The sequence below is a fragment of the Nocardia sp. CC227C genome (assembly GCF_030767025.1).
In the GTDB taxonomy this organism is placed as follows: domain Bacteria; phylum Actinomycetota; class Actinomycetes; order Mycobacteriales; family Mycobacteriaceae; genus Nocardia.
Map to the genome: position 1 here is coordinate 1 of NZ_JASITE010000022.1, position 57671 is coordinate 57671.

General features: G+C 66.2%; 45 protein-coding genes and 4 pseudogenes (1 of these 49 running past the window's edge). 35 read left to right on the forward strand and 14 right to left on the reverse strand.

The features are described 5' to 3' along the window. Positions 1 to 357: 357 nt before the first annotated feature. Positions 358 to 1038 carry a hypothetical protein gene (locus QMO76_RS31345; RefSeq protein ID WP_306364976.1) on the forward strand — a complete coding sequence of 227 codons (681 nt, stop codon included), beginning with the start codon at positions 358 to 360 and terminating at the stop codon, positions 1036 to 1038. Here QMO76_RS31345 and QMO76_RS31350 read toward each other — a convergent pair. Next, positions 1008 to 2582: an AMP-binding protein gene (locus tag QMO76_RS31350; RefSeq protein WP_306364977.1), complete on the reverse strand. Its 1575-nt coding sequence runs from the start codon at positions 2580 to 2582 to the stop codon at positions 1008 to 1010. The two genes, QMO76_RS31345 and QMO76_RS31350, sit on opposite strands and share 31 nt — an antisense overlap. Before the next feature lie 288 nt (positions 2583 to 2870). Between QMO76_RS31350 and QMO76_RS31355 the strand changes: the two genes are divergently transcribed. From QMO76_RS31355 to QMO76_RS31365, 3 genes are all read left to right on the forward strand, one after another. Continuing rightward, a complete protein-coding gene (locus tag QMO76_RS31355; RefSeq protein ID WP_306364978.1) occupies positions 2871 to 3971 on the forward strand; it encodes a ParB N-terminal domain-containing protein in 1101 nt (366 codons plus the stop codon). A 667-nt stretch (positions 3972 to 4638) separates the two neighbouring features. Continuing rightward, on the forward strand, positions 4639 to 5415 hold the full coding sequence (locus QMO76_RS31360; RefSeq protein ID WP_306364979.1) for an AfsR/SARP family transcriptional regulator: 777 nt from the start codon (positions 4639 to 4641) through the stop codon (positions 5413 to 5415). A 7-nt stretch (positions 5416 to 5422) separates the two neighbouring features. After that, positions 5423 to 7330, forward strand: coding sequence for an NAD(P)/FAD-dependent oxidoreductase (locus QMO76_RS31365; protein WP_306364980.1), 1908 nt, complete (start codon positions 5423 to 5425; stop codon positions 7328 to 7330). Between the two features lie 53 nt (positions 7331 to 7383). On the opposite strand, the gene QMO76_RS31370 is transcribed toward QMO76_RS31365, so the two are convergent. Both QMO76_RS31370 and QMO76_RS31375 read right to left on the reverse strand, forming a co-directional pair. Next, entirely contained in the window at positions 7384 to 8181 is a 798-nt protein-coding gene (locus QMO76_RS31370) for an SDR family NAD(P)-dependent oxidoreductase (RefSeq protein ID WP_306364981.1), read from the reverse strand. 171 nt (positions 8182 to 8352) lie between these two features. Then, complete coding sequence (locus QMO76_RS31375; RefSeq protein WP_306364982.1) at positions 8353 to 9480, reverse strand: acyl-CoA dehydrogenase family protein; 1128 nt, start codon at positions 9478 to 9480, stop codon at positions 8353 to 8355. A 141-nt stretch (positions 9481 to 9621) separates the two neighbouring features. Between QMO76_RS31375 and QMO76_RS31380 the strand changes: the two genes are divergently transcribed. The 4 genes and pseudogenes from QMO76_RS31380 to QMO76_RS31395 all read left to right on the forward strand — a co-directional run bounded on the left by QMO76_RS31380 (position 9622) and on the right by QMO76_RS31395 (position 11779). Then, positions 9622 to 10053 (forward strand): nuclear transport factor 2 family protein, encoded by a 432-nt coding sequence (locus tag QMO76_RS31380; RefSeq protein WP_306364983.1) that lies wholly within the window; start codon positions 9622 to 9624, stop codon positions 10051 to 10053. A 162-nt stretch (positions 10054 to 10215) separates the two neighbouring features. Beyond that, the gene (locus tag QMO76_RS31385; protein WP_306364984.1) at positions 10216 to 10737 is read left to right on the forward strand and encodes a hypothetical protein; all 522 of its coding nucleotides are present in this window, start codon (positions 10216 to 10218) and stop codon (positions 10735 to 10737) included. Positions 10738 to 11010: 273 nt separating this feature from the next. After that, a pseudogene (locus tag QMO76_RS31390) lies at positions 11011 to 11169 on the forward strand (transposase); the annotation flags it as partial. Next, positions 11156 to 11779 carry a transposase gene (locus QMO76_RS31395; protein ID WP_306365029.1) on the forward strand — a complete coding sequence of 208 codons (624 nt, stop codon included), beginning with the start codon at positions 11156 to 11158 and terminating at the stop codon, positions 11777 to 11779. The pseudogene QMO76_RS31390 and the gene QMO76_RS31395, both read left to right, overlap by 14 nt. Positions 11780 to 11810: 31 nt before the next feature. On the opposite strand, the gene QMO76_RS31400 is transcribed toward QMO76_RS31395, so the two are convergent. The 5 genes and pseudogenes from QMO76_RS31400 to rffA form a co-directional block, all read right to left on the reverse strand. After that, positions 11811 to 12389, reverse strand: coding sequence for a transposase (locus QMO76_RS31400; protein WP_306365033.1), 579 nt, complete (start codon positions 12387 to 12389; stop codon positions 11811 to 11813). Positions 12390 to 12573: 184 nt separating this feature from the next. Then, positions 12574 to 13293, reverse strand: a pseudogene (locus tag QMO76_RS31405) (transposase); the annotation flags it as partial. Between the two features lie 110 nt (positions 13294 to 13403). Then, a complete protein-coding gene (locus tag QMO76_RS31410) occupies positions 13404 to 13700 on the reverse strand; it encodes a hypothetical protein (protein WP_306364985.1) in 297 nt (98 codons plus the stop codon). A gap of 192 nt (positions 13701 to 13892) precedes the next feature. Further along, the gene (locus QMO76_RS31415) at positions 13893 to 14261 is read right to left on the reverse strand and encodes a helix-turn-helix transcriptional regulator (protein WP_306364986.1); all 369 of its coding nucleotides are present in this window, start codon (positions 14259 to 14261) and stop codon (positions 13893 to 13895) included. A 349-nt stretch (positions 14262 to 14610) separates the two neighbouring features. Further along, the gene (gene rffA / locus QMO76_RS31420) at positions 14611 to 15807 is read right to left on the reverse strand and encodes a dTDP-4-amino-4,6-dideoxygalactose transaminase (protein WP_306365030.1); all 1197 of its coding nucleotides are present in this window, start codon (positions 15805 to 15807) and stop codon (positions 14611 to 14613) included. A 342-nt stretch (positions 15808 to 16149) separates the two neighbouring features. Here rffA and QMO76_RS31425 point away from each other — a divergent pair, with 342 nt between their 5' ends. The 4 genes from QMO76_RS31425 to QMO76_RS31440 all read left to right on the forward strand — a co-directional run bounded on the left by QMO76_RS31425 (position 16150) and on the right by QMO76_RS31440 (position 17227). Then, entirely contained in the window at positions 16150 to 16317 is a 168-nt protein-coding gene (locus QMO76_RS31425) for a helix-turn-helix domain-containing protein (RefSeq protein ID WP_306364987.1), read from the forward strand. A gap of 78 nt (positions 16318 to 16395) precedes the next feature. Continuing rightward, complete coding sequence (locus QMO76_RS31430) at positions 16396 to 16743, forward strand: winged helix-turn-helix domain-containing protein (RefSeq protein WP_306364988.1); 348 nt, start codon at positions 16396 to 16398, stop codon at positions 16741 to 16743. Continuing rightward, on the forward strand, positions 16740 to 17009 hold the full coding sequence (locus QMO76_RS31435; protein ID WP_306364989.1) for a hypothetical protein: 270 nt from the start codon (positions 16740 to 16742) through the stop codon (positions 17007 to 17009). Before QMO76_RS31430 ends, QMO76_RS31435 begins: the two co-directional genes overlap by 4 nt. Before the next feature lie 2 nt (positions 17010 to 17011). Beyond that, a complete protein-coding gene (locus tag QMO76_RS31440) occupies positions 17012 to 17227 on the forward strand; it encodes a transposase (RefSeq protein WP_306364990.1) in 216 nt (71 codons plus the stop codon). Positions 17228 to 17272: 45 nt separating this feature from the next. Here QMO76_RS31440 and QMO76_RS31445 read toward each other — a convergent pair. Next, positions 17273 to 18541 (reverse strand): annotated as a pseudogene (locus tag QMO76_RS31445) (IS3 family transposase). Positions 18542 to 18755: 214 nt separating this feature from the next. On the opposite strand from QMO76_RS31445, the gene QMO76_RS31450 reads away from it, so the two are divergent. The 13 genes from QMO76_RS31450 (at position 18756) to QMO76_RS31510 (ending at position 30078) form a co-directional block, all read left to right on the forward strand. After that, entirely contained in the window at positions 18756 to 19919 is a 1164-nt protein-coding gene (locus QMO76_RS31450; RefSeq protein ID WP_306364991.1) for a glycosyltransferase, read from the forward strand. Then, positions 19916 to 20779 carry a DUF6081 family protein gene (locus tag QMO76_RS31455; protein WP_306364992.1) on the forward strand — a complete coding sequence of 288 codons (864 nt, stop codon included), beginning with the start codon at positions 19916 to 19918 and terminating at the stop codon, positions 20777 to 20779. The genes QMO76_RS31450 and QMO76_RS31455 overlap by 4 nt, the downstream gene beginning before the upstream one ends. Beyond that, entirely contained in the window at positions 20780 to 21169 is a 390-nt protein-coding gene (locus tag QMO76_RS31460) for a lipocalin-like domain-containing protein (RefSeq protein ID WP_306364993.1), read from the forward strand. Continuing rightward, positions 21169 to 21834 carry an alcohol dehydrogenase catalytic domain-containing protein gene (locus QMO76_RS31465; protein ID WP_306364994.1) on the forward strand — a complete coding sequence of 222 codons (666 nt, stop codon included), beginning with the start codon at positions 21169 to 21171 and terminating at the stop codon, positions 21832 to 21834. The genes QMO76_RS31460 and QMO76_RS31465 overlap by 1 nt, the downstream gene beginning before the upstream one ends. 117 nt (positions 21835 to 21951) lie before the next feature. Continuing rightward, entirely contained in the window at positions 21952 to 22935 is a 984-nt protein-coding gene (locus QMO76_RS31470; protein ID WP_306364995.1) for an alpha/beta hydrolase, read from the forward strand. Further along, the gene (locus QMO76_RS31475) at positions 22928 to 23896 is read left to right on the forward strand and encodes a DUF6081 family protein (RefSeq protein WP_306364996.1); all 969 of its coding nucleotides are present in this window, start codon (positions 22928 to 22930) and stop codon (positions 23894 to 23896) included. Before QMO76_RS31470 ends, QMO76_RS31475 begins: the two co-directional genes overlap by 8 nt. 13 nt (positions 23897 to 23909) lie before the next feature. Beyond that, the gene (locus QMO76_RS31480; RefSeq protein ID WP_306364997.1) at positions 23910 to 24527 is read left to right on the forward strand and encodes a flavodoxin family protein; all 618 of its coding nucleotides are present in this window, start codon (positions 23910 to 23912) and stop codon (positions 24525 to 24527) included. A gap of 88 nt (positions 24528 to 24615) precedes the next feature. Further along, complete coding sequence (locus tag QMO76_RS31485; RefSeq protein ID WP_306364998.1) at positions 24616 to 25353, forward strand: bifunctional 2-polyprenyl-6-hydroxyphenol methylase/3-demethylubiquinol 3-O-methyltransferase UbiG; 738 nt, start codon at positions 24616 to 24618, stop codon at positions 25351 to 25353. 128 nt (positions 25354 to 25481) lie between these two features. Next, positions 25482 to 26750 carry a beta-ketoacyl synthase gene (locus QMO76_RS31490; protein ID WP_306364999.1) on the forward strand — a complete coding sequence of 423 codons (1269 nt, stop codon included), beginning with the start codon at positions 25482 to 25484 and terminating at the stop codon, positions 26748 to 26750. A gap of 11 nt (positions 26751 to 26761) precedes the next feature. Continuing rightward, positions 26762 to 27982, forward strand: coding sequence for a ketosynthase chain-length factor (locus QMO76_RS31495; protein WP_306365000.1), 1221 nt, complete (start codon positions 26762 to 26764; stop codon positions 27980 to 27982). A 7-nt stretch (positions 27983 to 27989) separates the two neighbouring features. After that, positions 27990 to 28235: an acyl carrier protein gene (locus QMO76_RS31500; protein ID WP_306365001.1), complete on the forward strand. Its 246-nt coding sequence runs from the start codon at positions 27990 to 27992 to the stop codon at positions 28233 to 28235. 5 nt (positions 28236 to 28240) lie between these two features. Next, on the forward strand, positions 28241 to 29164 hold the full coding sequence (locus QMO76_RS31505) for an aromatase/cyclase (protein ID WP_306365031.1): 924 nt from the start codon (positions 28241 to 28243) through the stop codon (positions 29162 to 29164). Then, positions 29161 to 30078, forward strand: a complete 918-nt coding sequence (locus QMO76_RS31510; RefSeq protein WP_306365002.1) for an MBL fold metallo-hydrolase — start codon at positions 29161 to 29163, stop codon at positions 30076 to 30078. Before QMO76_RS31505 ends, QMO76_RS31510 begins: the two co-directional genes overlap by 4 nt. Before the next feature lie 105 nt (positions 30079 to 30183). Here the strand turns inward: QMO76_RS31510 and rfbA are convergent, their stop codons facing one another. Next, positions 30184 to 31056 (reverse strand): glucose-1-phosphate thymidylyltransferase RfbA, encoded by an 873-nt coding sequence (gene rfbA, locus QMO76_RS31515; RefSeq protein WP_306365003.1) that lies wholly within the window; start codon positions 31054 to 31056, stop codon positions 30184 to 30186. Positions 31057 to 31248: 192 nt separating this feature from the next. On the opposite strand from rfbA, the pseudogene QMO76_RS31520 reads away from it, so the two are divergent. The 3 genes and pseudogenes from QMO76_RS31520 to QMO76_RS31530 all read left to right on the forward strand — a co-directional run. Then, positions 31249 to 31323 (forward strand): annotated as a pseudogene (locus tag QMO76_RS31520) (hypothetical protein); the annotation flags it as partial. A 64-nt stretch (positions 31324 to 31387) separates the two neighbouring features. Continuing rightward, positions 31388 to 31597 (forward strand): DUF433 domain-containing protein, encoded by a 210-nt coding sequence (locus QMO76_RS31525; protein WP_306365004.1) that lies wholly within the window; start codon positions 31388 to 31390, stop codon positions 31595 to 31597. Between the two features lie 5 nt (positions 31598 to 31602). Beyond that, complete coding sequence (locus tag QMO76_RS31530; RefSeq protein ID WP_306365005.1) at positions 31603 to 31938, forward strand: DUF5615 family PIN-like protein; 336 nt, start codon at positions 31603 to 31605, stop codon at positions 31936 to 31938. Between the two features lie 357 nt (positions 31939 to 32295). Here the strand turns inward: QMO76_RS31530 and QMO76_RS31535 are convergent, their stop codons facing one another. Continuing rightward, positions 32296 to 33072, reverse strand: a complete 777-nt coding sequence (locus QMO76_RS31535) for a glutamate racemase (RefSeq protein WP_306365006.1) — start codon at positions 33070 to 33072, stop codon at positions 32296 to 32298. Positions 33073 to 33138: 66 nt separating this feature from the next. Next, the gene (locus QMO76_RS31540) at positions 33139 to 34320 is read right to left on the reverse strand and encodes an NAD(P)/FAD-dependent oxidoreductase (protein ID WP_306365007.1); all 1182 of its coding nucleotides are present in this window, start codon (positions 34318 to 34320) and stop codon (positions 33139 to 33141) included. A gap of 158 nt (positions 34321 to 34478) precedes the next feature. Between QMO76_RS31540 and QMO76_RS31545 the strand changes: the two genes are divergently transcribed. From QMO76_RS31545 to QMO76_RS31560, 4 genes are all read left to right on the forward strand, one after another. Next, positions 34479 to 34826, forward strand: a complete 348-nt coding sequence (locus QMO76_RS31545) for an SPW repeat protein (protein WP_306365008.1) — start codon at positions 34479 to 34481, stop codon at positions 34824 to 34826. Between the two features lie 5 nt (positions 34827 to 34831). Then, positions 34832 to 35452 carry a TetR/AcrR family transcriptional regulator gene (locus QMO76_RS31550; RefSeq protein ID WP_306365009.1) on the forward strand — a complete coding sequence of 207 codons (621 nt, stop codon included), beginning with the start codon at positions 34832 to 34834 and terminating at the stop codon, positions 35450 to 35452. A gap of 101 nt (positions 35453 to 35553) precedes the next feature. Next, positions 35554 to 36582: a hypothetical protein gene (locus QMO76_RS31555; RefSeq protein ID WP_306365010.1), complete on the forward strand. Its 1029-nt coding sequence runs from the start codon at positions 35554 to 35556 to the stop codon at positions 36580 to 36582. 282 nt (positions 36583 to 36864) lie between these two features. Beyond that, the gene (locus tag QMO76_RS31560) at positions 36865 to 37602 is read left to right on the forward strand and encodes a DNA alkylation repair protein (RefSeq protein ID WP_306365032.1); all 738 of its coding nucleotides are present in this window, start codon (positions 36865 to 36867) and stop codon (positions 37600 to 37602) included. A gap of 263 nt (positions 37603 to 37865) precedes the next feature. Here the strand turns inward: QMO76_RS31560 and QMO76_RS31565 are convergent, their stop codons facing one another. Together QMO76_RS31565 and mftR2 are read right to left on the reverse strand one after the other, a co-directional pair. Then, complete coding sequence (locus QMO76_RS31565; protein ID WP_306365011.1) at positions 37866 to 38921, reverse strand: ferredoxin--NADP reductase; 1056 nt, start codon at positions 38919 to 38921, stop codon at positions 37866 to 37868. A 51-nt stretch (positions 38922 to 38972) separates the two neighbouring features. Beyond that, complete coding sequence (gene mftR2 / locus QMO76_RS31570) at positions 38973 to 39614, reverse strand: mycofactocin system transcriptional regulator MftR2 (protein ID WP_306365012.1); 642 nt, start codon at positions 39612 to 39614, stop codon at positions 38973 to 38975. A gap of 181 nt (positions 39615 to 39795) precedes the next feature. On the opposite strand from mftR2, the gene mftF reads away from it, so the two are divergent. The 3 genes from mftF to QMO76_RS31585 form a co-directional block, all read left to right on the forward strand. Continuing rightward, on the forward strand, positions 39796 to 41196 hold the full coding sequence (gene mftF, locus QMO76_RS31575) for a mycofactocin biosynthesis glycosyltransferase MftF (protein WP_306365013.1): 1401 nt from the start codon (positions 39796 to 39798) through the stop codon (positions 41194 to 41196). 188 nt (positions 41197 to 41384) lie between these two features. Continuing rightward, entirely contained in the window at positions 41385 to 42752 is a 1368-nt protein-coding gene (locus QMO76_RS31580) for a GAF domain-containing protein (protein ID WP_306365014.1), read from the forward strand. A gap of 539 nt (positions 42753 to 43291) precedes the next feature. After that, positions 43292 to 57671, forward strand: the 5' portion of a protein-coding gene (locus QMO76_RS31585) for a non-ribosomal peptide synthase/polyketide synthase (protein WP_306365015.1). The gene runs 4022 nt beyond the window's last position; 14380 of the gene's 18402 nt are visible here — the first part of the coding sequence; its start codon is at positions 43292 to 43294; its stop codon lies beyond the right edge, outside the window.

A 57671-nucleotide genomic window follows, 5' to 3' on the forward strand; every position in this document is an offset into this window, starting at 1 on the left:
GTTGTCAAAAAGCGGCTGTGGCCAGGTATTCGAAGCGCGCTGACACTCACCTAGCGCGAACCGATCCCGGCCTCACCGCGTGCTGGCAACGCTCGACGAGCCCTCCGATACGGCGAGGCTGCGTCAAGCCCCGTGGTGCGGAGGCGGTCTCAAGTTCTCATTGCGCGCAGAATCGTTGGATAGGCGACCGGATTCCATAGACCGGTAGAGAAGGAAGGGGGAGGGATGGCTACGGCAATCTCATTGCTGGCTTGGTTCGGGGTTCTAGTCGGTGCAGTATTCGTAGGAGGTGGAGTCGTACGGGCCACTCCGACGCGTGCGGTAATGGGGGCTGCGGTCGCCGCGTACTCGTTGGCGATGCGCATGTATGCGCCGCTTGGACTGACGGGTAGTCAGCGGCAGCCGCTGACTATCGAGAATCGGATCTGGGGGATGACGTGGACCGTGATCGGCGGATGGGCGATGCTGTCGCTGCTGTTTGCAATCTACTGGTCACATCGGACCGGTCAGCAGCAATGGGCAGGCCGGGAACTGGGCCGAAGGCTGCGGGCTTTGTCGGGGATTGCAGGAGCAAGCGTGGCCCTATTGTGGCTGGTTGCGTTGATGCCGGGTCCGGAATTGGCACCGTCGAACGACTTCCTCAATCAATACGGCGGTGACCTCCGTGTAGTCCTGCAACAGTTGATCTTTGCTATCTGGCTGGGGGTCCCGTTCGGTATGTGGGGGTGGACGACATGGCAGTATCGGAGGGGAGTCACGCGATGGATCACCACGGCCGGAGGTGTGTGCGGAGTGCTGTGGACGGTCTGGAAAGTGACCGGTGTTGCGGTTCGGTATTCAACCAGCGACAGAATTGGTCTGCAGTCACCGATCAGCGTGGCTTTAGGCTCCGCGACTTTGCTGCTTCTGGTCTGCGGTTTGCTGGCAGGGGCGATTCCGGCCGCGATTCGGCGAGCGCGGGAGCAGCGGGACTACAGGCGTGCCCGCCGAATCGATGACGAGCAGCACTATTCCTCCGCAGAAGACCCGGTGGCATAGGCAGTGCGTAGTCGACGCTTGTAGATCTTGCCGGAGTCATCACGTGGTAGCTGGTCGACGATGTGCACCACTGATGGAACCTTGTAGTCGGCGAGTCTACCGCGCAGGGCCGTTCGGATGCTATGCGCGGTGAGGTCGGCGTCAGGACGTGGAAGCACAAAAGCGGCCACGACCTCCCCGAGATCGCCTGCGCTGTCGGGGATTCCAAGGACTGCGACATCTTCGACGCCATCAAGTGCCGCGATGGTGCCCTCGATTTCGGCGGGGTAGATGTTCACGCCTCCTCGGATCACCACGTCGGCGCTGCGTCCGGTCAGGTAGAGGTAGCCGTCGTCGTCGATACGGCCGAGGTCGCCGACCCAGATCATCCCCTCGATCGGGCTGGCGGGGGCCCCGAGTCCCAGATACGTGAACCGCGGCCAGTAGTCTGCACCACGTACGTAGACCCGGCCGATCTGGCCGGGAGTGAGTGGGTTTCCGTGTGCGTCGGCGATCAGGACCGCGGATCCGTCCGCAGGGAGGCCGACGCTGCCCGGATGAGCTAGCCAGTCAGAGGCGGTGATCCAGGTGATGGTGCCGCATTCACTGTTGCCATAGAACTCCAGTAACGCGTCACCGAACCAGTCGATCGCGGCGCGTTTGATTGCAGGGGGGCACGGTGCGGCGGAGTGGATCAGATGCGTCAGACTTGAGATGTCGTAGCGTGCCCGCACAGCAGCCGGCAGCGACAGCAGCCGGGACAGCATGGTGGGAACCACCTTGGCCTGTTGGATAGCCTTCTCGTGAATGTGAGCCAAGAAGCGTTCGGAGTTCCACCGCGGCATTATCGTGATATTGGTGCCCAGCCGTAACGCCATGACTGCCAAAGCATTCGGCGAGGTATGGTACAGCGGACCCGCCACCAGCATCTGACCACCTGGGGTGAGCCCTGCGCGTTGTGCTGTAGCACCGGCGATGGACAGCAGCTGTTGTGGTGTCATATGCTCCCGTGCAATGCCTTTCGGCGTACCTGTGGTGCCTGAGGTGTAGATCAATCCCATGCTGTCGGCGACGGCGCCCTCGCGGCGGCCCAGTGGTTGCGGGTGCTCGTCGATCCACTGTTCGAGAGTCGGAAACAGTCCGCTGACCTGAGCCAGAGCTGGATCGAGCCCGGCCTCATCGAGGGATTCTTTCGGCATTGCAACCTCGACCAGCGCCGGGCAGACCCCGGCATGCTTACGGGCGGCCTCAGCGATAGGTATGAACTCTGTGTGTGCGAACATGATTCGCACCCGGGAGTCGGCTAGTACATGCGCCACCTCCGGCATCTGCCAGTGGATGTTTATCGGCACCGGGTTGCCGCCGACTCCGGCGATCGCTACCGATAGCTCCAAAAACTCGATGTCGTTGCGGGCCATGATCGCAACCCGCTCGCCTCGGCCGACCCCGGCGTCAACCAGTGCCGCTGCCACCTGCCCGGCGCGATGATTCGTCTCCGCGTGTGTCCGCGAACGGGCGCCGCAAGTGATCGTCGAAGCTGCCGAACCGGTCTTCGTATCAGTCATGCGCCGCAGTCTGCCACCTTGGTGTCGGAGGATGTCAAAGGCTTGAGAGTGCGAGAGACTAACGGATGCAACGCATTACAGACAGGGCTGGCGCATCCATACATCCTGTGATGTACTGCAGTATGCGATCAGAAATGATCGCGTACGAAGTCGGGGCTACGCACGTGTGATCAAACGGGGGCACGCAATTCTCTGCTCCCCATGTGCCTGCGAGTGTAGGCGATGCGCGATCGATGGCACGCTCAGCGTATCCCGGGGTACAGCGCTGTACATGACCATTTGAGCTGCATGGTTGTTCGCAATCGCGTGGAGCAGGAGGGATTGATGAAACAGCCCGGCAGGGTCGAGGAGGGGGCGGCGATCGACCGAGACGGTGCACTAGAGGTGATTCAGGGTGCCATCTCGTGCGAGGTGGTTGCGCTCCCGATTGTTCGACTGAGAGTATCGGACTCTCTGCGGATCGCGGGTGAAGACGCCCGCCATCTGAACACACTCGCTGAAGCTGAGGGTTTGCTTCCGCCAATTGTTGTACACCGTCGGACAATGACGGTGATCGATGGTGTCCATCGGCTGCGGCTCGCGCAGCGTCGTGGAGCAAGCGTTATCAACGCGGTGTATTTCGATGGTGACGAGAGCGCAGCTTTCGTTTTTTCCGTACGTGTGAACAGTAAACACGGATTGCCGCTGTCGCTGACTGATCGCAAAGCGGCAGCAGCACGGATGCTGTCGGACTACCCAGAATGGTCGAACCGACGACTCGCCGCAGTTGCGGGACTGTCCGACAAGACGATCGCGAGCATCCGCAAGAGGTTGGGTGCGGAGATTCCGCACCCAACCTCGGCGCGAGTGGGACGCGACGGCGTGAGCTATCCAACTGATCCACGCGCGCGGCGTCGTCGAGCCGAAGAGCATCTGCGGTCGAATCCCAGCGCCTCCGCGAAGGAGGTCGCGCTGGCGGCGGGAATTTCACTGACTACATCCAAAGAAATCTGTAAGAACCGGCGTGAGATAGGTGGCAGCCCGCATCCTCAGCCTGTTTCGAGAGTGGCGCCGGAAGTGCGATCGATCACTGGAGGCCGCCGCACAACGGCCGAAATTCACAAGACTGACCGATCGATCCTGGTAGATCTGGGTGAGATGGTTCGTCGCCTACGGGCGGATCCGTCACTCCGTTTCACTGAACAGGGCCGCAAGTTGCTACGGATGCTCGAACTACTGGCCGCCGGGCCCGATGAATGGAGTTCGATTTCCGAGAGTGTTCCTGTTCACTGTGCGCCCATAGTTGCGGAACTTGCGCGTCATCAATCGAACAGTTGGAAATTATTCGCAGAATGCCTTGACCTGCGCATTATCGCATCAGAAAGCCGGTCGAAGGAAAGCAAAGGCTAGCCGGAAGCTGGTTCGTATTCTTACGCTAGTGCGGTGCCATTGTACCCTCACGATACATGGTTTTGTCAGGCTGCTGGTGGTTGAGGCTGCCCTCTCATCGTGAGGACTGTTAACGAACGATTGAGAGGCTAGCTGGTCGGCCTCAGTTGCTGGCAGCAGTCGTCTGTCGACCTGCAACTCACCTCATGGGAAAGATATCGCTGTGGACATGAACTGAATACACTTATAGTCTCGTGCGTAGGCTCTTAATATCGTAGGAGGGGCTTATATTTGGAGATATCACTACGGACACTTTTTTGTGGGGTTGCAGACTTCTCGCCGGAGCAGATACCCGGTCTGCTAGGTGCGGGCGGTAGTCGAGCTAGGCCATCATTGTTGCATCTCTTGTATTCAGTTGGTTCTGCTAAAGTTCATTCTAAACTAATTATCTCAGAGTCTGTGTTTGCGTGCTACCGGTTGCTGACGATTTATCCAAGCTTTTGGAGTCGAAGTAGCTTCAACTTCAAATATGTGCAATGGTGTAGATATGTCTCGATGGGGCCATTGGCGCTTTGAGGCGCCGCATATCCTCGTACGGTCTGTCGAATCATCCGAGAATAGATTCCTAGGGACTGCTGTCGGGGCAACGTGCTGTCGGTATCGCCTGATCATTGGAGAGATCGAAAACATGAAGCTTGAGTTAAAAGTGTTGGGCCCAATCGAAATGATATTGAATGACCAAGTTTGCACACCTAACGGGCCGAAATTGCGCCAGGTGCTAGCCCTATTGACTATGCGCGCAAACCGGGTCGTGCATTGTGGTGCCATAATCGAAGAACTCTGGAGTGACAGCCCGCCGAAAACGGCCCGAACCACCGTCCAAACCTACGTCTACCACCTTCGAAAATGGTTCAAGCCGTTTATGGATGCCTCGACCGGAGAATTTCTGGCTACCAGAGCACCTGGATATCTGTTTACAGTGCCGGAAGGCGGTCTCGACGCAGACATGTTCATCGAGGGACTGGACACTGGCAGGGCGCTACTCCAACGGGGTGACGCGCTAAGCGCGGCAACTGAGCTGCGTGCGGCACTGCACCGGTGGAGTGGGCCGATGCTGGACAACGTGCCATGTGGTTCTCTGCTCCAATCGCATGCCACACACCTCGAAGAAATGCGCACGACCGCACTGGAACTGCTGGTGAATGCCGAGATGCAGCTAGGACGGCACCGTGAACTCATCCCTGAACTGCGGTCGCTAGTGTTGGCACACCCGCTGAACGAGTCGTTTCACACCCAATTGATTGTCGCGCTGGGCAAGTCACAGCGGCGCGGTGAAGCACTGCGTGCTTACCACGATCTGCGGTTCATCTTGCAGGAAGAGCTGGGCCTCGACCCGTCGGCCGGCGTGCAGCGGATCCACCAAGCGGTGCTGACCTCCGACGAGCGTTTACTCGAAAGCCTGTGAGGTGGCTATGATCTTCCAAGCTGCTGTCCCACCATTGCACACCGACGACGAAACTCTCCGGCGCCATCTCGTCGACGCCGAGATCCCGGCGCTGCTGATGACGTTGGCTCACCTCACCGGCGATCCCAGTCTGCTGCCCGAACGCGGACACGGCAACGGTTGGCTACTCCGACCACAGGGTGGAATGACCGAGTCGATGCAAGAGGAAGTTCGAGAACTCGCCGTTCGTGTGCTCCGCCGAGCCGATCGGTTAACGACAGCACCACCACATCCCGACCTGCTCCGCCGGATCATTGCCTGGACCTTGGGTTCGGATACCGCAGAGCTAGTACCGATGGTGGCGGACGAGATTGTCCAGCCGGGCACCGACCCTGGCAAGCCAGCCTGGACCCTTCCGGAGACCACAGCGGGCTTCCGAGTGGCCGTGGTCGGCGCAGGGATGAGCGGGCTGCTGGCCGCGCACCGGCTAAGCCAGGCGGGAGTCCCGGTGGTGATCTACGAGAAGAACTTCGATGTCGGCGGCACCTGGCATGAGAACACCTATCCCGGCTGCCGCGTCGACGTGGCCAGCCATCTCTACGGCTACTCGTTCGCCAACCGCTCCAGCTGGCCAGACTACTTCTGTACCCAGGAGGTCATGCAGTCCTACTTTCGTGAATTCGCGACGGCCTTCGGGCTGTACGAATACATCCGGTTCGGTGCCGAAGTGGTCTCCGCGGCCTGGGACGAGCGATCCGCATGCTGGCGGTTGACCGTGCGCACCACCGAGGGCGAGCATCACGACGAATGCTCCGTCCTAGTGAGCGCAGTCGGCCAGCTTAACCGGCCGAGCTTGCCGGACATCACCGGACGCGAGGACTTCGACGGCCTGGCCTTTCACTCTGCGCGCTGGCCGCGGGACCTGGACCTGGCGGGAAAGCAGGTCGCTGTGATCGGCACCGGAGCCAGCGCCTACCAGTTCATCCCAGAGATCGCGCCGGAAGCTGGGAAGCTGACCGTGTTCCAGCGCACTCCGCCGTGGTTGCGACCCACTCCCCACTACCACGAGCCCGTGCCGGTGGGCGCGCACTGGCTCGCCGCTAACGTGCCGTTTTACGCACAGTGGCACCGGTTCTGGCTGTGGGCACCGGGCCTCCGCGGCGTGCTTGAAGGATGGGTCGTCGATCCGGACTACCCGCCGACCGAACTCGCCGTCTCCGAATCCAACGATGCGCTGCGTGTGACACTGACCGGCTGGATGGAGTCTCAGCTGACCGATGCACCTGGTTTGCGGGACAAGGTGATTCCGTCCTACCCGGTCGGTGCCAAACGGGTATTCCGTGACAACGGCGTTTGGTTCCGCACGATCAAACGAGATGACGTCACGTTGGTCACTGAACCGATCGAGAGCATCTCCCCAGGTGGGGTGCACACCGCAGACGGCGTGTTTCACGAGGCCGATGTGCTCATCTATGGCACCGGTTTCCAGGCTTCGCGATTTCTCGCGCCGATGACTGTCACAGGCCGTGGGGGGCGGACATTGGAGCAGGTGTGGGACGGTGACGCACGCGCATACTTGGGCATGACCGTCCCGGGGTTCCCGAACTTGTTTTGCCTGTACGGCCCCAATACGAACTTGTCGGGGCAGGGCGGCAGCATCTTCCAGTTCTCCGAGTATGCGGTGAGTTATCTGCTAGACGCGATCCGTAAACTGGTTGACGGCGGGTACCGCAGCCTCGACGTCGAATCGAAGGTGTACGACGAGTACAACGCGTGGGTTGACAAGGGAAACTCCGAGCGCGCTTGGGGTTTCTCTAAGGTAAGCAGCTGGTTTATCAACGAAAAAGGTCGCACAGCGCAGAACTGGCCGTTCACCGCATACGAGTATTGGCGACGGACACGCCGCGTGAATTCGGCCGACTATCACTTCAGCTGAGTGCCTATCCGGCCGGCCGCGAATGAGTCTGGCTCGCGCGGCCGGCTGGACGCTCAGTAGTTTCCGAGCCCGCCACATACGTTCATTGCCTGTGCGGTGACCGCGTCAGATCCGGGGCCGACGAGATAACGCACCATCGCGGCAACTTCTTCTGGTCGCACATACCGCCCGATGGGCGCACGAGCGCTGATGCGGCGGAATGCCTCATCTTCGTCTACCTGCCAGATCCTAGAATAGTGCTCGCGGACACGTTCGGCCATCGGGGTTTCGACGAATCCAGGGCAAACTGCGTTTACCGTTATGCCGGTTTTGGCTAATTCGAGGCCGAGTGCTTTGGTAAAACCGATAACGCCGTGTTTCGAGGCGCTGTACGGAGCCGCATGCACCACGCCCTGTTTGCCTCCGGTTGAAGCGATATTTATGATCCGACCCGACTCCTTGGCGAGCATCCCTCCCGAAGTGAGTACCGCCTTGGTCATGAGGAAAACGCTGTTTAGATTGGTATTGATGACGTCGAACCACAATTCTTCGTCGATTTCAGCGGTCACGCCGCCACCGCTGCGTCCTGCATTGTTCACTAGAACATCTATTGGGCCGTAGCGGTTGACCGCAGTCGTTACCAGACCACGGATATCGTCGGGCTCAGATACGTCACAGATCGTGCCGTCAACCTCGAGGCCCTTGCTCCTCAAGCCTTCCACGGTCATCTTGACTTCTTCGTGTGAACGAGCGCATAGGTAGACAGCCTTGCCGTCCTCGGCAAGCGAGCTGGCGATCTCAAGACCGATCCCACTGGTAGCGCCGGTGACCAGTGCCACCTGATAGCCTGGTTCCGCCATGAGCTTCTCCATTTCATGCAATTATTGGATGTGACGTTGTCAGTCTGCCGATATACTCTAGAATATCGTTAAATAATGTCGAAGTCTCTGCTGTTCACCGCCTAGGTACGGAAAATGACGAATGTGCTGAAGTTGATCATTGGAAAGCAATCAGGGCCCGGCGTATTCCGGGCCCGATACTGCTCATAGTCCTAATGTGACTCGTGTGTAGGTCCGCGCGGCCGGCTCGAACTGCACGGCCATGTGGGTCGAGATCGAGGTGACATCGCGCCAGAACCGCTGAATCACGCCGTCTGTCGTCTGCCCTGTAGTGCCCGCCGCTCTGACAACCCGGTTCACGGTGCTCACCAACAAATCGGCGGCGAACGAACAGTCCCGTAGGTTCCGCGCCGCTTCCAGTGGTGAGATGTCAGCGCCACGGTCAGCCGTCGCGGTCGCGCGGTGGAGCAACAGCTTCGCTGCGTCGAGTTCACTGGCCGAGCGCGCCAACGCCATCTCGTAGCTGGCTTGGTTCCCTTGTACGCCAGGCACTCCCGGCAAGCTTGGCGTGCTACTGATCTTCCTGCCGATGTAGGTCTCGAATGCCTTGACTGCGCCTTGCGCGGCGCCGAGCGCAGGCACCACGAACGATAGGCCGTTGACCGCTTCCAGCGGCACGGCATGGCAAGGGGCTTCACCGTCATGGGATCGACCGGCGAACAGGTCTGCACGGTCGAACGTCCGGAGTGCCGGGACGAAGACATCCTTGGCAATCACAGTATTGCTTCCGGTACCTTGCATTCCGACACTGTGCCACGTGTCCTCGTATCGAAAATCGGCACGGGGAATGGCGAACAGCTTTGAGTCCCCATCATCGGTCTGCGCACACAATAGCGCCCAGTCGGAGAAATCGACCGCCGAGATGTATGGCCATCGGCCGGACAGCCGCCAGCCATCGCCTTCCGCCGCCGCCCGGCCGAGTGGGGTTACCGATCCGACGATCACCGTATCCGGCCCCGCCGCCCAGATTTCCCGGTAGCCATCCGGCGGCAGGAACGCGGCTGCCATCCGGGACATGCTGGCGGAGAGCGAGGCGCACCATGCGGTCGAAGTGCACACCTCGCCTACAGTGGTCACCGCAGCGGTCAGCTCGCCAAACGTTCCCGCAGCGCCGCCGCAGTCGGTCGGCGCGAAATGTCGCATGAATCCCGCCTCCACCAATGCCTTGAACGCATCCGGGTGCAGGCGACGGGTCTGTTCCGCCTCAGCCGCGTAGGGTCCCACGAGCGCGGCCACCTCCACTGCTGCCTTAGGCAATCTTCCAGCGAACATTCTGCCCTCCTTCGTACCGTTGCGAACGTCCACGCCAGCCGAGACTTCCGCATGCTGGTCGAAAGACGCTCAATCGCTTGGCATCGAGTGAATTTCGAGTGCCCCGCCCTACCGTCGGGAGCGGCGGATCAACTACCGGAGGTGAACTTGACGACAGCGGCCACGCCCGAGCTCTATCTCGAGATTCAGCAGTTCTTCGCACGGCAGATGCGTATGCTCGACGGGCGCAACCTGACCGGCTACGCCGAAACCTTCACTGAGGACGCTATTTTCAGGCACAGCCCGAACCGTGCACCCGCGCACACCCGCGCCGGCATACTGCGGGACCTGGAGGAGATTCATGCCCAGCTGACGAAGGAACCTCAGCAGCGACGGCACATGTTCACCATGATCGACATCGAGCCGCGCACCGATGGCACTGTTGCTGCGACCTCATATGCGCTGATTGTCACGACTCGCCCCGGCGGCAGACCGGATATGGTGCGTAGCTGTGTAGTCAACGATGTGCTGGTGCGGCAGGACGGGCGCCTACTCACCAGATCCAGGCTGGTCGACCACGACGGAGTCGAGTGATGGCCGCACCGGATTGCTCGGTTCCGACAGCCCGTTAGTGCCCGTTGGCAATCTGATCGGTTAGCGGTTGTGTGGTCGTGAGCTGCGGGAATCGTTGCGGGGCTGTTGTGTTGGTTGGTGTCGGCTTATCGTCGGTGCGGGGGCCGATGCCGGGAGGCGGCGATGGTGTCGTGGCGTGAGGAACTCGCTCGGCGCGAGGCCGAAGCGGAGGAACAGGCCGGGCGGTTGCGTGGTGAGATCGCGGAGTTGACCGAGCAGTTGAACGCGGTGGAGCAGCGGCTGGCGCGGTTGGTGGTGACGCGGGAGACGATGGCCGAGATCTTGTCCGGGACCGGCGGCGAGATCGTGGAACCGGTGCCGGAGCGCCGGTCACCCGAACAGTGCGCAGACACCGAAGAGGTCACCTCGCGACCTGTTTCCCCGATCGGGGCGGTACTGATACCGCCTTACGCGGAAGGCATGGATATCGGGGTGTTGCCGCGTGACTACGAGGAGATCATGTCCGTGCTCGCCGAGGCCGAACACGGGCTGCGGGCCGGACAGGTCGCCACCGTGCTGGGTATCGCGACCACCGAACGCTCGCAGGTGGAAGGACTACGTTCCACGCTGAAACGATTAGTCGCTCGCGGCTGGGCCGACCAACAGTCTTCAGGCGTGTTCACGATCACCAACAGCACTGAGTGACAGGGTGATTGACGCTCGATCGGTACGGCGGGCAGCGGTAATCCGTCGGTGACGGTGGTCGTCTCGCGCGGAACGGGACCTGGTGGTAGCACCAGAAATCACCACAACATCCGCCGCTACCACAGGTCCCGCCATGTCGTTCTACTCTCCAACGCCCAGTGTTGGCAGCCCCGAACCCGAGGATCGGTGTTGCTGTGTCGCGTGTCGGTTCGGGCAAGGCACCCGCCGTCCGGTCCGCGCCCGCCGCTACACCTCCGACACCACCGACGCTCAATGGGCCGTGCTCGCGCCGCTGCTGCCGTGGCCGGCCCGGCTCGACGGGGCCGGCGGCCGCCGGGAAAGTACTGCCGCCGTCAAATCCTCGACGGTATCTTCTATCTCGCCGACAACGGCTGCAAGTGGCGCAACATCCCGGCCGATCTGCCACCCTGGCACGCGATCTACGACGCGTTCGCTCGCTGGTGGCACAACGGCGACCTCGACGCGGTCCACACCGACCTGCGCGAACAACTCCGACGCGCCGCAGACCACGAGCTCGACCCCACCGCGGCGGTCATCGACGCGCAGTCGATCCGCGCCGCCGAGACCGTCGCCCACGACAGCCGCGGCTGGGACGCGGGCAAGAAAAGTAGCCGGTCGCAAGCGTCACGTCATCGTGGACACTCTCGGGTTGCTGCTGGTCGTGCCGGTGACCGGCGCGAACATCCAGGACCGCGACGCGGCCCGGCCCGCGCTGATCAGATTACGGACGGTTTTCGACACGATCAGTCTGATCTGGGCCGACGGCGCCTACACGGGCGCTCTGGTCGAATGGGTGAGATCGGCTCTGGCACTGACGATTGCGATCGTGAAGCGCTCCGATTCCGCGACCGGGTTCGAAGTGATCCCACGCCGGTGGGTCGTCGAGCGCACCCTGTCCTGGATCTGCCGACGCCGCCGCTGTGTCCGCGACTACGAACGGCTACCCGAACACCACGAAGCCATGGTGAAAATCTCGATGATCATGCTCATGTCCCGCAGACTGGCCAAACACCGACGATGAGCAGTTAGCTAACGGGCACTCAGCTTGAGATTTAACCTCTGACGGGTGTTTGGGCTGTTCGGCGGGGTTTGGTGCCCTTCTTGTGGTGAGCGGGGCGGGTGTAGGGGTGGCCGGTGGCCAGGATCAATCCCACGTCCTGGCGGGCGGCGGGACAGCGATTCTTCACTCCGGTCGGGCGTCCGGGTCCGGGTCGGGAGGGTTTCGGTGCACCGGCGGGAGAGCCTGTCTTCGTGCGGATGTGCCGAAACCCTCGCCGGACCCGGGCGGGGGTGAGCCGGTGTGGTGTGACGGGCTTCTCCCAGGGCAGGCGTAGATCGGCGGCCAGGTGCCGGGACAGCCGTAGCTGGGTGTAGGCGGTGAGGATCAGCCAGGTCCAGCGGTCGGCTGCCGCCGGGTCCCGCAGGTGTGGGCGGGTCCATCCCAGGATCTGCTTCCACATTCGGAAGGTGTGTTCGATGTCGAAGCGCCGCAGAAACATTCGCCAGCACCGATCGACGTCGTCCGGCGTGGCGTCGGTGCCCGACCACCACAGCCACACCGGTTTGTTGATTCCTCCGCTGGGTAGGTGCTCGACGGTCAACCGGACCACGGTGCCTTCCAGGATCGGCATCGGACCGAGCCAATCCGCCCACGCCGACCGCCGTTGTAGCCTCGGATGCAGCCGATTCCAGGCGAGCGCGGTCGCCTGTCCGTAAAGGCGTGTGTCGGTGCGGGTTTGGGCGTCTGCCTCGCCCCAGGTGGTGGGGTTCTTGAAGACGAACTCGCCGCCGTGGCGCGCGGGCCGGCCGCCGTCGGGACGGAACAGGTACGGCGGTGGCGGGGCGGCGGAACACGCGATCCGAGCGCAGCCGCACCAGGATCTGCACCGGCAGATCGGCGAGCAGGTGCACCAGTCGCGGGCCGTCGTAACCGGCGTCGAGCACGATGAGGATGTCGGGATCCCCGTCGCACCATTTCCCGGCCTCGATGAGACGCTCGGTGAGGTCACGGATCTGGGTGCAGGTGACCTCGAGCAGGTCCGCGCCGGGTTCCAGGCGTTGCGCGTCCAGCGGTGCGGTCCAGGAACTGCGGCCCGTTTCCAGAGCCACGATCAGCGAGTACGGCCAGCCCGGCACCATCTGGTGTTCACCCACACGGCGGCCGTGGGTGTGGCAGAAACAGCGCCGCGGGCAGGTCTGTCCGTCGGGCCGCAGCCACGGCGACACATCGACCGCGAGCACCAGCCGGCCGTCGGCGGCGCGTGGCAGCGGCAGCCCGGCCAGTGTCGTGCGCAACCGGGCGGTCTCGACACGGCCGCAGTTGAGCGCGTCGTAGAGCGCACCATGCCCGCGCCGATGCTCGGGCACCAACGACAACCCGGCCAGCGACGCGACCGGTCCCGGCGCGCACAACACCGCGTCCACCAGCTCGAACAACGCGTCCGCGCGCTTGGTCAGGCAGAAGTAGAAGTCCTCACGAAACATCCTCAGCTCTTCGAGCGCACCTTCGGAGCCGGGATCATGCACACTGAACATCGCAGTCCTTGGTCTGAGATTCGTTCTGTCACAAGAAGAATCATCAGCCAAGGACTTCGCTACCTGTGAGACCGACCGCCCCGCACGTCAGCAGAGGTTAAATCTCAAGCTCAGAACCACAAGCCAAATGCATCGCCAAGCATCACCTCAGCGATTGGCTGACTGTCGAGCATTCGCTGTTGTTTTGCAACCAGCGCGAGTCGGCGACCGAATCGATCGCACATCGCTTCACGGCGACGGGCCAGCCGAGCTGCGATGCTGCTGCCGTATGCGGTGTCCCATTCCGCCCAACTGCACTCGTGTCCTCGAATTAGGTGCCACAGCTCATGCCCTATGACGTGCAGTTGGTAATCGGGGGGTGCGTCGGCGGGACAGAAGACCATCCCGACCTGCTCCGTTGTGGTCATAACAGTGATCACCGCCCCCGATAGGCCAGTGCCCCGCTGCACAGCCGGCACCAGGATGAGGGGCATACCAACCTCGGCTGAAGACCGCTCCAACAACCGCTCGACCGAGAAGGGTGGTGGTGGCATCAGTCGGGCTATGACCGCATTCATCCGCTTTCGCCACGACCACATCCCGGGTGCCGGTTTCATTGATCACCCCCCCTGTTCCAGCACATCCGCCGTCATTCGGATAAGCCGCAACAGCTCCTGCCTCGCGATCGGTGTCAATTCCCTCGATCGCAACCCCACAATCTGCATACCTGCCGCGTCTAGCGCGGCCGCTAGTTCAGCATCTTCGATATGGGCTTGCTCCTCGGAGAAGTAGGTCAGCGGTTGGCCGAAGAAGGCCGCGATCGCATCCAGGACCTGCGCATCGACCTTGCGAACCCTGCCCGTCTTGATTCTGTAGATGTACTGGCGGTCGATGTTATGGCCGGTCCTGCGCGAAACGTACTCGGCAACCTCCACTGTCGCGAACTTGTTTCCCTCCGGCCACCGCTTGTGGAAGAGAGCATCGACCATGTCGGACAGACTCCTACCGCGCTCCACTATCACTCCTGCTGGCCTCGTGTCGATGCTTCGGTGACCTCCCCCAATCGTGTTCCCTTCCGGTGCCAACTTCAATCTGTCGTCAGGCTTCAGACGGCCTGATCGGTTCGGGTTTGAGCCCGCTGGTCAGCAGCAGGCGGGCCACACAGGGTAGCCCAGTCGGAGCAGCTTCGCTGTCTCAATGCCGTGTACGAACTGATGGCCGCATCGCCCGCCTCCGGTTGCGATTCACCATACATTCTGCCTGCCCCGCAGCCCGGTCGATGTGGAGTCGGCCGCGGACCGGTGCCGCTATCGGTCCTGTGCCAGGCCCGTCCAGGTGTCAGGCGCGAAAGCTGGTCACTGCGTGGATTACCCGGTCGACCTCGCGATCTGTCATCGCAGGCCACAGCGGCAACCGCACGATCGTCGAGGCGAACTCGGCGGCGCGGACACAGGGTCGCGGAGTGTGGCCGAGTTTCAGGCCGGCAGGGCTGGAATCCAGCGGGACGTAATGGAACGGTGCGGAAATCCCCCGGGCCGCCAGGTATTCGACAATGTTGTGCCTGCTATTCGCGGTCGGCATGCGCAGGTAGAAGAGGTGCGCGGTGTGCTTGCGATCCGGCGGCACAGTCATGAGCCGGACGCCGGCGAGGCTCGCCCACTCCCGCAGCTCTGCGGCGTAACGGCTCCACACCCGGTGTCGACCTGCTTGGATCTGATCGAACTCAGCCAGCTGCGCCGCCAGTACGGCGGCGTTCAGCTCGCTAGGCAGGTAGCTGGAGCCGATACTCCGCCAGGAGTACTTGTCGACCTGACCACGGAGAAATCGCGCCCGATCGGTGCCTTTCTCCCTCATTATCTCCGCGCGCATCATTAACACCTCGTCCGTGAGCAGGAGTGCACCGCCCTCTCCACAGTGCACGTTCTTGGTGTCGTGAAAGCTCAGCGTGCCGAACGTGCCGATCGTGCCGAGAGGGCGGCCGCGCCAACTGCCACCTAGTCCGTGTGCGTTGTCCTCGATGATGGCGAAACTGTGCTCGCTCGCCAGCGTGAGCAGCGCGTCCATATCGGCCGCGACGCCGCCATAGTGCATGACTACTACGGCCCTCGTCCGGTCGGTGATCGCTGCGGCGACGGCATTGGTATCGACATTCCCTGTCGTGCTGTCGATATCGGCGAACACGCAGGTCGCTCCCCGCAGTGCGATCGCGTTCGCCATAGAGGGAAAGGCGAAGCTAGGCACGATCGCTTCATCGCCGGGTTCAAGTTCGAGCAGCAGTGCCGCCATATCGAGGGCATGGGTGCACGAAGTGGTCAACAATACGTGCGGTGCGCCTGTAATCCTGGCCAGTGCTGCGGTAGCTGCCGCGGTAAACGGGCCGTCGCCGTGGCAGTGGTCGGACTTCAGGACTGCCTCGACATTCGTGAGTTCGCGGCTCGCACGGTAGGGCCGGCTGAAGCTGATTCGATCAGCGGTCTGCACGGAACTCTTGTCCGTATGCTGGACGCCTGTACCTGTCACAACTTCGCGCCGCATCACGGCGAACCTCCTAGATTGCTGGACCAGGTCCACGTCGGACCGATGCCACTACGGCGCCACCCGGAATCCGTACCGTCGGAGTCAACTATTGCCCCCAATGGTCGAGTTCCGCTCGAGACCGGCTGGGCACGATGCATCATGTTGTGCTGCAGGGGCGTTGGAGGATGTCGGGGCAGGCCAAACAACTCAGGTCACGTCAGCAGAGGTTGATCTCAAGCTTACCGAGATTGAAATCGTGTAGTTACCAGTGGAATTCGGTTGGCGACCGGTCGGTAGCCGCTGTGTCAAGCGGGGGTGAATCCGTGCTGGCGCCGGTGGTTTCGGGGGAAGTCCGGGTGTGTGAGCAGATATGGCCACGGCGGCGGTTTCACCGCCGCCGAACAGCAGCGGCGCGAAGCGGTGCGCCTGGCTGCGGCCGACGACTTCGCCGCAGGATCAACCTACCAGGACGTCGCCCGTGAGCATCGGGTGACGAAGATGTCGGCATGGCGATGGTGGCGGAGATAGAAAGCCGAAGGCAGCCAAGGACTTCGATCCACCGGACCGGCCTCGCCATGCCTGCTGGGCGAGGAGCAACTGCGGGCGTTGGCGGCGTTGCTCGACGACGGCCCGGCCGCGCACGGCTGGGTCGATGATCCCCGCTGGACCCTGACGCGGGTGTGCGAGCTGGTGACCCGGCACTTCGGCTACACCTACAGTCTGCGAGGAATGTCGCTGCTGCTGCACCGGCTCGGTTTCAGCCCGCAGGTTCGCGCCCATCGTGCCGCTGAACGCGACGAAGAGTCCGTCGCCACCTGGATCCGGGAGGACTGGTTGCGGGGAAAAGGGTTGCCGGCGAGAAGGATGCGTGGATCTGCTTCGAGGACGAAGCAGGTCAAGGCGTCCGCCTACCCAAAGTCAGAACCTGGGGCCGGCGCGGGCACACCCCGGTGAGTACCGTGCGCGGCGGCGGCCGCGGACGAGTCAACATCGCCGGGCTGCTGCGCTACAAGCCCGGGCACCGGTCCCGGCTGGTCTACCGGCTGTTGGTCAACCACCACCGCACACACGAGAAGACCTCCTTCACCGAGGCCGACTACGTCGCCCTGCTCGACGACGCCCACCAGCAGCTCGGAGCCCCGATCGTGCTCGTGTGGGACAACATCAACCGGCACATCGCGCACACATACGGCCCTACCTGGCCCGACGCGACTGGCTGACGGTGATCCGGCTCCCGCCCTACACCCCGGACCTGAATCCGGTCGAGGGTGTGTGGTCGGTCCTCAAACGCAGCATCGGCAACCTGCTCACCACCGACATCGACGAACTCGCCACCATCATCCGATCCCGCCTACGGACGATGCAACACCGCACCGACGACCTCCTCGACGGCTTCCTAGCCGAAACCGGCCTCACCCTCGACCCGATCACTCCATGAATTCAATCTCAGTAGTGAATCTCCCCGGGTTCTGTGCGCACCGGGTTATCTGTCTCCAGCCGGTTGCTCGGAGCAGGTCGAATAGTAGTCGGCTTCGTACTCGACCGGTGGTCGGCGGCCGAGTCGGTGCATCAGCCGGGAGTGATTGAACCAGCTGACCCACTCGTGAGTGAGTAACTCGACATCAGCCAGCCAATGCAGAGGGCCGCGGCGGAACGGCGAATCATCGCGCACCGCCTCGGTCTTATAGAGCCCGATCGTGGTCTCGGCGAGGGCATTGTCGAAGGCGTCCCCGACCGAACCAATCGATGGACGCAGACCCGAAAGCATCAGTGTCTCACCACATTTCACTGAGGTGTATTGCGACCCTGCGTCGCTGTGATGAATCGTGGACCCGGTCCACGGACGTCCCTGGCGCGCCCGCAAGGCCGCCGCCTGGCGGATCGCTGACTCCACGAACGCGGATTGTTTGCTGGTCGAACATTCCCAGCTCACGATCCGGCCCCGCGAAGGCGTCGACGACGAACGCCGTGTAGACGAAGCCCCCACTCGCCAGCCGCACGTAGGTGAAATCGGCGACGACCAGCAGATTCGGAGCCGGAACCCGGAAGTTGCGGTCCACCAAATCCGCTGCCCGACTCCCCACGGGATCAGCCTCGGTGGTGCGAATCACCTTGCGCCGCACCACACCCCTCAACCCATTGACACGCATCAACCGCTCCACCGTGCAGCGGGCCACCGGGATTCCCTCGCGCTGCAGATGTCCCCACATCTTCTCCGCGCCGTAGAGCGATTCGGGTGTGCGGCGACCATGCTCGTCGGGCTCGTAGTTGCCGGCCAGGATTTCGGTGATCGCGGTGTCCCACAGCGCCCGTTTCGACGGCGGCCGCGACAGCCAGGCATAGAAGGTTCTCGGGGCGATCGTGCAGCCGTGCGCGGTGAGCGCACGGCAGATCGGAGCGACCCCGAACCGAGCCCGATGCTCGGCGATGAACGCGCAGACTACTTCTGTCGCGGGTCGCTCGCCCGCGCGAAGAAACTTGTCGCCGCCGACAGGATGTCGATCGTCTGCTCGAGCTCGGCGATCTTGCGTTTCTGCTCGCGGATGATCCGGGCCGCCTCGGTCGACACACCGTCGGAGCGACCCGCGTCGACCTCGGTCTGACGAATCCACTTCCGCAGCGTCTCCGCGGTCATCCCCAACCGGGACGACACCGCCGTGATCGCGGCCCACTCGGTCGGGTAGTCCTCACGATGATCGACGACCAGCCGGACTGCCTTGGCCTTGGTCGCCTCGTCGTACTTCGATGGCATGATCTGCCCATCCTCTCAAGGAAAGAGGTGGGCACGAAACACAGGGCGATTCATAGTGAACTGGAACGGCCCATGCGGCAGGGTCTGGTGTGATCGTCTCGGGCTGCTGACGCTGGCGGGTGTGAACTGTATTCGACCGGACGTAACAGTCGCAGCCAGCGCTCCTAGCGTTCTTTGAGGATTCTGAGCTCTGCGCTGCCTAGCGTCGACGCTCATGAGGATGCTCTTTGTCGCTGGGGGAAGCCCGAGCACCGTGTTTCCACTGGTTCCACTGGCCACGGCTGTCCGCAATGTTGGGCACGAGGTCGTCGTCGCTGTCACCGATTACGCGGTCGAATCGGTGACGCACGCCGGGTTGTCGGCGACCTCGGTGTCGTCGACACACATGTTCGAATACATGTTCAAGGATCGGACAGGAAGGCCGATCAGTGAGCTCCCCGATCCGGAGCAGGCGACTGATCCGCATGTCTCGCTCATCTCGCATGGGCACGGTATGGGCAGGCTCGCTGCTGGCTGCCTTGACCGGCTGGTCTCCTTTTGTGAGGACTGGCGGCCGGACGTCATTATCGGGAGCACGCTTTCCTTCGCGGCACAGATCGCCGCCTCCCGATTCGGTATCCCGTACGTCAAGCACGCCGTCTGTCCCGGTGAGCCGCCGGATGTGGACCGAGGCGCCGAGGCGGAGCTGGCACCCGAGCTGGAGCGGTTCGGTCTGGACAGGCTGCCTGCCGGTGACTTGGTGATTGACATCTGCCCGCCGTCGGTTCGCCCGCTCGCTAACCCAGCACCCGCTCAGTCGATGCGATACGTGCCGGGCAACACCCAGCGTGGACTCGAACCGTGGATGTACACCCGACCGGACCGACCACGGGTAGTCGTCACCTCAGGCAGTCGGGTCGCGAAGGGTTTTCAGTTGGAGGACCTGATCGCGCAGGCGAAGAAGATCACCCCGCTGGATATGGAAGTCGTGGTCGCGGTCTCGGACCACGTCGCCGAAGAGGTCCGCCAAGCGGTCCCGGGCGTGTGGGCTGGATGGGTCCCGCTCGATGTGGTGCTGCGGACCAGCGACTTGGTGGTTCACGGTGGCGGGGGAAACACAATGCTCACCGCGATCGTGGCGGGCATCCCGCAACTCGGTATTCCGGTCCAGCCGAAGCAGGCGTCCATGCAGGAGCGGTTGGTCGCTCGTGGTGCGGGTATGGAGCTGACGCTGGCCGACGCCACGCCGGACACCGTAGCGAAGGCCTGCCGAGGGCTGGTCGAAACGCCGTCTTATCGAGAGCAGGCGCAGGAACTCTCGGTCGAGAACGCGGCGCAACCGTCACCGGCCGAGGTCGTCGGCGTGGTTGAGGCATTAGTGGACGGCTGGGACAAGTGACCGTGCTGTTCAAGGACGACTTCCGCGCCGGGCTTCGTCGCGCCGGAGATGAGCCGGGTTGGCAGCTGCGGCGGGTCGGTTCGTTGCCCGGCGGGGATGCCGTGGCCACCACGACCGCTGATGGTTTGGTGCTGGATCCGATCGGCACGAACCCAGAGACGGGGGATCCGTGTTATGCCTTCGGAGCCACCACACCGAACTCAGGTTCGAGTCACATCAAGTTCCAGATGAGCGCGCACACTGCGGTGGGCCACGGCCCGTCCGGGTTCGCTATCGAGCCGGGAACTCGACTCACCGCGGAGTCCACGCTGGCTGTCCGGAACTTCGGTACCAACGCGCATCCGTTCGGGAATATTGTGGTCACCGACCACAATGATGATTTCCGGCTGACCACCGGTGGGATGTTCGCCGCGGACCTGGCTTCGTCGCTGATCTTCCTACTGATCTGCACGAACCGCCGGGTCTACGCGGGGTACGAGCGGATTCCCGGTGATGTGGGGCTGGCGACGTTCTGCCAGTTTGTGCCGGTCGCCGAGCGGACGCCGGAATCCCGGCATCACTTCGCCTTCCGTTACCACGACGGGACGTTCGAGTGGTTGGTCGACGGTGACACCGCGCTCAGCCATGACCGGATCGGACGCAGGCTGCCCCCTTCGGCTGCGTCGTCCCTGAAGGACGACGGAGTTCGCGACGGCAACGCCGAGATCGGGCGATTGCTATTCGGCCTCACCACTTTCACCCTGCTGGAGGTTGGCGGAATCGGTGGAGAGCCCGTTGCGGCCGATCCCGCGGTGGCTGAGTTGTGGGGCCAGGGCACCCGACTCACCGTGTCCCGGTTCGCCGTGCGGCAGGAGGTTTGAATGTTCACGTCCGATCCCACCGGGGTTTGGCGCCTGCGCTCGTACTACGAGCTCGATGAGGACGGCCGCATCGGCGAGGGGCCGCTCGGGCCGGAACCGCATGGGCTGCTCCTCTATCACGCGGACGGCTTCATGTCGGTCAGCATGATGCGGACCGGTGACTTTCCTCCCGGCAGCGAGCAGTTCATGGGCTACGCGGGCCGCTGGCGGATAGATGGCGGCGAGATCGTTCACACGGTCGAGGTGAGTGCGCATCAGTTTCAGGTCGGCGTAGACCTGGTCCGCACCGCTTCGCTGGCAGGCGATCGGCTCACCCTTGAAGGCGTATCGGCTACGGCGTTCCGGCCGCGGCGGCGAGTGCTGAACTGGCAGCGTGTAGTGAGGCCGTGATGAAGGCGCTTGTCTGTTACGGATACGGCGCACCAGAGAGTTTGCAGCTCACCGAGATCCCGAGGCCCGTGCCGGGCCCGGGTCAACTGCTGGTCAAGGTTGCCGCCGTGGCGCTGAATCCGCGCGATATTCTGCTGGTGACGGGTACAACTCGCGACTTCCTGCCGGTGGAGCCGCCGTTCATACCAGGGATGGAGTACGCCGGTACGGTCGTTTCGATCGGGCTGGACGTTAGCCAGTGCGCCGTTGGCGACGAGATTTTGGCGTGGACGTACCCGGTGTTCAGCGGGACGGCCGACTATGCGCTGGTGGACGAGGGGCCGACCGTCGCGCATCGCCATGCCGGGCTTGCCGCCGAACAGGCCGCCGCTCTGCCGGTAGGCGCGATGGCTGCGGCCACACTGCTGGTCGCTGTGGAATCGGGGCGAGGGCGGACACTTCTGGTCGACGGCGCTTCCGGCGAGATCGGGCACTATCTGGGGCAGCTAGCCCACCGCGCCGGGCATAAGGTTTTCGCGATCGCGTGTCCGGACGATGCCCACCTCCTGGGTGACATCGGTACCGAACACCCGATCGAACGCCGCCGAGGTGCTGCTGGAGTACGCGCATTTCGACCTGCCGGAGGGGGGCATCGGCATCTCGCTGGCCGCAGGCGCCGCTACTAACGAAGGACAGCTGCGCCCGGTGACCACCTGTCGCTCGTTCATCGACGCCACCGTCGCGTTGGCCAGATTCGCTTTCACTCCTCATCACGGTAAAGCCCTCTTGACCTGGAGTTAGTCGTGACCTACGCCTTTGATGCCGACCTTTTGCCATGGATACCGAGACTGCCTGCTGTCGACTACACCGATCTGCCGAAGGCACGGCTGCTGCTCGCCGAGGCCGCCGCCAATGCGGTGTCCTACGAGCCCGTGAACCCGGTCGAGATTGCCGACCGGATAGTGCCGGGTCGGCCGGACATCCCGGTGCGGATCTACAGGCCGACCGGGTTGATAGAAGCTACGCCCGCGCTCCTGTATCTCCACGGCGGTGGCTTCATGCTTGGTGACCTCGACCTGGTGCACCCTGCCGCGCTGCGGTTCGCCGACCGGGCGGGCGTGCAGGTGATAACAGTCGGTTACCGGCTTGCCCCCGAGCACCCCTTTCCCGCCGCGCTCCAGGACAGCTATGCCGTACTGGCCTGGACTGCGCGGCACGCCAAGAAGCTGGACATTGTCCCGGATCGGATCGGCATAGGCGGCGAAAGCGCCGGTGGTGGGCTAGCGGCGGCGACCGCGTTGCTCGCCAGAAGCCGGGGCGGGCCGGGTCTTTGCTTCCAATGCCTGGCATTCCCGGAACTGGATGACCGGCTCGACACCGTGTCCGCCAGGACCTTCGTGGATACTCCGAAATGGAACCGGCCGAGCGCCGAGGTGAGCTGGCAGAACTACCTCGGTTCGACGGCCGAGCCGGGCTCCAAGGAGGTCTCGCCGTTCGCGGCTCCGGCGCGGGCCGCTGACCTCTCCGGATTGCCGCCCGCATTCATAAGTGTCTGCGAATTCGACCCGTTGCGCGATGAGAACCTGACCTACGCACATCGTCTGATCAAGGCCGGTGTGCACACGGAACTTTGCTATTACCCGGGGACCTTCCATGCCTGCCACACCATTTCGGCAGCCGTTTCCCGGCGTATGGTCGCCGATCAACTTGCGGCAGTCCGCAGAGGGCTGAACTGCCGATCTCCTCGACTACCCCAAGAAAAGAACAGAAAGGCGAAGCATGCCTGAAGAGCTCAAGGTGTTGCTGGACGACGACTTCTCCAGCGGGCTGACCGCCGACCGATGGTCGCACGCGGCTATCGGTCCGTTGATGATGGATGACGGAGTCGTCACCACGGCGGCGGACGGGCTACGCGTCGTGGCCAAAGGTGTGAACGACGTGACGGGCGAGCCAGCCTTCACTTCGACGCTACCGAGAGAAGAGGAGAACGGTTACGGCTTGACCGGCGCGCTCGACCACCTCAAGTGGCTGGCCTACGCGAAGCATGACCCGGAACGCGGGCTGCCGGGGTTCGACGCCGAGCCAGGATGGGTGCTGACTTTCGAATCGTGGCTCTCGGGATGTACCTACGGGACGGCCTTGCACCCCTTCGGTGACACGGTCTCGGCGGACGATCATCGGCTGGCCGCGATCATCATCACCACGGTCGACCCGGCGACTGGACTGGTGTTCAACTTTCTGCTCACCAACGACACCGTCTACGCGCAGTACGAGCGGCTGGACATCCAGCGGTCGCGGCTCGGTGAGTATGCCGCGTTCAACTATCTGGTCCCCGTCGCTCGACGGACACCAGCCGACAAACACCACCTCGCAATCTCCTTCGACCGCTCCGGCGGTGTCGTGCGCTGGCTGGTGAACGGCACCGAGGTCTTCCGCATTGACCGACCGGGCACCAAGCTGCCCGAGCGCACCCACCTCACCGAGGACCACGGCGGTACTGAAACGGTGGTCGAGTCGGAGCGTCTCAACTGCGGGATGGGCTTGGTCACCCGGCTCGACGGCGCCGCACCGGGGCAGTCCGCGCTCGTTCGGTTGTCAAGCGCGGAGGCCTACTACTTCGCCACGGACGAAGGCGCCCCGAAGCCGCAGGAGTTCTTCGACGACAAGAGCCTTCCGGCCAACCGCCTTTTCGGCCAGGGCGCCGAACTCACGTTGACCCGCTACCGAGTTACCAGCAGCCGTCGATGAGGGACGAGGAAACATGGCAGACAGCATCAACTTCGCGGTCATCTACTACAGCTCGACCGGTAACGTGCACGAGCTCGCGACAGCTGCGGCGCAGGGCGCGGAGAAGGCTGGAGCCGAGGTGCGCCTGCGCCGGGTGGGCGAGTTGGCGAAACCCGAGGCAATCGCGGCCGAACCCGGCTGGATCGCGCACCGCGATGCAACCGAACATATTCTCAAAGCACACGTCGACGACCTGCTGTGGGCCGACGCGATATTGCTGGGGACGCCGGCCCGTTACGGCAGCATGGCGGGTCAGCTCAAGCATTTCATCGACGAGGACACCGCCGTGCCGTGGCGCGAAGGACGGTTGGCCGACAAAGTGTGCGGCGCGTTCGTCTCCGGCATCTCCCGGCACGCCGGCTCGGAGAGCGCGCTCCTTTCGCTGTACACTGTTTTTTCCTCATGGGGCGGGATTATCGTGCCGCCTGGGTTCACCGACCCAATCCAGTTCCAGCTCGGCAACCCATTCGGAACCTCGCACGCGAGCACCATCGACTTCAACGAGCCGGACGAGGTGGTGCTGGCAGCCGCCCGGTACCAGGCACACCGGATGGCGACCACCGCCGCCGCGCTCAAGGCCGGGCGGAGCTGAGATTGCCATTGCGCTTCTAGCGACTTTCTATCCGCGGCAAAGATAATAATGCATGCGGGAACTCTCTGATGAATAACGAGGAATGGGAATGTTGACTGAAACTATTGCGCGAGCCGGGCAGATTATCCTTCGCGATACCCCGCCGGATGGGCGAGCATATTGGGCGGCGCGCTTCTGGGACCGGGATGCTGTGGAGGCACATCCGGAGATCTCCGGGGATTTAGAACTGCAGAAGAAGGCCATCGCGGAATACTTCCGCTCCTATGCTGGTGATGTAGGAACCGTGGTGGAGTTCGGCTGCGGCACAGGTCTATTCACTCAGATGTCGGCCGAGCTCACTCCAGCGAAGCAGATCACCGCTCTCGATATCTCCAAACAGGGACTCGAACTCACCCGTCGGCGGGTGAATCACGACGATCTTCGGCTCATCGAGGGCGATTTCTGGTCCGAACATGGTCTGGGCAAAGCGGATTTGGTTGTTTGTGTCGACGCGATCCACCATCTGGGCGATGTAGAGGCAGTGCTGCGCCGCCTCCATTCTTTCGTGCGCCCGGGCGGGCTGTTCATCGGCAATGCGATGATCCTCGACGAGTTCCACGATTTCCAGCGCCGCCGCTACGGGCACGCTGGCCATCTGCTGCGCACCTCCCTTTTCCTGGCAAGTGCGGTGATGGTCAAATTGACCGGAGGCCGGGTGAATACAGGCGCCTACCGCACGCAATTGCGGCATAGCGCGGATATTGGCAATTTGCTTTCACGCATTTTCCCGGAAGTGCTCGATGTCTCTATCGATCCGGGCTACATGGCTTTTGCATGCCGATGCTGAAACAGTGGGTCCGGTAGGCCTTAGTTCCGCATCGGGACTGGCGGAAATTATGTCATCCCATTTTCGATGAGAGGTGAATAAGAGGTGAAATGCCAATCTATGGGTTTCACGCTCGAGGCAGGTGCCCAGTGAAGCGTCGCGTGGTGATCACCGGGATGGGGGTGCGGGCGCCCGGCGGCAACGGTGTCACCCGGTTTTGGGACCTGCTTGCTTCGGGCAGAACTGCAACCAAGCGGATCTCGTTCTTCGATCCGTCGCCCTACCGGTCACAGATCGCGGCCGAGGTCGACTTCGATCCAGTGGCCGAGGGGCTTTCCGCCCGCGAGATTCGACGGATGGATCGTGCGAGTCAATTCGCCGTAGTCTGTGCCAGGGAAGCCCTCGCTGACAGTGGTCTGGCGGCCTCCGCGCTCGCTCCGGAGCGGATCGGGGTCACGGTCGGTACTGCGGTGGCTGCCGCGACCAGCCTGGAGCAGGAGTACCTGGTGCTATCTGACGGTGGTAAGGACTGGCTCGTCGACCCTGCTTGGCTGAACCCGGCCATGTTCGACCACATGGTGCCGAGCGTGATTTCGGCTGAGGTCGCCTGGACGGTGGCAGCGGAGGGGCCGGTGACCGTGGTATCTAACGGCTGCACCTCCGGCATAGACGCGGTCGGGCATGCCTGCCGCCTCATTGCCGAAGGCAGCGCTGACGTGATGGTTGCAGGTGCGACGGACACTCCGATCACTCCGATTGTGGTGGCGAGTTTCGATGCCATCAAAGCGACCACTCCCGACAATGATGCCCCGGCGCACGCTTCCCGCCCGTTCGATGCATCGCGCCGCGGGTTCGTGCTGGCCGAGGGGGCGACGATGTTCGTGTTGGAGGAGTACGAAAGCGCGCGGAAGCGCGGCGCGCACGTCTACGCGGAAATCTCCGGCTACGCGAGTCGCTGCAACGCCTACCATATGACTGGGCTGAAGGCCGACGGACGGGAAATGGCGGAAGCGATCACCGCCGCGCTCGGTGAAGCACACATACCAGCGGCTGCGGTGGATTACATCAATGCGCACGGGTCCGGCACCAAGCAGAACGATCGGCACGAGACTGCGGCCTTCAAGCGCAGCCTTGGTGATCACGCGTACCGGACCCCGGTCAGCTCAATCAAATCGATGGTCGGGCACTCGCTCGGTGCCATTGGTTCGATTGAGATCGCGGCCTCGCTGCTTGCGATACAGCACAACGTTGTGCCCCCAACCGCAAACCTGCACACTCGCGACCCCGAATGCGACCTGGACTACGTGCCGTGCGAGGCGCGGCCGTGGCCGATCAGGACCGTACTCACGGTCGGCAGCGGCTTCGGCGGATTCCAGAGCGCAATGGTGTTACGTAGTCCGGCCAAGGTGGCAGTGTGAGCAGGGTATACGTGACCGGAATCGGCGTGGTGGCACCGAACAGCTCAGGGCTCGAACGGTTCTGGGAGGCAGTGCTCGAAGGGCGGCAGGGGATAGGGCGGGTGTCTCGGTTTGACGTGTCCGGCTACCCGGCGGTGTTGGCAGGTGAGATCAGCGACCTCGACCCAGCCGAGTACCTACCGGCTCGCCTCCTGCCACAGACCGACGTCTCGACCAGACTTGCACTGGTCGCGGGCGAATGGGCGCTGGCCGACGCCAAGATCGACCCGGACACGCTGATCGGCTACGAGATGGGTGTGGTGACCGCGAACGCCGCTGGTGGCTTCGAGTTCACTCATCGCGAGTTCCGCAAGCTGTGGACCCAGGGCAGCAAAGCCGTAAGCGTGTACGAGTCCTTCGCCTGGTTCTACGCGGTCAACACCGGGCAGCTGTCGATCCGGCACGGGATGCGCGGGCCGAGTAGTGCGCTGGTAGCTGAGCAGGCGGGCGGTCTCGACGCACTCGGTCACGCTCGCCGCACGGTCATCGCCGGCACGCCGCTGATATTGGCTGGCGGGGTGGACTCGGCGCTTGACCCCTGGGGGTGGTCGGCCCACATCTCGGGTGGCCGGATCAGTCGCGCGACGAATCCGGACCGTGGCTACCTGCCCTTCGGTATCGAAGCGGCAGGGCACGTCCCTGGTGAGGGTGGCGCGATCCTGGTGCTCGAAGCCGCCGACAGAGCGGAAGCCCGTGGTGCCCAAAACATCTACGGTGAGATCGCGGGCTACGCGTCCACGTTCGATCCTCCACCGAGGTCGGCCCGCCCGCCCGGACTGCGGCGGGCCGCCGAGCTCGCACTGGCCGACGCTGGTATGGAGCCGGGCGAGGTCGACGTCGTCTTCGCCGATGCAGCGGGGGTGCCCGAGCTGGACCGTGCTGAGGCCGAGGCGATCAGGGGGTTGTTCGGCAGAGAAGGTGTACCGGTAACCGCGCCAAAGGCCCGATATGGACGGCTGCTCGCTGGCGGAGGGCCGCTGGATGTCACTACAGCCCTGCTGTCCCTCCGCGACGATCTGATCCCGTCGGCACCGGTCACGTCGGTGCCCAGTGAGTACGGGATCGACTTGGTGTGCGGGCAATCAAGGGCGGCGGCCGTGGGCAGTGCATTGGTGCTGGCTCGGGGCCGCTGGGGATTCAACGCGGCGGTGGTCGTCCGTAAGGCGCCTGTCGTAAACAAGGAAGGTAGGTGAGCCGCCGATGATGACGATCGAGCGGTTGTACGAATTGATCGTCGCTTCCGCCGGCGAGTCCGATAGCGCGTGGACCGGCGCGGAGTGCTACGATCGGACATTCGAGGAACTGGGCTACGACTCACTCGCGCTAATCGAGACGATGTCGAGGATCGAGCAGGAGTACGGGGTCAGCATCCCGGACGAGCAGGTTGCGGACCTGCAGACACCGCGCGCAGTACTCTCGCTGGTCAACAAGGTTATCGGTGGGTGAAGTACATGCACACTGAACACTCGGTGGTGGTGGCAGCTTCCGCATCGAGCTTATACCGGCTGGTGTCGAACCCGGTGTGGTGGCCGTCGATCTTTGCGCCGTGCGTGCACGTGCGACAGCTCGATCGGGACGCGGTCACCGAACGGTTCCAGCTGTGGGCAATCGTCAACGACGAGGTTAAGACCTGGACCTCACGGCGACGCTTTGACGCCGGTGGGCTGCGGATCGAATTCGAGCAGGAGAGCAGCCAGGCGCCGATCGCCTCGATGGGCGGTGTGTGGGAGTTCCGGCAGTTGGCGGGTGATCGCTGCGAAGTGGTACTCGGACACCACTTTACTGCCGTTGACGGCGACCGCACCGCGCTGGATTGGATAACCCAGGGAGTCGATGCCAATAGCGAGGGTGAGCTGGCGGCGCTGGCGAGGCTCGTGGAGTCCCGATGTCCCCTCGACGAGGTCATCTTCTCTTTCGAGGATCGTGTGCAGGTGCACGGCGACGTCGCCGGGGCTTACGAGTTCATCGCCAGGTCCGACCGCTGGTCGACTCGGCTAGCCCATGTCAGGCGGGTTGACCTGATTGAGGCGCCGGGGGGGATCCAATGGATGGAGATGGACACCGTGACCGCCGACGGTGCCGCGCACACGACCAAGTCCGTCCGGCTGTGCTTCCCGCGCAAACACATCGTGTACAAGCAATTGTTGCCCCCCGAACTGCTGATCGGCCACAGTGGCACCTGGGAGTTCGAATCCGCGGGAGGCTCGGTCGTGGTCACCGCCAGGCACCGTGTCGCGGTCGACGCGGACGCGGTCCCTCGACTGCTCGGCTCGGCTGCCACGCTCGTTGACGCGGGAAATTACCTACGTGAGAAGCTTGGGGCGAACAGCAGGGCCACACTTGCCGCAGCGGCCGCCTCTGAGGGCGTGGTGTGACCGATCAGGTGCCCCCGGTCGGCTTGGCGGAACTGGCAGAGGGTGTGCATGCTTATATTCAGCTGCCGGGTGGCTGGTGTATGAGTAACGCAGGAGTGATCACAGGCGGCGATGGCGCGCTCGTGGTCGATACGCTCGCCACTGAGTCGAGGGCGCGCCGGCTGCGCGCGGCTGTCGACGCTGTAGCGCCAGGTAAGCTCCGAACCATTGTCAATACCCATCACCATGGTGACCACATCTTCGGCAACCACGTTTTCGGGCCGACCGCAACGATCATTGCGCACGAGAATGCATTGCGTGAGATTACTAAAACCGGGCTGGCACTGACCGGGATGTGGCCGGACGTAGACTGGGGCGACGTCCGGATCACCCCACCGTCGCTCACCTTCACCGACCGGCTGACCGTCCGCCTTGGGCGGCGGACGGCGGAGCTGATACACCTCGGCCCGGCGCATACCACCAACGATGTCGTGGTGTGGCTGGCCGAGGAGCGAATCATGTTCGCTGGTGATTTGGTGATGTCCGGTGCGACACCATTCATGTTGATGGGTTCGGTGGCGGGCAGCCTCACTGCGCTGGGCAGGTTGCGGGAGTTCGGCGCGCGTCAGCTGGTGTGCGGGCACGGGCCAGTCACCGGGCCGGAGGTGATCGACGAAACTGTGGAGTACCTGGAATGGATTCAGGGCTTGGCTGCGAACGGTGTGCGGCGAGGGCTGACCCCGCTGGAGCTTGCCCACGAAGCTGGGGATGGCGGATTCGGCCACCTGATAGACGGCGAGCGCATTGTCGGCAACCTGCACCGGGCGTACGCGGAGCTCGAGAGTGGGCCCCTCGGCCGCTCCCTCGACGTGGTCGGGATCTTCACTGAAATGGTTGAGTACAACGACGGCCGGTTACCGACCTGCCTAGCCTAATTCCGCCAGGTCCAAACGGGCTCGGGCAGCGCTGTTCGATAGGAGCCAGGTCAGGGCAGGCCGTCGGTCTCCCGACGGCACTGGGTGAACCCCACACGGCCCGGTTCACGACCAGGTCGAGGCGGTTTCCATTACGTAGCGCCCATATTCCGATTTGCCGATCGCGGCGCCGAGCCGATGACACTGATCGGCGTCGATGAAGCCCATTCGCAGTGCGACCTCCTCGATGCAGGCGATCCGGACGCGTTGGCGGCTCTCGAGAACGTGCACGAACTGGCTCGCGATCAGCAGCGCTTCCGGGGTCCCAGTGTCCAGCCAAGTGAAGCCTCTGCCGAGGTCGATCAGTTTTGCCCTGTTCTCAGCCAAGTAGCGGAGGTTCACATCGGTGATCTCCAGCTCTCCCCGCGCTGAGGGCTGGATGTTCTTGGCGATGTCCACGACGCTGTTGTCGTAGAAATACAGCCCGGTGATGGCGCGGTTGGACCGTGGCTGCGCAGGCTTCTCCTCGATGGAAATCAGCTTCCCGTCCGTGTCGACCTCGCCGACTCCATAGCGCTCGGGGTCGCGTACCGGGTGCCCAAACAGGACACATCCATCGACCTCGCGGGCGGCGTCTCGCAATAGTGTGGTGAAGCCCGGACCGTGGAAGATGTTGTCGCCAAGAATCAGAGCGACCGGGTTGGAGCCAATGTGCTCGGCGCCGATTAGGAACGCCTCCGCAAGCCCGTTGGGCTGAGCCTGCTCTGCGTAGTCGATCTGCAATCCCAGCTGTGTGCCGTTCCCGAGCAGGCGTTGGAACGATGGCAGATCGGTGGGGGTCGATATGACGAGGATGTCTCGGATGCCGGCCAACATCAGGGTGGACAGCGGGTAGTAGATCGTGGGCTTGTCGTAGACCGGTATCAACTGCTTGGAGACCGCAATCGAGTTCGGATAGAGCCGGGTTCCGCTTCCGCCGGCGAGCAGTATGCCTTTCATGGTGTCTCCACTCCCAAGAGCACAGGTGGTCGGCGTGTTTTCGGACGCCAACCGATGTCCGAGGAGGATCTGTTGCCGGCCGAACGGCTGGCAGGTGTCGGATCCCCCTGGATACGGTTACAACGGCGACTAGAAGTCATCTCGAAGTCAGGTCGAAGCCTGTCGCCGTGGGCGCTGGGCTACTGCAAGAGCGAGGGCCTGCGCTTCGCGATCCGTGAGGGTGGCCGCACCGTCGGTGTCGGTCGCGTCACCAAGATCGTCAAGTAGGATGAACCAATACCGAAGAGGGCCGTTCCCCAAGGGAAGCGGCCTTTGTCGCTATGCTGAGGCAGTGTCCAGGATTACGTTCGACCCGAAACAGCTCGGGGGTAGGCCCTGTATTCGCGGCATGCGGATTCGGGTGAAGGACGTGCTCGAACTCCTCGCCGCCGGTGAATCCGAGGATTCGATTCTCGAGGACTACCCATACCTGGAACGCGCGGACATCCGCGCCTGCCTGGCCTTCGCTGCGGCCGAGGCTGACCACCCTATCCTCCGGTAGGCCTGTTGAGATTCATCATCGACGCGCAGCTGTCGCCCGCCTTGGCCCGCGCGTTGGTGGCAGAGGGCTACGACGCCGTACATGTCTGCGCCATCGGTATGACGTCAGCTTCCGATCATCAGGTGTGGGACGAAGCCATTCGCCGTTCGGCGGCGATCGTCACCAAGGAGGAAGACCTCATCCTGATCGGCAGGGCGAGCCCGGAGCTGCCAGCCCCGGCTGTAGTGTGGATCCGAATCGGCAACTTCACCAGGAAGGCGCTACTGGAAGCCGTGATGCCCCTGTGGGCGACTGTCGAATCCATGGTCGAATCTGGTGAACGAATTGTCGAGATTCGCTGATCCGGACGTGTCGGTACCCGTCCGGTAGCTGCGACAACGGCTTCTGCGGTGCCGTTTGTGTTTTCAGGATCGTCGTCCTCGTCCACCCAGTCGGCGACCACGGTGCCCGAGATCATGCCGTCGGAGCCGGGTAGCGCGGTGGTGGGGCGGTCGTCCTCGTAGGCTTCCGCGATTTCGGCGGCGCGCCGCCGATGCTTGTCCTCGACCTCCGGTTCCGGAACGACGGGCCGCTCGTTTTTTCGCGGATTCCTCCCGAATCCGCTGTTCCTCTTCGGTATCCATGCCGCAGACCTGCCCGCTGACGGGGCGCTCAAACCGGATGCGGGCCGGTAGCGCCCGCGCTCACGGCGGTCGCGGCTAGCCCGGTAACGGCGCGTGTACCGCGCCCAGAATCCGCCCGGAGTCGAAAGTCGCTGCGGCGGGGGGCAATTCGCCCGGACGGCCGCTGGTGAGGACGCGGACGGTGCCGGTGCCCGCGGTGGGGCGGCCGAGCGCGTCCATGCGGCGCAGGGTTTGGCCCGCGACGGCCTCGGCGCTGTCGAAGATGCGCACGCCGCGGGGGAGGGCGGCGAGGATGGCGTCGAGAACCAGCGGGTAGTGGGTGCAGCCGAGCACGATGCCCTCGGTGCCCGGCGGGGTGCGCTCGGCGGCGCTGGCGATGGCGCGTTCGATGGCGGGCAGGTCGCCGCGGTCGATGGCGTCGGCGAGACCGTGGCAGGCCACGCCCGTGACCTGGGCGTTGCCGCCGAAGCGGGCGATGAGATCGGCCTGGTAGGCGCTGGCGGTGGTGGCGGCGGTCGCCCAGACCGCCACCTGCGAGCAGGCCGCGGCGGCGGGTTTGATGGCCGGAACGGTGCCGATCACCGGTACCCCGGCGCCGACTTCGGCGCGGACGTGTTCGAGCGCCGTCACGCTGGCCGTATTGCAGGGCAGCACAATGACCTCCGCGCCCTCGCGCAGCGAGGTGCGCGCGGTGTCGAGCACCCGGTCGATGACCCACTGCTCGGGTTTCGGCCCCCACGGCGCCCCGTCGGGATCCAGCTGCAGCAGCAGATCCAGGTCGGGTCGCAGCTTCCGCAACCACGCACCCGTGGGCAGCATGCCCAGGCCCGAATCGATGAGCGCGACGATCACCCTTGTCACGGTAATGAATGCGGCGCGGGCGGTGCGAATCGCGTCCGGCGAACAGTACGAATCGGCTCAGCCCACGGGCTGGGTTTCGGCGAGCCTGGCGCGCATCTTCATGACCTTGCCGGTCATGCCGGCCCCGACCACGGCCACCAGTTCCCCGCCCCGGAAGTAGTGCGCGAGGAACTTGCGGCCCTGATCCTCGACGATCCGGACCTCGTCGGCCAGCGCGGGCAGGCCCAGCGCCTGGATCTTCAGGTCGTACTGATCGCTCCACACATACGGCACCTGCGGCGGGGGCGGTTCGGCTCCGAGCAGCGCGCAGGCCAGTGTCTTGGCCTGCTCCCCGGCATTGGTCCAGTGCTCGACGCGCCTGTTGCGCCCGCTCCGGTGCGGCCAGGCGGCCACGTCGCCCACGGCCCAGACCCCGTCCACGGCGGTCCGTCCGGTCTCGTCGCCGATGATGCCGCCGCCGTCGGCGGGGGCGGCGAGCGGGATGCCGGAGTCGGCGAGCCAGTCGGTCACCGGAATCGAGCCGATGCCGATGACCACCAGATCGGCGTCGATGCCGGTGCCGTCGCCGAGCCGCACCCCGCGTACGGTCTCGTCCTCGACGATCAGGCCCTCGACTCCGATTCCGCAGCGCACGTCCACGCCCTCGGCCCGGTGCATCCGCGCCACCAGCTCGCCGACCTCGGTGCCGAGCGCGGCGGAGAGGGGTGTCGGCTGCGGTTCCACCAGCGTGACCGCCACGCCGTCGGCGCGGAAGCTGGCGGCCAGTTCGCATCCGATGAACCCGCCGCCCACCACCACGGCCTGTCGCGCGTCGGCGAGGTGGGCGCGCAGCCGGACCGCGTCGGCGTGCGAGCGCAGCACGTGCACCCCCGTCGCCTCGGGCAGTCCCGGGATCCGCCGGGGGCGCAGGCCGGTGGCGATGACGAGCTGGTCGTAGCCGAGGGTCGAACCGTCGGCCAGCGTCACCCGGCGCGCCGCGGTGTCCACGCCGGTCGCTGCCGTGCCCAGGCGCAGGTCGATGCGCTGCTCGGAGTAGAACTCGGCGGGGCGCAGCGCGGTGTCGTCGGTCCGGCCGCGCACGAACTGCTTGGACAGCGGCGGCCGGTCGTAGGGTGCCCGGTCTTCGTCGCCGATAAGGGTGAGTTCCCCCTCGTAGCCCGCTCGGCGCAGTTCCTCGGCCGTCCGGAGCCCGGCCAGCCCCGCGCCGACAACTAGAACGTGTTCCACCGGGTGTGACATAGAGGCAACCCTAACCTTTTCGGGTCACTGCGGGGGATCGGTTGTGTCGGGCGCCACAGTCATTTCGCTCCCGAATCGTATCCGGGCATTTATTGATCGGGCGGTCAATCAGGAATAGAACGAAAGAAGGATCAATCCAGCCTTGAAGGAGGCACATCATGTTCACCGACAGCCGTGCACAGGACGCGGTAGCCGTCGTCCTCGGGGCCATCGCGGCCCTGTCGCCCATCTGGGTGGATACCAGCAACCGGGCGATGTGGACGTTGATCGTCCTCGGCGTCCTGATCGCCGCCACCGGCCTGGCGCAGCTCGCCAAGGTCGCCGGCGCCACCGCCGACTACGCCATGGCCGTGCTGGGCGTGCTGCTGTTCCTCTCCCCGTGGGTGATGAACTTCAGCTCCTACACCAACGCGTCGTGGACGGCGTGGATCGTGGGCGTATTGACCGTCGTGGTCGCCTTGGCGGCGCTTCCACAGGTCGCGGGGCGTATGCATACGGCACACTGATACACATGCCTGAACCGCGAGCGGGGCGTCGCCGCAGCCGCAAGGTCGACGGCGACGCCCGTCAGCTCATCCTGGATGCTGCCGAAAAGCTGTTCGCGGCACAGGGCTTCGACGCGACCCCCACCGCCGCTATCGCCTCGACCGCGGGTGTGCCCAAGGGTCTCGTCTTCTACTACTTCCCCACGAAGGAAGCTATCCTCACCGCCTTGATGACCGAGCGGGTGCCCGCACGGCCCATCGAGGACATCGCCGCGGTGATCGCCCCCGGCGATCCGGCCACCAGCCTGGTGAACCTGGATGCCGCGCTGAACCTGCGCGACCACCACTCCTCTGTGCTCCGCGTGATCATGTGGCGCGAGGCCGATACCCATCCGGACGTCCGTAAGCAGTTGCGCTCCATGCGCGATCAGCTGTTGGACGTGACCGCCCGGGTATTGCAGGCCAGCGCGCCCGGCCCGGTCCAACCCGGAACGCTGCGCGCCTGCGCGGCGGCCTGGGTGTCGGCCATGTTCGCCATCGCCAGCACCGACCGTCTGCACGCCCTGGACGGTATGACGCTGCCGACCGCCGAAGAGGTGCTCAATGTCGCACAGGTGGTGGCGGCGGGTATGACCCAGTTGGGCTGAACTGGCACTATCCGTTCCGTCGCCAATATTGTTGTTCACAAAACGGATTCGTCTCAGACCCGGGGTGCGGAGTTCACGGCGGCCCGATAAGAATGTCGGCCATGGATGCCGACTACACCTCCGACCTGGGGCACTCGCTGACGTCCCGGTCCGAGAACTACCGCCTCACCCACCCCGATACCTCGGACTCACGGTATGCGGCGAATTCGACGCTGACCGGCGTGGACACCGGTGGCCACGCCGCGCTCGGACGCCTGAGCCCGCCCGAGGCCCCCGCGCAGTGGAGCAACTCCGGCAGCCACCGCACCGCCGAACCCGAATCCGCCCAGCAGAATTCGCGCCCGACCGACTTCCGCGCGGAATTCGCCGCCCCGATCAACGGCAGCGCTTCCGCGACCGCGCCGACGGCGTTCGGTGGCAGCGCGCCCACCACCGGAAGTCCGGCGCTCAGCGGTGGTTCGCGTGGTACGGGGGATTCGGCGTTCGGCGGTGGTTCGCGTGGCACGGGGGATTCGGCGTTCGGCGGTGGTTCGCGCACCACCGGGGATTCGGCATACGGCAGCAGTGCGCCAACCACGGGGGACTCTGCCTTCGGCGGTAGCGCGCCCACCGGGAATTCCGCCTTCGGCGGTAGCGCGCCCGCCACCGAGAATTCCGCCTTCGGCGGAAGTGCCCCCGCCACCGGGAATTCGGCCTTCGGCGGCGGCACCCCGACTGCCGAGGGTGCGGCGTTCATCGCGGGCGGCGACAATGGCACCGCATCCGGTGCGGGGGGAACAGCACCCGCCGCGGCGGTCCGGGAGACCTCCACCCCCGGTGGTTCCCACGCCGCGCCGACATCGGCCGACCGGCCCACTCGTGCGCGCGAGCGCCAGGCCGCCGCGGCCTCCGGCGCGACCGTGGAGCCGCAGCACGTCATGCGACTGCTGCTGGCCAGCCACGAACTCGACACCGCCGCGACCGGAGCCGAGGCCGGTGAGGTCGGCGTCGCCGAGCTGGCCCGCGCCGCCCACCGCACCCGCGCCGCCGCCGTGGAACTCGTATCCGCCTGGTACGGAGGGGCGGACCAGATGCGAAATTTCGCTGAGGCGCTGTTACAGGCCGCGTCGGAAGGCGCAGGCAGGCACTAGCGCGGGTCGACCCGTCGCCCACGGCACCTCGCCGGGATCGCGGGCGCCGGTTCGGGAGGTTGCCACCACCGCGTTTCGGACGCCGTGGCTGCCGCCGCTGTCGGGGCGCAGCAGGCGGATGCGCCTTCTGCCGACCGGCCAGGAACCCGACACCGGCACGTCACCGATGTCGAGTCCGGGACAGCTGTCGTGGCTGATCTGCTCGTGCGCACCCGCGCCGCCATGGACCGCGTGTCCGAATGGCGCACCGGGGGCCGGATCCGATGGCCGTACCATCCGGATATGGGCGCATTGACGGCGGAAGCGGTGCGGACAGCGCTGGCGGAGGTCGCCGATCCCGCGGATGCGGCGCAGCTACAGCGGTTCTTCAAGACGGGGCCGGGGGAGTACGGGGAGGGTGACGTCTTCATCGGGGTGCGGGTGCCGCAGACCCGCAAGGTCGCGAAACAGTTCGGGGGACTGCCGCTGTCGGAGATCGACCGGCTGCTGGACAGCGAGGTGCACGAGCACCGGCTGGCGGCGCTGGTGATCCTGAACGCGCGGATGGCGAAGGCATCGCGGGTGCGCACCGGCAGCGCCGCGGAGCAGCGGGCGATCGTCGAGCTGTATCTGGCCGCCATGCGGCGGGGGCGGATCAACAATTGGGATCTGGTCGACACATCGGCCGAGCACATCCTCGGGCCGTGGTTGTTGGAGCAGCCGCGGGATCCGCTGTACGAGCTGGCGGCGTCGGATTCGTTGTGGGAGCGGCGGATCGCGCTGCTGACCACCTTCGCCTTCATCAAGGCGGGCGACGCGAGCACGACGTTGGCGCTGTGTGAACGCCTGCTGTCCGACCGCCGCGACCTGATCCAGAAGGCCGTCGGGTGGATGCTGCGGGAGGTCGGCAAGCGGGTGGACCCGACCGCCCTCAACGACTTCCTGGAGGCGCACGCCGCCGACATGGGCCGCACCGCACTGAGCTACGCCACCGAGCACCTCACCGCCGAACAGCGTGCGCACTACCGAGCGCAGCGCTGACGGCCGCCCGCCTCGAACCCACCTCCCGGCCGCCGAACCTCCCGATGGTCGCGTGTGGGTGTCGGGTCGCCGAACTCCCCGATGGTCGCGTGTGGGTGTCGGGTCGCCGAACTCCCCGGTGATCGCGTGTGGCTGTCGAGGTCGCCGAGATATGCGATAGGCGCGTGTGCCTTGGGCGCGCTGTGCCCAGACCCGCGCGGACGCCGCGACCGTGCCGTCGAGGGCACACCGCCCGCGAGCGGGCGGTGTGCCCCCGAGGCTGGTCAGAACTGGATCTTGAGGTGATCGGTCACCGGCCGTGCCTGGCAGCCGAGGATGTAGCCGTTGGCGATGTCCTCGGGGTCGAGGATCTCCGCGTTCTCCATCTCGACCGTGCCCTCGAGCACGGTGCAGGCACACGAGCCGCATTCGCCCTCGAGGCAGGAGTAGGGCACGTCCAGGCCCTTGGAGAGCATGATGTCGACCAGGGTCTGGCTGCGCGGCCAGGCCATCTCGTGGGTCCGGCCGTCGAGCTCCACCTCCACGCTGGCGGCGTCGGCGGCCTCCTCCTCGCTGATCTCGGCCGGTGCGACATCGGCGAACGGGTCGCCGGACAGGGAGTTGAAGACCTCGGCGTGGGTGCGGTTGCGCGGCACCCCGAGCTGGGCCAGCGCGTCGTGCACCCGGTCCATGAACGGCTTGGGGCCGCACATGAAGGCGCTGAACTCGGTGTAGGGCCGGGTCAGGGTGGCGAGGGCGTCGGCGGTGGGCAGGCCCTGGAGCTGTTCGAGCCAGTGCACGACCACCAGCCGCTGCGGGTTCTTGTCGGCGAGTTCGCGCAGCTCGTCGGCGAAGATCACATTGTCGTGGTCGCGGTTGGCGTACACCAGCACGACGCGTGAATTACCGCGTGCCAGAGCTGATTTCAGGATCGACATAACCGGCGTGATGCCGGAACCGGCGGCGAAGAGCAGCAGGTCCTCGTCGAGGTTCTTGGGCGTGAAAACGCCGGAGGGCGGCAGTACTTCGAGGGTGTCGCCCGCTTTCACGTTGTCGCACACCCAATTCGAGGCGTAGCCGTCGGCGGTGCGCTTGACGGTCACCTTGGGTGCGTCGTCGGTGTGTGGCGAGCTCGCCAGCGAGTAGCAGCGCGCCACCGATCCGGTGAGGTCGCTGGGAATGCGCAGCGTCAGGAACTGCCCCGGCTGGTAGCTGAAACGTTCGCGCAGTTCGGCGGGAACGTCGAAGACCAGCGAGCAGGAATCGGCCGTCTCCTGGATGACCGCGGAGACCCGCAGCACGGCCGATCGCGAGCTGTGCGGTACGTCGACGGTGGTCATAGTGTCCTCTCGAACCCGGCGCTGGGTGGCAAACTAGAACGTGTTCTAGTTTCATACTACGTGGCCGTCCCGCTGCCGGACAAGCTGGGCCTCGAGCCCGGCGATCAGCACGTCCATTCCGAAGTCGTAGGAGTACTTCCCACGCAGGTCCGATAAATGCTTGGTGGCCCGTTCCACCGCCTCCGGCAGCGCCCGGTCGTCGTGCAGTGCCGAGCGGTCGCGCGGATTCACCCGGCCCCGGCCGAACAGGTAGGTGTGGATGGTCGCATAGGCCGAGAGCACATTGCGATCGCTGAACCCGGCCTCGAACAGGATCTCCATCAGCGCCGCGATGAGATCGAGCTGCTTGCCCAGCATCTGTTCGATGAGCACGTCGCCGAGTCCGGGGTGTTTGCGCAGCTTCTCGTCGATCTGGTCGATGAGCTCGCGCAGCCGCCGCTGCCACGGCCCGGCGTCGGGCGGCGGCTTGCGCACCCCGGTGAGGGCGGCGGTGGCGACGAGGTCGAGTAGCTCGCGCTTGTCCGCCACGTAGTAGTACGGAGCCATCGGGGACACCCCGAGTTCGCGGGACAGGCGGCGCATGGAGAGCTTCTCCACGCCGTCCTGCCGGACCACCCGGAGGGCGGCCTCGACGATCTCGGACTCCGACAGAGTGTTGCCGCCCCCACTCGACTGCATACGTCCGACTCCCATGCCACCTCGACCATTGCGGGTACGGCGTCGACCGTCCCTGCTACCTGCGCTGCTGTTGTTCCACGCAGTCTAGAGCGCGCGGTCGACCGGTGGTCCCGCCACGTTCCGGTCCGGGCACGGGTCCGCGGGAGCGGCGTGCCGATCCCGTTTGCCGCCTATGTGCTGACCTAGCATCTCTGGAATGCGCCATGATCGACTTCCCGATGGTTTCGGGGTGCGAATCGATCCCAGGGTGCGCACTTACTCCGGTGGACGTTTCCTGGTCGGTGGCTCGCCGACCGGGTTGCTGCGGCTCGCGCCGGAGGCTGCGGCCCGGATCGGCGACGGCTACCTCGAGGTGACCGATCCGCTCTCGGCTCGGGTAGCCAGACGCCTGCTCGATTCCGGCGTCGGCAATCCGCGCCCGCGGTTGCTGCCCTCGCCGGAGGATGTCACCGTGATCGTGCCGCTGCACAACGACGCCGCCGGGTTGGAACGGCTGCTCTCGGCGCTGCGCGGGCACTCCGTGATCGTGGTGGACGACGGCTCGGATCGCCCGGTCCGCATTCCGCCCGCGCCCGGCACCCGCCGTCGGGTGACGGTGCTGCGCTCGGATCGCCGCCGCGGTGCCGCCGCCGCCCGCAATCTGGGATTACGTGCCGCCACAACCGAATTCGTGGCCTTCCTGGAATCGGACGTGGTCCCGCGCAGCGGCTGGCTGGAGGTCATGCTCGGTCACTTCAGCGATCCCAAGGTGGCACTGGTCGCCCCGCGCCTGCTGGCCATGGATCCGGATTCCACGGTGCTGGCGCGGTACGAGCACATGCGGGCGTCGCTGGAGCGCGGCCGCCGCGAGTCCGCGGTGCGCTCGCGCGGCCCGGTGCCCTATGTTCCGGGCACCGCGCTGCTGGTGCGCCGCGACGCCCTGACGCGCGCGGGCGGATTCGACGAGGCCATGACCGCGGGCGCGGATATCGACCTGTGCTGGCGGCTGGAGCGCGCGGGCTGGCGGCTGCGCTACGAGCCCGCCGCGCGAGTGGCGCACGAGTGCCCGGTATCTTTGCGAAAGTGGTTCGCGCACAAGGTCTCCGAAGGTGCCGGTGTGGCGCCGCTCGGGCAGCGGCATCCCGGGATGGCGGCGCCGCTCGCGGTGCCGCTGTGGACCGCGGTGGCCGCCCTGCTGTTCGCCACCCTCACCCGTTCGGGGGCGTTCTGCGGCCTGCTCACCCTGTGCGCCACCCTGGCCCGGCTGCGCCGCGTCTTCGCCGAACTCGACAACCCGACCCGGGTCTCGGCCATCTATCTGGCGCGCGGGTTCTCCGCGGGGCTGTGGCGGCTGGCGTCGGCGCTGTGCCGCCACTACTGGCCGGTCACCGTGCTGAGCATGGTGCTGTCGCGCCGCATTCGCCGCATCGCGTTCACCATGGCGATGGCCGACGGCCTCGCCGATTGGTTCACCCATCGCGAACCGGGCGGTCTGGACCCGGTGCGCTACCTGGCCTGCAAACGTCTGGACGACGTCGCCCACGGCGCCGGGCTGTGGTGGGGCTCGGCCCGCGCGCGGTCGGCTGTGGTCCTGCGCCCGACGCTGCCGCCGCACTGAACCGGCGTTCTTCCCGCAACCGCGCGCTGGGGCGTCAGCCACGAAGAATAAACTCGAATTAAAGATAAATAGATACAGCTCACATTTTGCCGAGGTGCTGTCACGGTGTGACCTGCCGGACAAAGAACCTGCTTCCGGGTTGCATCCCCGCCTTCGTCGGTACAGTTTGTGCCCGAAGGGAAAGGCAAATGGTCAGCAACATCGCAGGTGGGAGCCCCTCCCAGCACGGCGCCGAATCGGGCTCACAGCTGGGTGCGCTCGAAGCCTATGCCGCACAGGCCCACGGCTATCTGAGCGTCGGCCCCGAACAACTGGGTCAGTTGGCGGGTCTGCTGCGGCCGATGGTCCTCGAGTCCTGGCTGCGCAGCCTGCGCGGCGGCGTCGACCCCATGGACGACGGTGACGGGCGCGGGCTGAGAGGCGCTGACCTGCAACGGTATCGGGACAATCATGCCATCGCCGCGGTGATGCCGCTGGTCGACAAGCTGCTGTTGCGCGACGCCACCGGCACCGGTCTCATCGTGGTGGTGGCCGACCAGTTCGGCCGGGTGCTTTCGGTGCACGGCACCCCCGATCGAGTGAGTGCCGCGGCCGAGGCCGGACTGCGAGAGGGCAACGACCTGTCCGAGCGCCGGGTCGGCACCAATGCGGTGGGCCTGGTGGTGCGCACCGGCCGCGCGGCCTGGATCCACGGTCCCGAACACTTCCTGCACCGCATGCATCAGATCACCGGAGCCGCCGCGCCCGTGCATGATCCGGACGGCCGCCTGGTCGGCGTGCTCATGATCGCGGGCGGGGTGCGGGTGGCGCGCCCGGAAATCCTCGCGTTGGTGAAGGCCGCGGCCACCGCCGCGGAAATGGATCTGCTGCTGGCGGCCGTGCGCTCCGGCCGGGATCGGCAGGTGCGCCATCCCGCCGATGCGGTGCACCCGCCCGCGCCGGAACGCCTCGGTCTGGAGGTGCTCGGGCTCGGGCAGCCGCAGCTGACCGTGGCGGGGGAGCGAGTTCCGTTGTCGCAGCGGCATGCCGAGATCCTGCTGCTGCTCGCCGAGCATGCCGAGGGGTTGAGCGCGGACCATCTCGCGCTGTTGCTCGACGACGCCGATCTGGACAACGCCACCATCCGCGCCGCGGTGTCGCGACTGCGCTCGGTGGTGGGTTCCAAGGTCTTCGGCTCGCGTCCCTATCGATTGCTGGTGCCTATCGCCACGGATGTGGAGGCGCTGCGCGCCGCGCTCGATTCCGGCGATGTGGAGGCCGCCGTTCGGCTCTATTCGGGGCCGGTTCTGCCGCGTTCGACCGCGCCCGGAGTAATAGACATTCGCGATGAATTGCGAGTGCGATTGCGGACCGCCGTGCTGCGATCCGGGGACGCGACCGTGCTCAGCAGATGGACGGCGGGCGCGGAGGGGCGCGACGACGCGGCGTCCTGGGTCGCCTATCGCGCGGCCGTTGACCGGGACTCTCCCTTGTATTCGCAGATAGAAGCCAAAATTCGCGTTCTCGATCGGCGCATGGGCGCCGATGCAACGCAGATGCAACGTTTCGGCTCCTAGTCTCCACATCCGAAAGTGCGGTCAGTCACATCTGGCGACCGCAGTGTGGCGACACCCACATTCGCGGTTGCCGCCGCGTTCCTCCGTGAGCCAACTAGACGCTCGTCCAACTTTTTTTCGGGAAAAAGTTCCGTTTTATTCTGTCAACGCCTAGTCTTCGCCATACATGGACCGCATCCATGTGACGCAGGTGACAGTGCGGCCCACTTTTGGACAGTGTCCACCTGTGGGCCGCGTGAGTTGGAGGAAGAGCTAGAGCAGTAGATCCAGATGCGGGAAGCGTCCGGGCGCCACGTGTTCTCGGTCCGCCTCGCACCCGCGTACCGGTCGAGATCCGAGGGCAGAGGATCCAAGGCGCGGCCGGGAAGTCCGCAGCAGATCACGTGCGCACCGCCGGAGTGGGCTCCGCTGGCGCGCATTCGTCGAATTCCCGTGGTGGTTCCGCGGCGCGGGCATCGCTCAGACGGTGCTCGGGCCTGATTTGCGCTGCCTGAAAAGCGTTTCGCCGCTTGTTGATTCGTCATATCGAGGAGGCTCTGGTGCAGGGTACGGAGTTGGATGGTGTCGGAATGGCCCGGCGGGCCGAGCCGGTGGTGACGGATCCCGTGCCGTTCCCGTTGGCTCCGGCGCAGCTGGGCGTCTGGTACGCGCAGCTCCTCGATCCGGAGGTGCCGATCAATGTGGCGCAGTACGTGGATGTGGCCGGTGAGCTGGACCCGGCGCTGCTGAACCGGGTGCTGGTCGGCGCGGCTCGCGAATTCGGTTCCGCCCTGGTGCGTTTCGTCGAGATCGACGGAGAGCCCCGGCAGGTCGTCGACCCCTCGCTGTCAGTGGAACACCAGGTCGTCGACCTGCGCGCCGCCGCCGACCCGATCGCCGCCGCCCACGAGTGGATGCGCGCCGACGCCACCGCGCCGGTCGACCTGCTCGCCGATCGCCTGTTCGCCGGAGCGGTCCTGCGCGTCGGCGACCGCCGCTGGTTCTGGTACATGCGGGCCCACCACATCGTGCTCGACGGCTTCGGCGCGCTCACCAACACCATGCGGGTGGCCGAGCGCTACACCGCGCACCTGCGCGGCACCGAGCCCGGACCGGTTCGGTCCGGAACGCTGGAGTCGCTGGTGGCGGGCGAGCTGTCGTATCGCGAGAGCGACCGCTTCGCGACCGACCGCGCCTACTGGAGCGAGCGCATCCGCGGGCTGGAGCCCACCACCCTGTCGCGGCGCGTGGCCGCGCCCGCCGCGGGCAACCTCCGGTACGGTCGCGCGCTGCCGCCGCGGCTGACCGAGGCCATGAATTCACTTGCGGCCACTCATGATTCATCGACGGCGGTGGTGCTGCTGGCGGCCTTCGCCGCCTATCTGGCGCGCCTGACCGACCGATCCGAGGCCGTGCTGTCCATGCCGGTGACGGCGCGCACCACGGCGGTCATGCGGCGATCGGCGGGCATGCTGTCGAATATCGTGCCGCTGCGGCTGCCGATCGCCGCCGACGCCACCTGGGCGCAGCTGCTGCACACCACCCGGCTGGAAGTGGCGGGCGCACTGCGCCACCAGCGCTATCGGCTCGAGGACATGCACCGCGACACCGATCGCGACGGCGGGCCCGGCGGACGGACGCTGTACGGGCCGCTGGCCAATATCATGCTGTTCCACGCCGATCTCACCCTCGGCGACGCCCCCGGCCGGTACCACGTGCTCACCAGCGGTCCGGTGGAGGACCTGAGCATGCAGGTCTACTACGGCGACAGCGACCGGGTGCACCTGGAGCTCGAGGCGAATCCGAATCTCTACACCCACGACGAGATCGCGCGGCACCACGGCCGTTTCGTCACCTTCCTGGAACGGCTGCTCGGGGCCGATCCGCGGTCGCCGCTCGGCGCGGTGCCGGTCACCACCGAGCTGGAGCGCACGGTGAGTCTGCGCACCTGGAACGACACCGCCCGCCCGGTGAGACGGGACGCGACGCTGGTCTCGCTGTTCGCCGCGCAGGCGCGGCGGACGCCCGACGCCGTGGCGCTGCGCTATCCGGACGCACCGGAGTGCGAACTCGGCTATCGCGAGTTCGACGCGCGCGTGAATCGGCTGGCCCGGCATCTGATCTCGCTCGGCGTCGGCCCGGAGTCGTTGGTGGGCCTGCATCTGCGGCGCTCGCCCGAACTGGTGATCGCCATGTACGCCATCCAGGCGGCGGGCGGGGCGTACGTACCGCTGGACCCGGACCATCCGGCCGAGCGCCTCGGCCACATCCTCGACACCGCGCGGCCGGTATGTGTGCTCACCCGGACCGCGGACCGGCCCGGGGTCCTGGACGCCCCCGTCATCAGCGTGGACACCCTCGCACTCGACGGCTACCCGAGCACGCCGCTGACCGATGCCGAGCGCATCGCGCCGCTGCGCCCCGCGAACACCGCGTACGTCATCTTCACCTCGGGTTCCACCGGCCGCCCCAAGGGCGTGGCGGTCAGCCATCGCTCGATCGTCAATCGCCTGCTCTGGATGCAGAACGGCTATGTGGCGCTGACCGATTCCGACCGCGTCCTGCAGAAGACGCCGTTCACCTTCGACGTCTCGGTGCCCGAGTTCTTCTGGCCCTTGCAGGTGGGCGCGCGGCTGGTGCTGGCGCGCCCGGACGGCCACACCGATCCCGACTACATCGCGGACCTGATTCGCCGCGAGGGCATCACCTCGGCGCATTTCGTGCCGTCCATGCTGGCGGCCTTCGTGACCGCGCTGGAGACGGCGGGCGCGCACTCGGCCCCAGGGGGACGCAACGCAGTTCGAACGTTGCGCCACGTATGGTGCTCGGGCGAGGCGCTGCCGGTGGGTCCGGCGCTGCGCGTCGCCGCCTTGACCGGGGCCCGCGTGCACAATCTGTACGGCCCCACCGAAGCCGCCGTCGAGGTCACCTGCCACGAGGTGACCGGCGGGGACGCCGAATTCGCGCCGATCGGCGCGCCGGTGTTCAACACCCGGTTGTACGTGCTCGATTCACGTCTGCGACCGGTTCCCGTAGGGAGCCCGGGTGAGCTGTATCTGTCGGGGGTTCAGCTCGCCCGGGGCTACGTGGCGCGTCCCGGCCTGACGGCCGAGCGCTTCGTCGCCGATCCGTTCGCGGCCCCGGGCGAACTCATGTACCGCACCGGCGATCTGGTGTGCTGGAACACCCGCGGTGAGGTCGAGTACCTGGGCCGCACCGACTTCCAGGTGAAGCTGCGCGGCCTGCGCATCGAACTCGGCGAGATCGAGACGGTGCTGGCCGCGGTGGATCGGGTGGCGCACGCCGTGGTGCTGGTGCGCGACGACCAGCTCGTCGCGTACGTGGTGCCGTCGGCCCCGGGCGCGGTGAGCGAGGAGCGGCTGCGGGCCGCCGCCGCCCGCGCCCTGCCCCCCTATATGGTGCCGACCAGCTATTCGCTGCTGGACGAACTGCCGCTCAACAGCTCCGGCAAATTGGATCGCCGGGCGCTGCCCGAGCCGCGCCGCACCGCCGCGGAGTACACCGCCCCCGCCTCCCCGGTCGAGGTGACGGTGGCGCGGGTGCTGGGCGAGGTGCTCGGCCACGAGCGGGTCGGACGCGACGACGACTTCTTCGCTCTCGGCGGCAACAGCCTGGTGGCCACGCAGGTGTCGGCGCGGCTGGCCGCCGAACTCGGCTGCCGGATCGGGCTGCGAGAGCTGTTCAGCGCCACCACCGTCGCGGCGCTGGCCGCATTGATCGAACAGCGCTTCGTGGATGCCGACGCGGAGATCGGCGCATCGGTGGGCCCGGTGGTGCGCGAGCGGCCGGAGGTGCTGCCGCTGTCTCCGGCACAGCAGCGCATCTGGTTCCTCAACCGCCTCGACAGTTCCAGCGCCGACTACAACATGCCGTTCGTGGTGCGGCTGCGCGGCGCCGCCGATATCGCCGCGCTGCGCGCCGCGGTCGCCGATGTGGTGGCGCGGCACGAGGTACTGCGCACGGTTTTCCCACATACCGATGGCGGGGCGTGCCAGCGCGTGCTGCCTCCCGAGGAAGTCTCGCCGTTCCTGGATACCCGCTGGACGCAAGGCCCGGACTGCGGCCTCTTCGGCGGTGCACAGCCGACCAGCCACGCCCTGCCCGCTCCGCCCGAGCCGGGCGCCCGAGGCCCGCTCGACCGAGTGCCGGTGGTATCCGCTGCCGCGGTGGCGGGCGAGGTGCAGCCGGGCGGGAATGAACCTGAGACGGCCACCTCCGGAGGCCGAGCGCGCGCGGTGGACTCGGTGCCAGAGCGGGCCGATTCGGCTGGGGGAGCAGTGAATTCGCTGCTGAGCGCTACGGATGCAGCGATCGATTCGGTCGGTTCCGGGGAGCTGGACGGCGAGTTGCGGCGTTTCGCTGCCGAGGGCTTCGATCTGGAGTGCGATATTCCTTTCCGCGCACGGCTTTTCCTGGTCGACGACCGGGAGGTGGCGCTGGCGGTGGTGCTGCACCACATCGCCGCCGACGGCCTCTCGCTGCCGGTGCTGGCGCGGGATATGGCAACCGCCTATGCGGCACGCTGTGCTGGACACGCGCCGGGCTGGGCTCCGCTGCCATTGCAGTACGCGGATTACACGCTGTGGCAGCGGGAACGACTCGGTGATCCGGCCGACGCGCACTCCCTGGTGGCGCGGCAGCTGCGCTTCTGGACCGATACCCTGGCGGGCGCGCCGGAGCAGCTGGATCTGCCCTCGGATCGGCCGCGTCCCGCGGTGGCGAGCGGAGCCGGCGCCACCTACCTGTTGGAAGTACCTACCGGTCTGCATGTGAGGCTGTCGGAAACCGCTCAGGAACACGGTGTTTCGACCTTCATGCTGCTGCACGCCGCGCTCGCGGTGCTGCTCGCGCGGCTGTCCGGGTCCGACGACATCGTCATCGGCACCCCGGTCGGCGGCCGCGGGGAACGGGAGCTCGACGAACTGATCGGCATGTTCGTCAATACGCTGCCACTGCGCACTCCGGTCGACGGACGAATTCCGTTCTCCGCGCTGCTGGCCCGGGTACGCGAAGACGATCTTGCCGCCTTCGCGCACGCCGATGTGCCGTTCGAGCAGCTGGTCGAGGTGCTGAACCCGGCACGCTCGCGAGCCCGGCATCCGCTGTTCCAGGTGATGCTGTCCTGGACGGCCGCCGGGGGGATCGATGTCGAACTGCCCGGATTGCTTGCCACGGCGGGTACCCTGGACACCGGAGTGACCAAATTCGATCTTTCGATCGCGGTCACCGAAAGCTTCGCCGGTGCCGGTCCCGGGGAAGGTCCGGCACCGGCGGGGATCCAGGCGGAGTTCACCTTCGCCACGGATCTGTTCGATTCCACCACCATCGCCGAGTACGCGCACTATCTGCTGCGCCTGCTCGACGCCATCACCCGAGCCCCCGGCACCCCGGTGGCCGACCTGCCGCTCCTGGACGCGGACAAAACTCGCGAACTTCTCCAGCTGGGCGCGGCCGCACGGGAATTCGCCCCCACCGCCGCTCCCGCCGGTCTCGCCGACACCCCCGCGAGCGCCACGGTCGCACCGGTGTACGCCGACCCTGCCGGTGCGAGCGTGGTCGGCTCCGGTGCGGAGGTCCTGGCCGAACCGCCGGATGCCGAACGGGCTGCCGCGGCGGTCGTGCCTGATCGACCCGATGTCGTACCTGCTGCGACCGCCGACACGGTGGTCGCGGCCTTCGAACGGCAGGTGCGGATCAGCCCCACCGCCGTCGCGCTCATCGACGGCCCCTGGGTGCTCACCTACGCGGAGATGTCCGCACAGGTCAACCGGCTTGCCCGGCTGCTCGTTTCGCTCGGCGTCGGACCCGACACCCCGGTGGTGCTGGGGATGCGGCGCTCGGCCGAATTCGTGCTGGCGGCCTACGCGGTGCTCACCGCGGGCGGCGCGTACGTGCCGGTCGATCCCGACCAGCCCACGGCGCGGGTGCGCCGGGTGGTCGAGACCGCGCGGCCGGTCTGCGTGCTGACCACCTCGGACGACGGTTGGGAGGCCGAGACCGATGTGGCGGTGGTGGTCGTGGACACCGCCGGACTCTCCGCCTTCGCCGCCGATCCGGTGAGCGACCTGGAACGCCGGGCCCCGTTGCGGGCGGCGAACCTGGCCTACGTCATCTTCACCTCCGGCTCCACCGGCACGCCGAAAGGTGTTGCCGTCCAGCATGCCTCGGTGGCGAATCAGATCTCCTGGATCAGCTCGGAGTACGCCGTCGCGCCCGCCGACGTGGTGCTGTTCAAGACCCCCGCGACCTTCGACGTCTCGGTGTGGGAACTGTTCGCCCCGCTGGTGTGCGGCGCGACCCTGGTGGTCGCCGCCCACGACGGGCATCGCGACACCGCCTACCTCGCGGAGACCATCGCGCTCTACGGCGTCACCATGACCTCGTTCGTGCCCGCCATGCTGACGGTGTTCGCCCGGTCCGTATCCCCGGCCGACATCGCGTCGCTGCGCACGGTTCTGGTGGCCGGTGAGGCTTTCGGCGGCGAGGCCGCCGCGGCGTTCGTCCGGGTGAGCGACGCCGCCCTGCACAATCTGTACGGCCCCACCGAGTTCACGGTGCACGCCACCCACGCTCCCGCCGACCCGGCCGAGTCCGGCCCGGTGCCGATCGGCCGCGCGGTGTCCGGCGGGCACGTCTACGTGCTCGACGCCCGGTTGCGGCCGGTGCCCGTGCGGGTGGCCGGCGAACTGTATCTGTCCGGTGTGCAGGTGGCGCGCGGCTACCACGGTCGCGCCGACCTCACCGCCGCGCGCTTCGTACCGAATCCGTTCGGCCCGAGCGGATCTCGCATGTACCGCACCGGCGACCTGGTGCGCTGGAATCGCGCGGGCGCGCTGGAGTACCTGGGCCGCGGCGACTCCCAGGTGAAGCTGCGCGGCCAGCGCATCGAACTCGGTGAGATCGAGGCCGCGCTGCTGACCGCGCCCGAGGTGCGCGCGGCGGCGGTGACCGTGCATCACCACGCCGCCGGTGAACTGCTGGCGGCCTACGTGGTCACCGAACTCGCGGAATCCGAGGTGGCCGAGGTGCTGAGCGAGCGGCTGCGCGCGACCCTGCCCTCCTACATGGTGCCGACCGCCTACACACGGTTGCCCGAGATGCCGCTCACCGCCTCCGGCAAACTCGACCGCAAGGCGCTGCCGGAGCCGGAAGTGCGCGCCGCAGCCTATCGCGCCCCGGTGACCGCCGCGCAGCGCGCGGTCGCGGAGATCTTCGCCGAGGTGCTGGGCGTGCGGCGGGTCGGCCTCGATGACGACTTCTTCGCGCTCGGCGGCAATTCGCTGCTCGCCACCCGTATTTCGGCGCGGCTGGCCGCGGCGTTGGGCGCGGAGGTGCCGGTCCGGCTGCTGTTCGAGCATGCGACCGTGGCTCGCCTGGCCGACAGCATCGCCCCCGGCGCTGTGCGCCCGCGGCCGCCGCTGGTGGCGCAGCAGCGGTCGGAGACGGTGCCGCTGGCCTATGCGCAGCAGCGTATGTGGTTCGCGAATCGTTTCGACTCCGCCTCCGTCGCCGACAATCTGGTCGCCGCGCTGCGGCTGGAGGGTGCGCTGGACCGGGACGCGCTCGCGGCCGCGGTCACCGATGTGATCGCGCGCCACGAGACGCTGCGCACCGTCTACCCGGCCGTGAACGGCATCGGGCGGCAGCGGGTGCTGCCGGTCGAAGCGGCGGCCGTTGGCCTCGTGACAGCGGAGATCGACCCCGCCGAACTCGACGACCGGATTCGCGCGTCGGCCGTCGCACCGTTCGCGGTGGCCGAGCGGGTGCCGCTGCGACTGACCCTGCTGCGCACCGGGGAACGTGACCACGTGCTGGTGGTCGCGGTGCACCACATCGCGGCCGACGGCTGGTCCATCGCGCCGCTGACCCGCGATCTGTTGACCGCGTATGTCGCGCGCAGGGCCGGCGGCACACCGGAGTGGACGCCGCTGCCGGTGCAGTACGCGGACTACACACTGTGGCAGCGCGAGCTGCTCGGCGCCGCCGACGACCCGGAATCGATACTGGCCGAACAGCTCCGATACTGGCGCGCCGAACTCGACGGGTTGCCCGAGATGCTCGCCCTGCCCACGGACCGGCCGCGCCCGGCCGCGCCGTCGGGGCGGGGAGCCGCGCACCGCTTCACCGTGTCCGCCGACCTGCGCGACCGGCTGCGTCGAGTCGCCGAGAGTCGGCACGCCTCGCTGTTCATGGTCGTGCACGCGGCGTTCGCCGCACTGCTGGCGGCACTGTCGGGTCAGCGCGACATCCCGATCGGTACGCCGGTCGCGGGGCGCGGGGAACCGGCGCTGGACGATCTCGTCGGCATGTTCGTCAACACCCTGGTACTGCGGACCGAGGTGGACCCGGAGCGCTCCTTCGTGGAACTGCTGGCCGCGGTGCGCGACGCCGATCTGCGAGCCTTCGCCCACGCCGAGGTGCCGTTCGAGCGGCTGGTCGAGGAGTTGGCCCCCGCCCGGGTGGCGAACCGGCATCCGTTGTTCCAGGTCGCCCTGACCTTCCAGAATCACAGTCTCCCCGCCGGTGCGGTGGCCGACCTGCGCCTGGCGGCGCTGCCGGTGACGACCGGAACCGCCAGATTCGACCTCCAGCTCACCGTGGCCGATCCGAACGCCGGCGACCTGGATATCGAGATCACCTACGCCACCGATCTCTTCGACGCGGCGACCATCGACATGCTCGCCGGGCGCTTCGAACTGATGCTGGAAACGGTGGCCGCCTACCCCGAGTTGCCGATCGCCGATATCCGCCTCCTCGGTGAGGGGGAGCGGCACTGCCTGCTGTACCGGTGGTCGACCACCGCCCGGGGCACGGACGCGACGGCCACGCTGGCCGACCGTTTCGCCGCCGCCGCGGCGATCGATCCGGGGGCCGTGGCGGTGCGGGCCGGAGCGGAGCGGCTCACCTTCGCCGAGCTGGATGTGCGTTCGAACCGGTTGGCGCGTCGGTTGATTGCCGCGGGTGTCGGTCCGGAGGCTCTGGTGGCTGTCGTCTTGCCGCGGACTGTCGATTTGGTGGTGGCGTTGTTGGCGGTGGTGAAGGCGGGTGGTGGTTATCTGCCCATCGATCCGAATTATCCGGCGGATCGCATCGAGTATGTGGTCGATGACGCGCGGCCGGTGTGTGCGTTGACCAGTGGTGGTGCGGGTCTGCCCGCGGGCTGGTTCGGTGGTCCGGTCATCGATCTGGACACGGTGGATCTCGACGGCTACTCGGCGGCCCCGGTGACCGACCGCGATCGTCGCGCGGCGCTGGATCCCGCCCACCCGGCCTATGTCATCTACACCTCCGGCTCCACGGGCCGCCCCAAGGGCGTGCTCGTACCGCACCGAAACGTGGTGCGGCTCTTCGACAACACCGAGGGCGACTACGGCTTCGGGTCGTCGGATGTGTGGGTGATGTTCCACTCGTACGCGTTCGATTTCTCGGTGTGGGAGTTGTGGGGTGCGTTGCTTCACGGCGGCAGCATCGTGCTGGTCGACTATTTCACGTCGCGGTCGCCGCGTCAGTTCCGGGAGCTGCTGGTCGCCGAGCGGGTGACGGTGCTCAATCAGACGCCCTCCGCGTTCTATCAGCTGGCCGCCGCGGATGCGGAGGCCGATGACGAGTTGTCGCTGCGGTATGTGATCTTCGGTGGTGAGGCGTTGGAGCCGCAGCGGTTGCGTGGTTGGTTCGCTCGGCATCCGGAGTCTCCGGTGCTGGTGAATATGTACGGCATCACCGAGACCACGGTGCACACCTCCTACCGGCCCATTCCGGCCGACACCGGCAGCGCCAGCGTGATCGGCAGCGCCCTGCCGGGACTGACGATGCGTTTGCTGGATGCGCGCCTGCGTCCGGTGCCGATCGGTGTTCCCGGCGAGATCTACGTCTCCGGCGGCCAATTGGCGCGCGGCTACCTCGGCCGCCCCGCACTCACGGCGGCGCGCTTCGTGGCCGATCCCTATGGCGAGCCCGGTGCGCTGGCCTACCGCTCGGGGGATCTGGCTCGCTGGACCGCTACCGGCGATATCGAGTACCTCGGCCGTGCCGACCAGCAGGTGAATCTGCGTGGTTTCCGGGTGGAGCTCGGTGAGATCGAGGCGGCTTTGCTGGCCGAGCCCGGTGTTCGGGAGGCGGCGGTGGTGGTGCGGCGCGACGAGGACGTGGACGAGGCGCGCATCGTCGGCTACGTGGTGGCCGATGACGCGGTCGACCCCGCACCGCTGCGGGATGCGGCGGCGCGGCGGCTGCCCGAATACATGGTCCCGGCCGCCGTGGTCGTGCTGGAGCGTATTCCGTTGACGGTCAACGGCAAACTCGATCGCGCCGCCCTGCCCGCGCCGGTATTCGAGACCACCGGCTACCGGCGTCCCAGCGGTGTCGCCGAGGAGATCGTGGCGGGCGTTTTCGCCGAACTGCTCGGTGTGGAGCGGGTGGGCGCGGCCGACGACTTCTTCGCCCTGGGCGGCAGCTCGCTGCTGGCCGCGCAGGCGGTGGCACGTATCGGCACGGCGCTGGACGCCGATCTCGCGGTGCGCGCGGTCTTCGAATATCCCGGCGTCGCCGCCCTCGCGGCCCACGCCGAGGCCAATTCCGGTGCTGGGAAACGTATTCCGCTGGTGGCTCGGCCGCGTCCCGATCGGCTGCCGCTGTCGTACGCGCAGCAGCGCATGTGGTTCCGCAATCGCTTCGACGCGGATTCGGCCGCCGACAATATCCCGCTGGTCATCCGGCTCACCGGCGCACTCGACACCGAAGCGCTGGCGGCCGCGCTCGGCGATGTGATCGAGCGGCACGAAGCGCTGCGCACCGTCTACCCGGACAGTCCGGACGGTCCGCATCAGCAGGTTCTTGCCGCAGCGCCGCGAGTGCTGTCGGAGCTCACCGTCACAGCGGAAGAAATAGTCGAACGTGTCACGGAATTCGTGTCGACCGGCTTCGATCTGACCCGCGAAGTCTCGGTGCGTGCCGTACTGCTGCGGCTCGACGCCGACCCGGAAACGCACGTACTCGCCCTGGTGCTGCACCACATCAGCGCCGACGGCGTCTCACTGGGCCCGCTGGCCGCCGACCTCATGACCGCCTACGCCGCCCGCCGCTCGGGCACGGTCCCGGCCTGGCAGCCGCTGCCGATCCAGTACGCGGATTACACCCTGTGGCAGGCGGAATCGCTCGGTTCGGCCACCGAACCGGAGTCGGCGCTGTCGCGGCAGCTCGCGTACTGGCGCACCCGCCTGGCGGGGCTGCCGGACCATCTGGACCTGCCGACCGACCGCCCGCGCCCGGCCGTCGCCACCGAACGTGGCGGAACCCATCGGTCGCATATCGACTCGCATCTGCACGGCGGGTTGGTCGAGCTGGCACGCAAGCACGACGCGACCCTGTTCAGCACCGTGCACGCGGCGCTGGCGGTGCTGCTCGCACGGCTGTCCGGCACCGCCGACATCGCCATCGGCACCCCGGTGGCGGGGCGGGGTGAACGCGCGCTCGACGGTCTGGTCGGCATGTTCGTCAATACGCTGGTCCTGCGCACCGAGGTCGACCCGCGCCTGAGTTTCGACACGCTGCTCGGTCGGGTGCGCGAGACCGATATCTCGGCACTCTCGCACGCCGATGTGCCGTTCGAGCGGCTGGTCGAGGAGTTGGCCCCGGCGCGGGCGCGCAACCGGCATCCGCTCTTCCAGGTGGCTCTGACCTTCCAGAACTTCGCACTGCCCACCCTCGAACTGCCCGGACTGACCGTGCGCGCCGAGGACGCCGACACCGGCACCGCGAAATTCGACCTCCAGTTCACCGTCACCGAACAGATCGACGCCGATGGCCGCGCCGGTGGCATGGCCCTCGAGATCACGTACGCGCGTGATCTTTTCGACGCCGATGGCATCGCCGTGCTGGCCCGCCGCTTCGAACAGGTGCTGGCCGCGGTGGCGGCCGATCGCACCGTCGTGGTCGGCGACATCCCATTGCTCAGCGCCGAGGAACAGCGGCGCGCCCTGCGTGAATGGCCGCGCACCGGAGTCGATGTCGCGGCCGGTGACACCATCGCGGACCGATTCGCGCGGGCCGCGGCGATCGATGCGGAGGCCGTGGCGGTGCGGGCGGAGGGTGCCGCCCTCGGCTACGCCGAGCTGGATGTGCGTTCGAACCGGTTGGCGCGTCGGTTGATTGCCGCGGGTGTCGGTCCGGAGGCTCTGGTGGCTGTCGTCTTGCCGCGGACTGTCGATTTGGTGGTGGCGTTGTTGGCGGTGGTGAAGGCGGGTGGTGGTTATCTGCCCATCGATCCGAATTATCCGGCGGATCGCATCGAGTATGTGGTCGATGACGCGCGGCCGGTGTGTGCGTTGACCAGTGGTGGTGCGGGTCTGCCCGCGGGCTGGTTCGGTGGTCCGGTCATCGATCTGGACACGGTGGATCTCGACGGCTACGCCGATACCCCGGTGACCGACGCCGACCGGCGCGCCCCGCTCGATCCCGCCAATGCCGCCTATGTCATCTACACCTCCGGCTCCACCGGCCGCCCCAAGGGCGTGGTGATACCGCACGCGAATGTGATTCGCCTGCTGGACAATACGCACCGCCACTACGTTTTCACGCCGTCGGATGTGTGGGTGATGTTCCATTCCTACGCGTTCGATTTCTCGGTGTGGGAGTTGTGGGGTGCGTTGCTTCACGGCGGCAGCATCGTGCTGGTCGACTATTTCACGTCGCGGTCGCCGCGTCAGTTCCGGGAGCTGCTGGTCGCCGAGCGGGTGACGGTGCTCAATCAGACGCCGACCGCGTTCTATCAGCTGATCGCCGCGGATGCGGAGGCCGATGACGAGTTGTCGCTGCGGTATGTGATCTTCGGTGGTGAGGCGTTGGAGCCGCAGCGATTGCGGAACTGGTTCGCCCGGCATCCGGAGTCTCCGGTGCTGGTGAATATGTACGGCATCACCGAGACCACGGTGCACACCTCCTACCGGCCCATTCCGGCCGACACCGGCAGCGCCAGCGTGATCGGCAGCGCCCTGCCGGGACTGGCCATGCGCCTGCTGGATTCGCGGCTGCTGCCGGTGCCGGTCGGCGTACCGGGCGAGATCTACGTCTCCGGCGGGCAGCTCGCGCGCGGCTACCTGAATCGGTTCGGCCTCACGGCGGCGCGCTTCGTGGCCGATCCCTACGGCGAGCCCGGTGCGCTGGCCTACCGCTCGGGGGATCTGGCTCGCTGGACCGCTACCGGCGATATCGAGTACCTCGGCCGTGCCGACCAGCAGGTGAATCTGCGTGGTTTCCGGGTGGAGCTCGGTGAGATCGAGGCGGCTTTGCTGGCCGAGCCCGGTGTCCGGGAGGCGGCGGTGGTGGTGCGGCGCGACGAGGACGTGGACGAGGCGCGCATCGTCGGCTACGTGGTGCCCGCGGGTGCGGACGAACTCGAGGTGGCCGCATTGCGGCAGGCCGTCGCCCGACGGCTGCCCGAACACATGATTCCCTCCGCCCTGGTCGTGCTCGAGCGCATTCCGCTGACCGTCAACGGCAAGCTGGACAAGGCGGCACTGCCCGCGCCGGTCTTCGAATCCCGCACCTACCGCAAGCCCGCCACCTTCGCCGAGGAGATCGTCGCGGGCGTGTTCGCGGACCTGCTGGGCGCGGACCAGGTGGGCGCGGACGACGACTTCTTCGTCCTGGGCGGCAGCTCGCTGCTGGCCGCCAAGGCGGTGGCGCGCATCGGCGGCATTCTCGACGCGACCGTGGGCGTGCGGACGCTGTTCGAGGCGTCCCGGGTATCGGACCTGGCCGCCCGCATCGGCACCGACGCCGGCTCCGCCCCACGGCCGGCGCTGGCGGCGGGAGTCCGGCCGGAACGGCTGCCGCTCTCACCCGCGCAGCAGCGCATGTGGTTCCTGAACCGTTTCGACCGCACCTCCACGGCCTACAACATCCCACTGGCACTGCGGCTCTCGGGAGCGCTCGACGTCGAGGCGTTGGCGGCCGCGCTCGGTGACGTGATCGACCGGCACGAGTCGCTGCGCACGGTCTATCCGGAGACCGCGGCCGGGGCGGCGCAGGTGATCCTGCCCGCCGACCGGGCCGTGCCGAACCTCGCACCCGAGCCGGTCGCCGAAGCCGAACTGCCCCGGCGAATTCGGGCGCTCGCGGACACCACCTTCGACGTCACCGCGGATATCCCGGTCCGGGTCCGACTGTTCCGCATCGACGCCACCGAACACGTATTCGCCGGTGTGCTGCACCATATTTCGGCCGACGGTTCCTCGCTGGTGCCGTTCGTGCGAGATCTCATGGTGGCCTACGCGGCTCGCCTGGACGGATGCGCTCCGGCGTGGACGCCGCTGACCATCCAGTACGCCGACTACGCCCTGTGGCAGCACGCACTGCTCGGCTCGGAACAGGACACCGGCTCGCTGGCCGCGCAGCAGCTGAGCTACTGGCGGAAGACCCTGGCCGGGCTGCCCGACCAGTTGGACCTGCCCGCCGACCACCCGCGTCCGGCCCGGCAGAGTCTGCGCGGCAAGCGGATTCACTTCACCGTGGACGCCGACCTGCACGCCCGGCTCGTCGCGGTGGGCCGGGAACGCGGCGCGACCCTGTTCATGGTGGTGCACGCCGCTTTCGCGGCGCTGTTGGCCCGGCTCTCGGGCAGCTCCGACATCGCCATCGGCACGCCCATCGCCGGGCGCGGCGACAGCGCGCTGGACGACGTGATCGGCATGTTCGTCAACACCCTGGTGCTGCGCACCGACATCGACCCCGCCGTGTCCTTCGCGGAGCAGCTGACCCGGGTGCGCGCCGTCGATATCGCCGCTTTCTCCCACGCCGACGTGCCGTTCGAGCGGCTGGTGGAGGTGCTCAATCCGGAACGCTCCACCGCGCGGCATCCGCTGTTCCAGGTCGGCCTGTCCTTCCAGAACCACGAGCGGGCGGCGCTGCGCCTGCCCGGGC

What these genes read in the sequence shown, in the direction of transcription:
- QMO76_RS31345 (WP_306364976.1), top strand. Translation starts at nt 358, where the DNA reads ATGCGCATGTATGCGCCGCTTGGACTGACGGGTAGTCAGCGGCAGCCG.
- QMO76_RS31350 (WP_306364977.1), bottom strand. Translation starts at nt 2,582, where the DNA reads ATGACTGATACGAAGACCGGTTCGGCAGCTTCGACGATCACTTGCGGC.
- QMO76_RS31355 (WP_306364978.1), top strand. Translation starts at nt 2,871, where the DNA reads ATGGTTGTTCGCAATCGCGTGGAGCAGGAGGGATTGATGAAACAGCCC.
- QMO76_RS31360 (WP_306364979.1), top strand. Translation starts at nt 4,639, where the DNA reads ATGAAGCTTGAGTTAAAAGTGTTGGGCCCAATCGAAATGATATTGAAT.
- QMO76_RS31365 (WP_306364980.1), top strand. Translation starts at nt 5,423, where the DNA reads ATGATCTTCCAAGCTGCTGTCCCACCATTGCACACCGACGACGAAACT.
- QMO76_RS31370 (WP_306364981.1), bottom strand. Translation starts at nt 8,181, where the DNA reads ATGGAGAAGCTCATGGCGGAACCAGGCTATCAGGTGGCACTGGTCACC.
- QMO76_RS31375 (WP_306364982.1), bottom strand. Translation starts at nt 9,480, where the DNA reads ATGTTCGCTGGAAGATTGCCTAAGGCAGCAGTGGAGGTGGCCGCGCTC.
- QMO76_RS31385 (WP_306364984.1), top strand. Translation starts at nt 10,216, where the DNA reads ATGGTGTCGTGGCGTGAGGAACTCGCTCGGCGCGAGGCCGAAGCGGAG.
- QMO76_RS31400 (WP_306365033.1), bottom strand. Translation starts at nt 12,389, where the DNA reads ATGCCGATCCTGGAAGGCACCGTGGTCCGGTTGACCGTCGAGCACCTA.
- QMO76_RS31410 (WP_306364985.1), bottom strand. Translation starts at nt 13,700, where the DNA reads ATGACCACAACGGAGCAGGTCGGGATGGTCTTCTGTCCCGCCGACGCA.
- QMO76_RS31415 (WP_306364986.1), bottom strand. Translation starts at nt 14,261, where the DNA reads ATGGTCGATGCTCTCTTCCACAAGCGGTGGCCGGAGGGAAACAAGTTC.
- rffA (WP_306365030.1), bottom strand. Translation starts at nt 15,807, where the DNA reads ATGCGGCGCGAAGTTGTGACAGGTACAGGCGTCCAGCATACGGACAAG.
- QMO76_RS31450 (WP_306364991.1), top strand. Translation starts at nt 18,756, where the DNA reads ATGAGGATGCTCTTTGTCGCTGGGGGAAGCCCGAGCACCGTGTTTCCA.
- QMO76_RS31460 (WP_306364993.1), top strand. Translation starts at nt 20,780, where the DNA reads ATGTTCACGTCCGATCCCACCGGGGTTTGGCGCCTGCGCTCGTACTAC.
- QMO76_RS31465 (WP_306364994.1), top strand. Translation starts at nt 21,169, where the DNA reads ATGAAGGCGCTTGTCTGTTACGGATACGGCGCACCAGAGAGTTTGCAG.
- QMO76_RS31475 (WP_306364996.1), top strand. Translation starts at nt 22,928, where the DNA reads ATGCCTGAAGAGCTCAAGGTGTTGCTGGACGACGACTTCTCCAGCGGG.
- QMO76_RS31480 (WP_306364997.1), top strand. Translation starts at nt 23,910, where the DNA reads ATGGCAGACAGCATCAACTTCGCGGTCATCTACTACAGCTCGACCGGT.
- QMO76_RS31485 (WP_306364998.1), top strand. Translation starts at nt 24,616, where the DNA reads ATGTTGACTGAAACTATTGCGCGAGCCGGGCAGATTATCCTTCGCGAT.
- QMO76_RS31500 (WP_306365001.1), top strand. Translation starts at nt 27,990, where the DNA reads ATGATGACGATCGAGCGGTTGTACGAATTGATCGTCGCTTCCGCCGGC.
- QMO76_RS31505 (WP_306365031.1), top strand. Translation starts at nt 28,241, where the DNA reads ATGCACACTGAACACTCGGTGGTGGTGGCAGCTTCCGCATCGAGCTTA.
- rfbA (WP_306365003.1), bottom strand. Translation starts at nt 31,056, where the DNA reads ATGAAAGGCATACTGCTCGCCGGCGGAAGCGGAACCCGGCTCTATCCG.
- QMO76_RS31540 (WP_306365007.1), bottom strand. Translation starts at nt 34,320, where the DNA reads ATGTCACACCCGGTGGAACACGTTCTAGTTGTCGGCGCGGGGCTGGCC.
- QMO76_RS31545 (WP_306365008.1), top strand. Translation starts at nt 34,479, where the DNA reads ATGTTCACCGACAGCCGTGCACAGGACGCGGTAGCCGTCGTCCTCGGG.
- QMO76_RS31550 (WP_306365009.1), top strand. Translation starts at nt 34,832, where the DNA reads ATGCCTGAACCGCGAGCGGGGCGTCGCCGCAGCCGCAAGGTCGACGGC.
- QMO76_RS31555 (WP_306365010.1), top strand. Translation starts at nt 35,554, where the DNA reads ATGGATGCCGACTACACCTCCGACCTGGGGCACTCGCTGACGTCCCGG.
- QMO76_RS31560 (WP_306365032.1), top strand. Translation starts at nt 36,865, where the DNA reads ATGGGCGCATTGACGGCGGAAGCGGTGCGGACAGCGCTGGCGGAGGTC.
- QMO76_RS31565 (WP_306365011.1), bottom strand. Translation starts at nt 38,921, where the DNA reads ATGACCACCGTCGACGTACCGCACAGCTCGCGATCGGCCGTGCTGCGG.
- mftR2 (WP_306365012.1), bottom strand. Translation starts at nt 39,614, where the DNA reads ATGGGAGTCGGACGTATGCAGTCGAGTGGGGGCGGCAACACTCTGTCG.
- mftF (WP_306365013.1), top strand. Translation starts at nt 39,796, where the DNA reads ATGCGCCATGATCGACTTCCCGATGGTTTCGGGGTGCGAATCGATCCC.
- QMO76_RS31580 (WP_306365014.1), top strand. Translation starts at nt 41,385, where the DNA reads ATGGTCAGCAACATCGCAGGTGGGAGCCCCTCCCAGCACGGCGCCGAA.